Origin of the sequence: Blautia sp. OF09-25XD (assembly GCF_003482095.1) — a bacterium.
In the GTDB taxonomy this organism is placed as follows: domain Bacteria; phylum Bacillota; class Clostridia; order Lachnospirales; family Lachnospiraceae; genus Fusicatenibacter; species Fusicatenibacter saccharivorans.
The window spans coordinates 1-57,671 of sequence record NZ_QUMG01000011.1 but is presented as its reverse complement, the minus strand read 5'-3'; the positions used below and the strand labels follow the sequence as shown (position 1 = coordinate 57,671).

The following is a 57,671-nucleotide window of genomic DNA, read 5'->3' as shown; positions in this document are numbered from 1 at the left end:
TTTTGTACGGCTCCTTCAGATCGTCTCCCTGGAATCCGCGCACCATTCCGGCACAGAACAGACCGTTCAGATACGGATCCTCACCGGTAGACTCCATGACACGGCCCCATCTTGCATCGCGGACCAGGTCAGTCATCGGTGCGAAGGTTACGTGAAGGCCGGAAACGGCTGCCTCTTTTGCAGCAACTGCCGCACACTTTTCGGACAGCTCCGGTTCAAACGTTGCGCCCTGTCCCAGCGGAATCGGGAAAATGGTCTTGAAGCCGTTGATGATATCCAGCATGAACAACATCGGGATGTGATGCGGGTGCTGCTCCACAAAATCCTTCTGGATTTTCTTTAACGTTTCTGCACCCATGCTGCCCAGGATGGAACCGGAAAGCGCTACATTTTCCGGCGTAAATCCTTTATCCGCCATCGGTCCCATGGCTGTGATGTCCATATCTTTATTGAAGAAGGCACCCACCACCTGGCTCATCTGGTTCACTTTTTCTTCCAGCGTCATGTCGGCCAGAAGCTCTTTTAATTTCTGCTCGGTCATTTTTTCTCCTCCATACCTCGTTTTTGCTGTATCTGCTTCTTCAGAAACCCCTAAAATGTCAGAAAAATATCATTTTTCCGTTTTTTCTGAATCTTATACTGAAATTTTACCACATCTGATCTGAAAAAAATATCCCCTGATCCGACCTTTTTCTTTCACTATTCCGACCTGTTTGCTGCTGTTCCGGTACGTAAGAAAGTGATAAAATCCTCTGTTATTTCCCGGACATGTGAAGGGTGGCTTTCCGCTATTTTTCACTAAAACTTCTTCGGTATTCCAGCGGTGCGTATCCCGTATTGTCCTTAAACATCTTCGTAAAGTACGAGAAATTGCTGTACCCCACATACAGCGACACCGTATTGATCGGCAGCGTGCTCTGTGTTAGAAGCTTTTTTGCCTCCTCCACCCGCTTTTGGATGATATAATTACTGATCGAAATACCCTTTTCTTTTTTAAAAATCCGGGACAGATAATCCGTATTCAAAAAGACAAGCTCCCCAAGCTCCTCCCGGTGAATCTCCTCCCGGTAATGTGCATCGATATAAGCGCATACCTGGCTCGTAACCGAATCTGATTTGTTGATGTACTGTCTGTACTGAACTGCTTTCCGAACCAGTACCCCGGCATATTCCATCATCTCTTCTCTGCCATAAAGGGAATTCCGATGCAGGTTTTCCATGTCCGCATCTGCAAACAGTGCATACGCCTTGATCTCCCGTTCCGAAAGCCATGCATACACCACCTGCGTCAGATCGGTACGGAGTGCTACCAGAAGCTCCCTAGTAATCATTCCTTCCCGCTCCGTCCGGTCAAGGTATTTCTGCAGCCGCTCCAGCAGCTCCTCCGGTTTTTCCTCCGAAAGCAGAGCTTTCCATACATCCAGCTCCCTATTTTCGTAGCTGGTCTGCGGAGCCTGAAATTCGTTCAGAAACAGCACCTCGTTTCGCACGGAAAGGCTTCCCTCCCGCATTTTCTGAAGATTCCGGCTCTGCTTTTGCATCCCCAGTACAGATTCCCACTGTCCGGCACCGCACCACAGCTCCGGGTAGATTTTTTCATTCATCCACGCAACAAATTGCTGCAGAATTTCACAGTCCCGCCCGCCGTCCTGCGGGAATGCTTTTTCCCTTGACTGTGTAACAATCCAGTAGATGCCCGGTTCCTGGTAAAAAACAGTATCTACCGCAATATCCGTTTCCTCATACAGTTCCGACAGCACATTTTCGATCACAAATTCCATGGTCGCCGTATCCCACATTTCCCGCTTATTGCTCTTTATTTCCGGCATCAGACAAATCAGCCGGAAATAGTGTCCCGGTCCGTATGGCAGCTGACGCTGTGCTGCCGTTTCGCAGAATTTTTTCTCAGAGAAGCCGTCTTTCAGCACATTTTTCCAGATATCCTGCTGCAGAATTTTTCTGTTCCGGTTCCACTTGATGCTTTCCTGCCTGAGATCCTGTATTTTCTTTTCTTTCGCAACGGATTCCGCCGCACGCTGTACGGCCTCCTTCAGCTTTTCAAAATCAATGGGCTTCAGCAGATAATCGACACTGTTCAGCTGTATCGCTCTTCTGGCATAGTCAAACTCCGCATAGCTTGTCAGGAAGATGACCTGGACCTTCAGCTCCTCTTTCCTGACCCACTCCACAAAGTCGAATCCCGTTCCGCCCGGCATCACGATATCGCTGATCACGATATCAATGTCCACCATTCCCATGATGTTCTTCGCCTGCTGTACGGAAAACGCGGTATACACCTCGTTCACCCCGGTCTCTGTAAGATCGAGGTTTCTTTTGATACTTTCAATCACGTACTCTTCATCATCCACGAGCAATAGTTTCATGTTCTTCTCCCCCTGTCCTGTATGGAATATGGATATCTACAATCGCTCCGCCGAGCGGACTGTTATCGAAATGAATCTCTCCGGAATCGCCATAATAATAGTGGAATCGTTTCAGGCAGTTTTCAATCCCGATATGCTTTCCATGCTCGGAAATATCTTCCCCTGCTTTCAGCCTTTGCAGTGTCTCCTCCGGAAAGCCGTTTCCGGTGTCCGAAATATAAATGTTGACATACTTTTCGTCTCCGCGGTCCTCCGGGTAAACCGTCACGGAAATCAGCGGAACCGTCTCCAGCGTCAGGGCATGTTTTGCCGCATTCTCTACAAACACCTGAATCAGGAACGGGAAGATTACTGCGTTTTCCACCTCTTCATGAACCTCAAAATAATAGGTGAATTTTTCCGGATAGCGCAGCAGCAGAATTTTGAGGTAATTTTCACAGTGGTTCGTCTCCGCCGTTACCGGCACCATCTCGCTTGTATTCCGGAAAATATACGCAAGATAATCGGACGTAATACGGCTCATCGACTTTGCATGGTCGTACTGACCGAAGTCGATCATGCTGTAGATAAAGTTCAGACAGTTCATATAAAAATGCGGGCGGATCTGGATTTTCAGGTAGTCCATCTCGATTTTCTGTTTTTCCAGCTCCTGCTCATACAGCGTGATTTTCAGCCGGCGGATCTGGTGAATCATGTTCCGGAATTTATCGTCAATCTGCTCCAGCTCTACCAGATTTCCTTCCGACATCTGATAGGTGAGATCCCCATTGTCATATTTTTGAAGATTTTCCGTAAACATAGCGACCGGCTTCAAGATTTTTGTTTTCAGATGGAACAGCAGCACGGAACCGGCAATCACCATCAGAAAAGCAACGCCAAGAAGGGCAAACACACTTCCCGTCATCAGATTTAAGACTCCCGTCCAGGAGATTTTAATCCGGATTTCAAACGGCGCCTGCGAAAGTTCCTGCCGGAAGGTGTAATTGTCGGTATTAATTTTCGAATTGTCCGTTACAATTCCTTTTTCCGTCAGTGTTCCGATGCTTTTCCCGTTCTGGTCAACGAGACTGACATAGCCGCTCTTTCCAAGAGACAGTTCAGAGAACGGTTCCAGAATTGTCTTCAGATTGACGTAGCAGCCGAGTCCAACGCCCTGACTCTGCGCTACCTTGAGCATATAAACATCGTCTCCCTGGCACATCACGGTCCATTTTTTCTTAACTGCATACGTCTGCTGCGACAGGCTTTTGATCCTGCGCTTCAGCGCTTCCTGCAAATAGGGATCAACGGCGTAAAGCCCGTCGGATGAAATGCTCAGCTGATATAAGCTGTCATCCTTCTGCGTATAGAGAAAAACATTGTAATCCGTTCCAAAATCCCACGCTGCAGATACATAATTCCTTCGCAGCTGCGTAATGACATATTCCTCATACTGATCCTTCTCCATCAGATCCATATATTTCCAGAACGCAGAATCCGGGTTGGAGCTGTCCATTACAGTCGAGAACAGGTTTCGGCTGATTCGAAAAAAACGGTTATCCAGCTCATCCGTATACAGCTTTGAAATCTCTTCCAGCTGCTCATATACCTGCCGCTGCGTCCGGTTCAGAATAAGCACGCTCCCAGCCAGAAAAAGCAGCAGCATACTCAGCAGGCAGATCAAAAGATAACGCCCCTGCTGCGCCAGTGTTGTTTTTTTCGTCTGTTTTGAAATATGCATGAAGTTTCCTCCTTTTTTCTGTTCCGGTACGCTCGAAATTTTTCCGTGTTTGATTTTACGAACTGATCTTTTTTTCTGAATATAATACAGCAGAAAAACAGTACACCTCATGTTTCCATGAGTCTGTACTGTTTTTCTGATTTATGTCGGAAACACCGAAATGTTTCTCTTTTTTATTCCTGCATGGAAAATCATCCCTTTACCGCACCAAGTGTGATACCTTCTGCGAAGTATTTCTGAAGGAACGGATAGATGATAAACAGCGGCAGCATGGCGATAAATGCGATTGCCATACGGATCGAGGTTGTCGGCAGCTTTGCCACCTCCGCGCCGATATTTCCGGTTACTTTTCCACTTGCCAGGTACTGAATATCGGTGATCATCTGATTCAGCAGGTTCTGGATGCTGTAAAGCTTCTGGCCTTCATTTCCTGATAAATAGTATAAACCATTTGTCCAGTCATTCCAATAGCCAAGTGCGGAAAACAGTCCCATTGTTACCAGAATCGGTTTTCCAAGCGGCAGTGTGATGCTGGTGAAAATCTTCATGTGTCCGGCGCCATCGATTTTGGCTGCCTCGAACAGCGCGTCCGGGATACTGGTGTTAAAGTAGCTTCGGATCATCAGCACGTTGTTTGCGCTTAACAGGAAGCCTGGAACAATCAATGCCCAGATCGTGTTTTTGATGTGAAAATACTTTACATACATCAAGTAGGTCGGCACCAGTCCGCCGTTGAACAGCATCGTGAAGAATACGAAAAAGGTAATTGCTCTGCGGTACGGCAGCTTTTTAATCGAAAGCGGATATGCCAACAGAGCGGACATCGCAAGGTTTGCAGCGGTACCGACGATGGTTACAAAAATGGTAATTCCGTATGCTCTCAGGATTTTCTCGCCCTGGCGGATGATATAGGAGTAAGCATAGAAGCTGAATTTCTCCGGGAAGAACGAATATCCGTTGCGGATCAGTGTGTTTTCATCGGTCAGTGAGGAAATAAATACGAGTACAAACGGCAGTATAATGGATAACGTAATCAGAATGAGTACTACATTAATCCAGAACTGGAAACGTTTTGCTTTTTTTGAATTTGTCATACTTCCATCCTCCTAGAATAATGCCTGGTCTTTGTCTACTTTGCGGACAATCCAGTTGCTCAACATTACGACACAGAAGCCTACCAGAGACTGGTATACACCGGCTGCAGATGACATACTGATATTTCCTTGTTCAATCAGGGCACGGTATACGTAGGTATCGATAACGTTTGTGGTCGGGAACAGAACACCGGAGTTCATCGGCACCTGATAGAACAGACCGAAATCGGAATAGAAAATTCTTCCGATGCTGAGGAGCAGCAGGGTGATGATGGTCGGAACGAGGCTCGGCAGTGTGATTTTCGTAATCTCCTGCCATTTGCTTGCACCGTCCAGTCTTGCAGCCTCATAGAAGGAAGGATCGATACCGATCAGGGATGCGATGTAAATCAGGCATCCGTATCCTACGCCCTTCCAGCAGTTCGCGATAATCAGGATCGCCGGCCAGTATTTCGGTTTCTGGTACCACTGAATCGGGTCAATGTGGAACAACGGAAGGATCGAGTTGTTGACAAGACCATTTTCTGCACTCAGAAGCGCATATACGATGTAGCTTAAGATAACCATGGACATCAAAAACGGAAGAAGAATCGCGCTCTGGTACACTTTTTTGAGTTTTGTGTTTCTTACCTCCGTAATCAGAATCGCAATGGCAATTCCGACTACCATGTTTACAAGAATAAATGCAACGTTATACAGCAACGTGTTTCTTGTAATGATCCATGCATCCTTGGAAGCAAACAGGAACTTGAAGTTTTTAAGTCCTGCCCACGGGCTTGCCCAGATACCTTTCGCAAAATTCAGTTTTTTAAACGCAATCACCATACCTGCCATCGGGATATAGTTGTTGATCAGCAGATACAGAAGTGCCGGAAGCATCATCAGATAAAGCGGCCAGTATTCCTTCAGCACGTTTTTCTTTTTTCCTTTTTTAACCTCTGCTTTTTTCATAAAGCGTGTCTCCTTTTATGAGGGCTGTTTTTTCAGGTTCTTTCACAGAGAAAGCTCCACATCTTTTCGAGTAAGAGTGGAGCCTTCGGTTACTGTATCACACCGGATTTTCTTCCGCCCCGGTCGTGTTCTTTTTACAAATTATGGTGCCTATTTCTCTGCAAGAAATGCATCCAGCTGCTCCTGCTTTGCAGCAATAACATCATCGATTCCCGCATCGTCCAGTGCCTCCAGGAACTGTGGAAGCAGTTCTTCCGGATCTCCGGAGCCGCTGCTAAGTGCGCCGTTGTACTGGCTGATTACGTTGTTCAGGCTGATACCTGATCCGCATATTCGCTGTTATCAAAGACAAATCCCAGTGCTTTCGACTCGATACCGGAAGCGTTGAACTCCTGCATTTTGTCCCAGAGCTGCGGGTCAGATCCATCCCATTTGTATGCGATGAACTGGTTCGGAAGCTCCCATCCACAGTTAAAGCTGTAGCCTGCATTGTCTGCTGTTACACCGTCCGGGTAGTTGATGATTCCGTTTTCTTCATCTTCTACTACGTAGTCGGTTCCCTCTTCGCCCCAGTTCAGAAGGTTCATGACCTCCGGGCTGCCATAGATATAATCGAGAACCTGCATTGCTTTTTCCGGATTTTCGGAGTTCTGTGCTACAGAGAAGATAATTCCGCCGTAAGAGGATGAGTTGATGATCGGCTGATCATAGAACGGTACGATTTCAAACTCATATCCTGTGGAGCTCTGGAACTCAACCGGGGTACCTGGATGATAAGCAAAGAACAAGGAGAAGAGATTTCCTGCTTTGCATACGGTTCTCCAGTTTTCTGTGTTTGTTCCGGCATCCTTGCTGATGTAGCCTTTCTGATACCAGTCATGCAGCATAGTTGCAGTCTCCTTGTACCAGTCGCTTGCAAAGTAGTTTTCTACGGTTGTGCTGTTGGTCTGATCCATCAGAGCGCCCGTGTTGGCATCGCCAAGTCCATCAGCGCGGGACAGACGGCTCAGAGGCGTATCACTGTTGTTGCTGGAGAACAGCATTGTCATATCAGGCTCGCCTGCCTGTACGGTCTCAAATACTTTCTCCATATCCTTCGGCTCTTTGATTTCATCGGTATTGATATTATACTTTTCTACCAGGTCTTTTCTCATGAAGATGGCTGGAATGCTGCCTCGTTCGATCTGGTTCGGAACGCCATAGACAAACCCATCAATCTGATTTGTTTTTGCAATATCCTCGCCATAGATATCTTTCAGGTTTGTGCCGTATTTGTCAATCAGTTCAGACATATCCATGATCTGGCCGGAATGCATATACTGTACAGCTGTTGTTGCATTTGTGTACAGAAGATCGATTTTCTCATCGCCGGAAAGCATCAGCTGTAACTGCTGAGATGCGCTTGCCCACGGAAGAACAACGATATCGAGCTTTGCATTCAGCTCCGGCTCCAGAATCTCGTTGATTTTTTCTTCGATTCTCTCTTCATCCTGCTGCTGGCTGCCCTGCAGTACCATAGTTACAGTGTACGGCTCGCCTTTTTCCTCTGTCTTTGCTGTGCTTCCGGAAGCTGCGGAGGAACCGGAATCAGAACTGGATCCTGTGCTTCCGCATGCTGCCATGGAAAATACCATAGTTGCTGCAAGAATGCCTGCTAACACTTTTTTCTTCATACTTTTTCTCCTTTTCACGTAGCGTGTTGTGTGACCTTTGATGGTTGTATTATAGCAGGATTTTGACTTACAACTCTATAACTGATTTGACTTTGAAGTATCACTCTTCCGACCTTTGTGTCTTTTTTGTGTCTTTTTTCTGTCAAAAATCTTCCACCATCTTTGCCCCTTCTGCCCCATCGAGTTCGGCCACGGTTCCATTCATGACACGGTAGACTCTCTGGCAGAGGCCGAGGACACTCGGACGGTGCGTCGTAACGATACAGGTTTTGTTGGGACGCTGACGGATGATGTTTCGGAGGACGTTTCGTTCCGTCGTAACGTCCAGTGCCGAGGTGGCTTCATCCAGAAGCAGCACCGGGGCATCGCGGAGGACGGCACGGGCGATGGCAAGCCGCTGGGACTGGCCTTCGGAGAAACCGCGGCCACGTTCCCCGACGCGGCTGTTGATGGTATCCGGCAGATGCTGAACAAAATCCCAGGCGCAGGAGATTTTGAGCGCTTCGATGATCTCCTCGTCGGTCGCATCCTCTTTTACCATGCGCATATTTTCGGCGATTGTGCCGGAAAGGATCGTATTTCCCTGCGGCACATAAGCGAAGAGATGACGCGTTTCGGCGTTCATGGGAACCGTTTTTCCGTTTGAGGCAATGATCACGGTTTCCCCCTCCTGCGGGCGGATAAGGCCGAGAATCAGGCGGATCATCGTTGTTTTTCCCTCGCCGGACGGGCCAACCAACGCTACAATCTCGCCGGGGGCGGCCTGAAACTCCGATCTGGTGATTACTTTGTTTCCTTCTATATAAGAAAATTCTACCCCATGCATCTGTACCCGGAAGCCATCCTTTGCCAGTGGATCGAGCTTGGCGCTCTCCGGGATATGAACTTCTTTTGGCAGCTCTACGAGCTCACGGATCCGGTGCGCCGAGACGGAGCTGTTGAGGAAGGACGGAATAATCGAAATCACGTTTCCAAATGCGCCGGAAAGGTTACTCCGCTGCTGCAGGAACAGTGTCATGGTTCCATAGGTAATGTCGTGCGTCCACAGACGGAACAGGCAGTATCCGAACGCCGTAAACTCCACCGCACTCCCGAGAATAGACATTACGATATTGGTTTTAATCGTAAACAGATTATATTTCAGGCTGATATCCTTGAAAAGTCCCTGCCACCAGCGCATCTTTTTACTGTAATACGGTGCGATGCCAAACGACTTGATCGTATCAAAATTGTAGAACGCTTCTACCTCAAAACTCATCAGATTACTGCTCATCTCGCGTACTTCTTTGCTGTATTCCCGCTGACGGCGGATCATAAACCGGGACATCAGAAGCAGGAACGGTGCGCTTAAAAAAGCAATCAGTGCCATGACCCAGTCATAATGCAGGATTACGAAAAAGGTGGCAATAAACCGATACACGGCAATGATAATCGTCGGGAGCCAGCTGATTGCGTTGCCGCTGACCGTTCCAATGTCGCCGTTGAAACGGTTGAGTACGTCACCGTTTGCGTATTTGCTGATTTCCAGCCAGTCCGCATCAACGATTTTGTCAAAAATATCCGCCTGGATGTCGTTGTTGATGGCGATACCAAGCTTCGTTGAAATGCGGTTGATGACACTCTCAAACCCAAGGCTGAACACGGTACTTCCGATCATGATGCAAAGCAGCAGCGGGAGCTTCTGTATCTGGTATCCGGTGATGATATCGATCAGGTATTTTCCTGCCACGCTGCCGACAAGCCCAAGCGAAGTGCTTAAGATACCGAGAATCGTATAAAAAACAATCGCACCCTTATAGCGCGCGCTGTAGCCAAAAATCCATTTCCAGTCATCGATGATTTCCGAGAACGTTCCGTTTTTCCATCGCTCCGACAGAATGCGGAGAGACTCGAAGGGAGCGTCTTTACTTTTCTCTTTGGATTCTTCCTGCATGCGCGTCTCCTCTCTTTTTCCCGTCTGCGGTACGGATCATATCGTATTTCCTCAGCAGCTCGACACGTCCCGCACCCACTTCAATGCTCGATTTCTGTTCTTTTTCTCCCTGCCCCAGCCATTTCAGGATTCGCTGCACGTATGCAGCCGGGAGCAAAAACGGATACCTCGCCGCATAGAGATACTTGTTTTTCATATAGGAAGCTTCCGGAACCAGCGATTTCCAGATTCCCCCGGCTGTGTGCTTTTCCGCCCCGGTCTCTGCCGCATACAGGGTAATGTTTGCACTGTGGATCCGTCCCGCACTCGATTTTCCAAACGAACCGGCATCGAGAATATCGATCAGAAGCGCTTCGGAATCCGGGTGAAGCTTCTTTGCGGCACGGACTGCCCCACTTGCTTCATAGGAAAAGCCCAGATAGCGCTCGCCGATATCCAGCAGATTGATACAGAAACACGTCATGTGATACTCTTCGCACAGCTGCCAGAACATTTCCCAGTCTATTTTTCTTCCATATACACGAATCATCTGTACCATGTCACAGATCTGACGGATCCCGACACCGCCGTGAAGAAAGTGCTTGAAGCTGTGACAGAGAAGATAGAAAAGATGATGCGTTTCTTCTAAGGTAAAGATGCTCTGCCCCTGCACTTCCACTTTGGATGGATGCGCAAAAACATCGGAAAATGCACGATTCAGATAACCATAGGCAGAGGATTCTGTGCTGAACAGCCTGGTATGTATTTCATAGAAGACCCCTGTTTTCGGATGAATGTAGCCCATCTCTTCCGGGGTATCACCATCTTTGGCACCATTTGGCATTGCGGTTTCTTTGTCCCGCACAAAGCCCTTCCTCATAAAACAGGCATCTACTGTTGCAAAATCCTTTGCCGAAATCAGAAGATCCTCATCCCCGGACGGGCGCAGATCCGGCTTCGGATAGAGACTTCTGCACACAATTCCTTTCATCACCAGCGGCTGCACGCCCAGATGCTCCAGCTCCTTTTCATCGGAAAGAAACAGCGCTGTACGCGAAACCTGCTGCAAAACACTCTGCATTGCCTGCGTTTTTACCTGTCTGCGAAGCTCGTCCGGAAGTTCTGCAAATTCCGGTGTTTTGCCCACAACATCGTAGACCGCTGACAGCAGCGAATGCTGTGCCGCGAGGACAAACAGATGATTCCATTGTTTTTCTGTCAGCGCCTGAATTTCCGCCGGCGATGCTTTTTCTTCTGTCAAAAACGCACAAATCACCGCAAGGAATGCGGTTTCTGTTTCTGTAATCATCTTCTTTTCCTTTCATTTTCTCTGCACGCATCATTTTTCTTTTTATCCACACCGAATAACCGGGCATATCCATGCATCAGAATCGGGCGAAGCGGGATGATGCGAATCCAGACCCGTGCAAAAAACTCCCACCAGAACGTTCCCGGTACAAGTATTTTTCCTTTTCGCTCCACTTTTGTCACCCGTGCAAAGATCTGCTTCCGTTGCACATGATGCTCGATTTCCGTCTGTGCATCCCCGATTATGTCATAACCGTCTGCATGAACGCGGCAGATCCGATGCACGACAAACTGTCCGCCCGGCCGCTCGTAAAATACGATATCACCTTTCCGAAGTTCCCGCGCCGGCGCTCGGAAGAAAATACTGTCGCGTCCATGAATCAGAAACGGCGCCATGCTGCTCCCGGAAATCACCATACGCACTTCTCTGCCCTGCTCTACAAGTTCTTTCAGCATTCCGACATAGGCACGTGTATCCATCATTTTCATGCATGTTTCTCCCTTTTCTGAATCATGTTTTTGTGCAGTGCAGCTGCATATGTTTCACTTTCGAACGAACCGGTCCCGATCTCCTGCTCCAGCGTTTTCACCGCATCTTCTGAAATGTCGCACGCCAGATGATACACCGGAACTTTTCCAGCAAGCTGTTCGAGAAGGTCGAGACTGTGCACCAGTCCCTCCCTGTCCCAGCGGTTCATGGTGATCTGTCCGTACAGACTCGTAAATGCCTCTGCCGGACGCAGCCGCCACGCCTGATTCGTCTTTGCCTGGCTCAGCATTACAATGCATCCGACCGGGAGCTTTTTGTTTTCGCAGACTCCTGATGTTCCGCAGACCGGCCAGCCGTTTGCTGTCCACGCTGTGCCGTCATATTCCAGCAATGCCTTATCCCCATTTACGGTACGGCTTTCCCGGTACTGTTCCCAGAGTCCCGCCTGCGTGGTTTTGCCCGTTCCCGATGGTGCAGAAAAGAGCATTGCTTTCCCCTGATACTCCGTGTATGCACAGTGCAGAATCAGGCACGGCTGCTCTGCCAGACGGCGCTCCAGGGCAAGGAGGGAAAGAAAAACAACTTCATACTTTTCAACTTCTGCCAGATACCACCTGCCGACGAAAACCTCCGCACGATTTTGCGCAGTCTCACGGTAGAATGCATAAGGACGCGCTTCTCCTTTCACACCGATCCGGCGGCTCTCCAATCCTTCTTTTGTATGAAACACCTGCAGATCGACCCGATCCACAATCAGCTCTCCCTCCGCTTCCGGCAATATGTCGACAGCCGTAATGATATATGTATAATCCGCAGAATCCGTTTTCACCAAAAATTTTTCCATATCCACCGGAAGTACCAGCTCTTCCGGAAACTTCAGCCGGAAGGAAAAACTCCCTGTCTGAAATGTTTTTTCCATCAAAAACTCCTCTTTCTCCCCATGATCTTCCCTTCTCTCCGCAACGTATCACGATCCCTTTTTCCGCATTTATGATAACAAAAAAAAGAGACTCCGTCAATCTTCGGAGCCTTTTTGTAATTAAATACGTAATTTATTTTGACTGGTCTGCAGCGTTTTATAGCCATGCCGGAAATACAGGATCTCCGCCGCACCGGTAATTGTCCACGAAAAGATATACAGCAGATACAGTGACGTAATGGTATGGAAATACGCGAAAATCGTGTACACCCAGATCACACGGAACACACAGGAACCGAGAATAATGATAAAAATATTCTTCCGCAGCGAGTCTTCATCGTTGTATTGCAGAATGGAAATCTGCTGATTGCGTTGATATACTCCTGGGAGACTTCGCGGTTTGGAATGGATACGTTTTCTTTTTCGTTATCGTATGTCAGATCTTTCTCCAAATCGTCTCGGACGGCTCACGCACAGATACCGCTGGAGTGTCCGCACACAGCGATTTGTTTTTCGTTTTTGAGCAGATTACATTCCCATCTTTTTCCAGTTTTTACTTGACTTTTCCTAGTTCTTCTTTTATAATCTTTTTGTAATGATAAATGTAATTTATTTCTGCAAACATTCTACATATTTTTCTTGCTGACTGCAGAAATACTTTCTGCCTGAAAAGGCACAGCATTTTGCAAGAGGGGAGTTTGTGATGGAACCGATTGCTTCTCCGACCCGGTCAGATTTGTTACAAAAGATAAATGAAAAAAAATATCGTGTCAATTCCGATTATCTACTGCGTGAAATTGCAGGGGAATATGCGATTATTCCCGTTGGGACTGCCTGTCAGATTTCGAATGCAGTGATGGTTCCAAACGATACCGCCGCATTTCTCTGGAATGCTTTTCAGCAGCCACGTACCATTTCGGAAGTCGTTGCACAGGCGTTAGAGGAATATGCGGCTGCGGAAGATACGATTCAAAATTCTGCTTTAAATTTTGTGCATGATACTTTAAGGTATGCATTATTAGAGGAGGTTATATCGTTATGAAGAAAGAGTGGATGGAACCTGTTGTTGAGGTTCAGGAATTTGCTGCAAATGAATATGTGGCGGCCTGCGGGGATAGCGGGAAAGTTTATAAATTTGTCTGCGATGCTGGACAATACGGTCATAATTATAATGTTTATTATTATGATGGATCTGGGCAAAAAAAATATATCGCAAAAGAAGGCTCATGGGGAGGCTGGGGCTCTCAAGCTCAATTTTCTGGATATCATCCTTGTAACAAGACTCATGAAGCGGAATCTGATAGTGGATTTATCAGTGGTTTTATAGATGACCAGTCTACCCGCGATGATGAAGCAACCCCCGTTGTCATCTGGACCGAAAATGGTACAAACGTTCATTGTACTACCAGATTAGACATCAATACTTGGGAAACCGCCAAATCCTGATTTTTCCACTAAATAATAATTTTTCAAACCACAGCAAAAGGATCGAACCCACTCGTTTCGATCCTTTACTATACCTATTAATAATTGGTTCATCAAACCACTTTTTTCGGAGGAACCTTTATGAACTACATGAACGACGCTTCCACCTTCGAGCGTTCTTTTCTCCAGAAAGCGCGCCAGCAGCACATTCCTATTACCGGCGCGCTTGAACTTCTGCCACTCTGCAATATGAACTGCGACATGTGTTATGTCCGTCTGTCCCGTTCAGAAATGGAATGTCAGGGACAACTCCGCACAGTTGATGAATGGATTCTGCTTGCACAGCAGATGCAAAAAGCCGGTACACTTTTTCTTCTTCTGACCGGCGGTGAACCACTTCTCTTTCCTGATTTCAAAACACTATATCTTGAGCTTCGAAACATGGGCATGATTCTTACCATCAACACCAATGGAACCCTGCTGGGCGAATCCTGGGCTGATTTTTTTGCTGAGTACAGGCCGCGCCGCATTAACATCACGCTCTACGGTGCCGATGCCGCTTCCTATAACCGTCTCTGCCATTACCCCCAGGGCTTTGATCAGACCGTCCGCGCCATCCGTCTGCTCCGCGAACGAAACGTTGATGTCAAAATCAGCTGTAGCGTCACTAAAAAGAACGCGCATGATTTTCCAAAAATCTTTGTTCTCGGAGAAAAGCTTGGAGTCCCCGTTCATGCCGATCACTATATGATGCCCGCCGTCCGGGAACGCTCCCTTCCTTTTGATGCTCAGGTCCGCCTGAACCCGGAAGACGCCGCTGCGCTTGCCCTGCAGACACTGAAACTGCAGCTGACCAGCGATATTTTCCGGCAGTACGTTCATGAATCCATCCACCGCGTCAACAATCCGTCTTTTCCACGGGGCAATGGTCATATCTCCTGTCTTGCCGGAAACTGCTCCTTCTTCATCAACTGGCAGGGCTTTCTTTTCCCCTGTGTGATGTTATCCGAAATCTCCGCCCCTGTTTTTGATCTTGGATTTATTTCCGCCTGGGAAAAAGTTTCCGCCGCTGCACAGAAGATTTCCCTAAGTTCCCAATGCTGTCAATGCCGTTTGCAACCGATATGCCGCACCTGCGTCGCAGCCGCGTTTTTAGAAACCAGTTCTTATCGGGGAATGCCTGGTTATCTCTGCCGCTATTCCGAGCATTACTATCACCTGCTGCTGGCAGAAGAAGCTTCTTTTTCCTCCATCGCCTTATAGTCTTTACATATGCTGAAAACGCCGGACAGATTTTTCTCTGCCAGCACATCCTGCACACGCGGCTCCCATGCGGCAACCTCTTCCTTCGCAGAACGGAACGTACTGTCCGCGCCGAAGTACAACACGGCCTCATCTGCCTCTTCGATCACCAGAGTATGACCCATGGTATACACACGGCCGCCCATTGCTTTTGCCGACAGGCACATGGCAAATTCCAGGGCATTTTTTCCGAGGTTTCCGCTCAGATAAATCGTGTGATCGTTGACCTTTCCTGTACGGTCAAAATATTTTGCACGGTTCAGCATCACCTCAACCGACACTTTTCCCTTCGGTGCACGAAGATGCAGCACCATACAGTCCGCCGGTCTGGAAATGAAGCAGGTTCGGCAGATTTCCAGCGATCATCGCACCAAGCCGTCCATTCTGTCACCAAAAGAGGGAGGCAGACGATTCCACCTCCCTCTTCGTTTTTCAATTTCTATCTAATACTTAATACTCGACGTTCTCTTCATTTCCTTCTTTTCTGACCGTCAGAATCTCTGTCTCACGTCCTGTCAGCGCGCGGCTTCTTTCGCCCGGCTGCTGTCCGCCGATGGAGATTTCATACTCGCCCGGCCGTACGACACATCCGCCGTCCTCTGTGATAACAGCAAAATCTCTTGCATGCAGTGTCACGGAAACCTCTTTTTCTTCTCCTGCCTGCAGTTCCACGCACGCGATGCCTTTTAACTGGAAGCCTGGCTCACCCGGCTGTGCGTTTTTGTATTTCACATAAACCTCTACGCTCTCATGCAGCGGATATGCACTCTCATTCTTCACCTTCGTGCACACGGTCACATCGTCGAGCACCGCGCTCGTCTCCTGCTCCGTTTTTGCGCCGCTGTAGGAAATTGTTCCATACGTCAGTCCATATCCAAATGGATACAGAATATTTTTATCAGTATAGCGGTAGGTTCGTCCTGCCATGCTGTAATCGGTGAACTCCGGCAGATTTTCTGTTCCCTGATAGAAAGTCACCGGCAGTTTTCCGTTCGGTGCATAATCGCCGAACAGCGCCTCTGCCACGGCTTTTCCGCCGCGCGCACCCGGATACCAGCTGTCAAGAATAGCCGGTACATGCTCCTCGGCCCAGGACAGGTCGATGGCACTTCCTGCCGAGAGAACGAGGACTACCGGTTTTCCAACCGCTGTGATTGTCTCAAGCAGTTCCTCCTGTAAGCCCGGCAGATTGAGGCCCAGCTTATCGCCGCTCGCGTATTCGTTTCCGGCATCGCCTTCCTCGCCCTCAACAGTTGCATCAAGTCCAAGGCACAGAACGACAACGTCTGCGTGCTCAGCGGCAATGACAGCCTCTTTGAAACGGTCTTTGTCCTCGCCGAGTCCTTCGACTTTATTTTTATACAGATGACAGCCCTCTGCGTATGTCACTCTCACATCATCACCGACATACTGCTGAATTCCTTCCAGCGGTGTGATGTATCTGGACGATGTTCCCTGATAGTTTCCAACCAGCGCTGCTCTCGAGTTCGCGTTCGGTCCGATCACGGCGATACTGCGGATCTTCTTCACATCGAGCGGCAGCATATTGTTTTCATTTTTCAGCAGAACCATACTTCTTCTCGCTGCCTCGACGGACAGATCAACATGCTCCTTGCACTCGACTAGATCGTAGGACAGATCTTCGTACGGTGACGGATAGTCTTTCATCATACCGAGGCGGATGCGGATTTCCATCAGGCGCTCAACTGCCGCGGTGATTGCCTCTTCGGATACCAGGCCATCCTCGTATGCTTTCGGCAGATGCAGGAAAGCAACGCCGCAGTTCAGGTCACAGCCGTTGTTGACAGCACGCGCTGCGGACTCCTCTACATTTTTGGTCACTCTGTGGTGCTCATGGAAATCTATGATTGCCCAGCAGTCGGAGACAACATGGCCTTCAAAGCCGAACTCATCGCGCAGGATGTCCTTTAACAATGTCTTGCTTCCGCATGCCGGTTCACCGTTGACACGGTTATACGCACCCATGACTGCCTCGACTTTTGCATCCTTGACACAGCGTTTGAAGGCATACAGATAGGTGTCATACAGATCATGTTTGCTGACTCTTGCGTCAAACTCATGGCGGATCGCCTCTGGGCCGCTGTGGACGGCGAAATGTTTGGCACACGCCGCTGCCTTCGGGTGATCCGGGTCAGGTCCCTGTAATCCGCGGATGTAGGCGCATCCGAGCTCACCGGTCAGATACGGGTCCTCACCATATGTCTCATGGCCGCGGCCCCATCTCGGATCACGGAAAATGTTGACGTTCGGTGCCCAGAAGGTCAGGCCTTTGTAGATGCCGCGGTCGCCTTTTCTCGAAAACTCGTTGAATTTTGCACGTCCCTCGGTAGAAACAACATCACCGATCTCCTGCAGCAGCTCTTTATCAAACGTTGCTGCAAGGCCAATAGCCTGCGGAAATACCGTTGCCACACCAGCTCTTGCCACGCCGTGCAGCGCTTCATTCCACCAGTTGTATGCCGGAATGCCAAGACGCTCGATCGCCGGTGACTGATAGACCATCTGGCTCATTTTTTCTTCCAGCGTCATCTGGGAAACCAGCTGTTTTGCATACTCTCTCGTCTCTTTACTCATAGGTAAAATCCTCCCGAAATTTGTTGCCTCTATTGTATCGCCACGTTTCCCGTTCGGCTAGTCAAGTATTGCTCTTTGCTTCTCATTTTATGCGATTTTTGCGAATGACACAGGGGAACATACGAGGAAATCGTGTATGCGTAACCATCCGATATACACGCAGAAACTCCCGGCAGAATTTCTCGTATAAGATCTTCCGTCGGGAGTTTCCCTTATCTATTCCTGTGAAATTTTATTTCTGATACTCTTCCTCGATATTTTTTACCGCACGGAGCTTGTTCGCGTATTCCAGAATCTCTTCTTTGGAATATTTCTGTTTCCGGCACCAGGTGAGGATTTCTTCTTTTACTTCCTCCGGCATCTTATTGTTCATGCGCAGACAGTCACAGAAGGTTCTCTTCGGAGAATAATATTTGTAGGAACCAAACTCTGTCTTTTTCTCACAGATTTCGCCCGGGACATCGGCATTCTGGAAATAAAAACGTCTGATTTCAAAATTTTCCAGATCCATTTTTTTTCGGTCTGTCCGTGCTGTTGCAACTGCAATCGTAGCCGGCTCTTCTTTCAGCATTCCGGCAAGCCATGCAGCACTGTCCATGCAGATGACTGCGCGTGGGTTTACTTTCGCAATTTCAATATATTGATAGTCTTCCGGTTTTTCATAACCACAGTCCTTGCACCAGTACCAGCCGCGTGCAAATCGTTCCAGACTTCCTTCCTCTTCCATTTCTGCCAGCTGCAGTACGGTCACCTGATGATCTCTGAGGTCTGCGAAGCTCATATATCCATGATGTTCTTTAAATAACGTCGTGATCTTCTGGTATGTTTTAAAAAGCATATTTTCTTTCCCCTTTCAGGATGTGATACATCTTTTTTCATCTATAGGCGTTTGCACATATAATATTCCAATTTTCATGGAATGGCAAGCACTAATTTGCAAAAACCATGTTTTTTCTCTGTTTTTTTCTTATTAGCTGCTGCTAACATATTTCTCTTTTCATCACTTATAAGTATACCTTTTTTACCTGAAATATGCAACCTGCTGATCCGCTTTTTCTGTTCTCATACCAGCAGAAAAAGACCGGATTTTTTACTTCTCATCCGGTCTTTTTCTCTTTCATTCTATCTTTTAACGTTTACCGTAAAACCTTTTTCACTCTGCCGCTTTCTGTGCACAGACATTCAGGTTCCAGGAAGCGGAACATTTCCGCATGATTCCAATCAGCTCTTCGGAGCCCAGCGCATAGCCGACACGAAGGCCTGCCATCGCATAATATTTGGAAAAGGTGCGGAGAACCAGAATCGGTTTTTCCGGATGCGCTTTCATATAATCGACCATACTACAGCAGTCCGGCTCGGTGGCAAATTCCATGTATGCCTCATCCATCACCAACAGAACGTCCTCCGGAAGGGTATCTGCGAATGCTTCCAGCTCCCCGATCGGCACATACGTTCCGGTCGGGTTATTCGGATTGCAGATCACCACGATTTTTGTTTTTTCACCGATTTTTTCTTTCATGGCAGGGAGATTAAATTTCTGCTCCTCGGTTACCGGTACGGAGACCGGCACACCGCCATTTAAATACGCCATGTCGGCAAATGCCCCGTAGGTCGGCGCGGAAAACAGCACCTCATCTCCATCGTCCAGAAAGGTCAGTCCGATCATATCGATCATCGCACTCGATCCGGCTCCTGTCAGTACATTTTCTGCTTTTAATCCGTACTGCTCCGCTACCTTCTGTTTCAGCAGTACTGCTGCAAAATCAGGATAAAAATGGCTACCTGCCATAGAGTCCTCCAGCGCCGCCTCCTCCCCGGAAACTGTGATTTTTGTTTCATCCATACATTCCAGCCAGCATCTGCAGCAGTGCGTCTCGCTGTAGGTTGTCACCGGAGAGGCCTGTACCTCACAGATCTTCATAGTGTAAGGACAGCGGCTCATAAATGCGCAGCCCTTCGGAAGCTTTAAGAGGTCCGGCGGTGTTCCCGGAATCGGAACGAGCGGTTCGTCGTTATCCTTTGCCGAATTGTTGATACTGTTCAGAAGACCTTTCGTGTACGGATGATGCGGTTCGTAGAAAATCTCATCGACGGTTCCCTCTTCTACGATCTGTCCTGCGTACATAATGGCAATCCGGTCACACATAGAAGCGACAACGCCGAGGTCGTGGGTAATCATAATAACGGAGGTTCCTTTTTCCTTCGTCAGCTTTTTCAAAAGCTCCAGAATCTGTGCCTGTACGGTCACATCCAGTGCGGTTGTCGGCTCATCTGCGATAATCAGCTTCGGATCACACGCCAGAGCCGTCGCAATGATGATTCTCTGCCTCATACCGCCGGAAAATTCGAACGGATACTGATCGAGCCGCTTTTCCGGACTTGGAATTCCGACCTGCCGCATCAGCTCAATGGCTTTCGCTTCCGCCTCTTTTTTGGAGCAATTCTGATGCTTTCGAATTCCCTCTGTCATCTGAATTCCGATTTTCAGGATCGGATTCAGAAATGTCATCGGATCCTGGAAAATCATGCCGATGCAGTTTCCGCGGATCTGCTGCATTTTCTTTTCATAAGCCCGTTTTTCTTTCCGGTCCTTCGTGTGCGGCGGAGAAATGTTTTCTCCGTCGAAAAAGATCTCTCCTTCTTCCACTCTGCCGTTCGATGCCAGAAGCCCCATCAGGGTCAGCATGCCGACACTTTTTCCGGAACCGGACTCGCCGACAATACCAAGTACCTCGCCCTCTTCCAGATGGTAGGAAACATCGCGGACTGCGCTGACGGTTCCCTGCTGCGTTTCAAATTTTGTTGTGAGATGGCTGATTTCGAGTAAACTCATACGCTTCACCCCCTGGTTTTCTTTGGATTAAAGGCATCGCCGATTCCCTCGCCGAGGAAGTTCAGGGAGAAAATGGTGATACAAATGCAGATGGTCGGCAAAAGCAGCTGTCCCGGGTGCATGGTAAGCACCTGACGGGCATCCTGTGCCATGGAACCCCAGCTTGCCATCGGAGCAGAAATGCCGATTCCGATGAAGCTTAAGAAGGCTTCCGTAAAAATGGCATTCGGAACAAGGAAGGTAATCTGTACAATGATCGGTCCGATGGCATTGATCAAAAGGTGACGGAAGAGAATTCTCGCATCACTTGCTCCGATGACGAGTGCTGCCATGGAAAACTCCTGCTCCTTTAAGGCAATCAGCTGGCCTCTTACCTGACGAGCCATGCCGATCCAGCCCGGAATGCAGATACCGCAATAGAGAGAAGTCCGATGCTTAGCGTGTACGGAAATCCTCTTGCGATCAGTGTATTAACAGAAACGTTCTTTTTATAGGAAATGCCGAGATCTCCGTGCATCAGATTTTCCATGTAAAGAATATACTGTTTCCACATGGGTTCATCCAGTCCGTAGGTCGATTCGAGCTGTGCAATCGCGCTCTGGGAAAGATTATCCGCCTCGAACGGGCTGCCCGGCATAATCCGAATCAGGAAAAAGGTAATGGTGATCAGTGCCCAGATCGTCACCACTCCGATGAATAAACGTTTTATGATGTATCTTACCATGCAGCATTCCTCCCGTTCCGGCTTTTTTAGCTCAGAAGAGGCAGCCGAACGATCTGTTCTGGCTGCCTCTTTGCACCTTTTTACTGTCTTTTGTTTTTATAATGCTTCCTCGCCGCGCTGGCCGGTACGAACCCGGATGACATCTGCCACTTTCTCGACAAAAATCTTTCCGTCTCCGATATTTCCGGTACACAGCTTCTTTTCCAGGAAGCCTTTTAATACTTCAATTGTCTTATCGTCACCGACGGTCTCGAATTTGCATTTCATCAGTACATTCGGCCCGCTCATGGTTCCACGGTACATCACCCGGTAACCCTTCTGGTTTCCATATCCGGTGATATCCGTTTCCATCACGCCGTACACGGCACACGATTCCATGATGTCGATGACATCCTCCCGGTTCGCGGGTTTGACAATAACTGTCAGCTTTTTCATATCCGCACCACCTTTTTATTGATCCTTTTTCATCGATTCTTTTTATTTGTCATTGTGGAAGTGGAAGTTTGCATAAGCGCTGCATCCGTGCTCGTGCATATCCAGTCCGTCGATCTCTTCTTTCTCGGTTACGCGAAGTCCGATGGTCTTTTTCAGGACGAAGAACAGGATGAACGCCAGGATCAGGTATATGCCGCAACTGCTACAAAACCGATCAGCTGGGTGATAAAGCTGCATCCCTCGCCGAAAATACCGGTAAATAGGGTTCCGAGTGCTCCACAGACACCGTGTACACTGATTGCACCAACCGGGTCATCGATTTTTACGACTTTATCAAAGAATTCAACTGCAAATACAACGACAACACCTGCAACTGCTCCAATGAACAGTGCCTCGTAATCATTGACTACATCACAGCTTGCTGTGATAGCTACCAGTCCGGCCAGTGCGCCGTTCATTGTCATACTGATATCCGGTTTTCCATAACGTACCCAGGTAACAATCAGGGTAACAAGTGTTGCTGCTGCTGCTGCGAGGTTTGTGATCATGGCAATGTCGCCAAGGTTATAGGTTGCTGCTGTGGTCGATCCACAGTTAAATCCGAACCAGCAGAACCAGAGGATAAAGACACCAAGTGCTCCAAGCGGAAGGTTATGACCAGGAATAGCAACCGGTTTTCCCTCTTTTGTGTATTTTCCGATACGAGGTCCGACCATTTTTGCACCGGCAAGGGCACACAGACCGCCGACCATATGAACTGCCGTAGATCCTGCAAAATCATGGAACCCGATCTGGCTTAACCAGCCGCCGCCCCAGATCCAGTGTCCGGTGATCGGATAAATGAAAACGCTGATGGCTGCGGAGTAAATCAAATAAGAGATGAATTTGGTTCTCTCTGCCATAGCACCTGATACAATCGTGGCCGATGTTGCACAGAACACAGTCTGGAAAATCATAAATACGCCGATCGGCAGTCCGTTGAACATGCCATCTGCATCTGCCAGCGATTTCGGATGAAAGAAACCTGCTGTTCCGATAAAGGCATTGCTTCCTCCGAACATCAGCGCAAATCCGATGATAAAGAAGAAAATAGAGCCGAGCACGAAATCCATCATGTTCTTCATCAGAATGTTTCCGGAGTTTTTCGCTCTTGTAAATCCTGTCTCCACCATGGCAAATCCGGCCTGCATAAAATACACCAGAAAGGCTCCGACCATGGTCCATACGATATTGAGTAATACCTGTGTGTTTTCCATAATAAGTTCCTCCTCATTCTCATCTCTTACCTGTTCCCGTCTGCAGATCTTCTGAAACGGTAACTTTAAGATTTTTTAAAGTGCCTGTTCGCCGTGCTCACCCGTTCGGATCCGCACTGCATCTTCGACATCGTAAACGAAAATTTTTCCATCGCCGTAGTTTCCGGTTGACAGGTTTTTTACAACAAAATCAACGATTTTCGGAACCTTGTCATCCTCCACAACGGTTTCCACTTTAACCTTCGGAAGCATTTTGGCCACGATTTCCGCTCCGCGGTACATCTGACGATATCCCTTCTGGTTTCCATATCCAAGGATATTCGTGATCATCATACCGTTTGCCTTCTGTTCCTCGAGGAGTAGCTCCAGATTTTCGAGACTCTCCGGACGAATTACAATTTCCAGCTTTTTCATGATTTTCCCTCCCTTTCCGAACCGGCTCCTGTACAGCTTCTGATTTTTCCGGCTGCGGATTTCTTTTTTATCCGCTTTCCCGGTTTTCTCTTCCATTCATTTACCGGCTCTGCTGCTTCTATATAGAAATCTGTTTTCTGACAGATTTTCTAACCTCTTCTTTCATGCCTGGACTGTTCCGCAGCTCTGCTGTTTTTACAGTTGTTTTTACAGTCGTTTTTTTGCAGCTGTTTTCACAATCCACTGTTTTTAATTAATCACACTCGTCGGCATTCCCTCCAGGTAAGACCGGAAGTTTTTCACCGCCAGATCGACTGCGCGGAGTCTTGCTGCCTTCGGCTGCCAGGCGATATGGGAAGTAATAAAGGTGTACGGCGACTGCATCAGCGGAATCTGATACTGCGGCGGCTCATTTGCGACAACATCGAGTCCTGCCATATAAACCTTTCTCGATTCCAGCGCCTCAAGAAGCGCCTCCTCATCGATGATGATTCCCCGCGCGGTGTTGATAATGATGACACCATCCTTCATTTTGGCAAATGCTTCACGGTTCAGCAGGTTTTCTGTTTCCTTCGTATGCGGACAGTGAATGGAGATCACATCCGACCGTTCGAAAATTTCTTCCATGCTGACCTGCTCGATGCCGTCATACTGCGGTCCCGTCTTTTTGTGACGGCTGTTTGCGATGACCTTCATGCCAAAGCCCTTTGCCATTCTTGCCGTCCAAAGACCGATTGCGCCAAGTCCGATGATTCCCATCGTTTTCTGGTAGAGCTCAATCTGCGGCACGAACAGTTGATTGTAGCTTGCCTGCGGATTCGTTTCTTTTTCTTTCCAGTACCCTGTTTTGGTGTAATCGCTCTGTACCGTCACGTTATGACAGATGTTCATGAGCAGTGCCATCGCATACTGGGCAATGGTGACATCACCGTAAATCGTATTCGTTATGGTCACGCCCCGGCGTCTTGTCATTTCCACATCGAAGTCTTCAAATCCATGTCCCAGCGTTGCGATATATTTCAGATTCGGATGCGCTTCAAAGAGCTTTTCGTTGATCACTCCTTTGTGGACCCAGATACCAAGTGCTGCGTCGGCGTTCCCGATCTGACTGCTGTAATCTTCGAAGGTGTACCTCTTTTTCTCCTGATGGATGATACGGAACTTTCCGATCTGTGGTACACTCTGCAGCATTTTGTTCCACTCTGCTTCTATTTCTTCGTACGTCAGATCGATGGTTCCCGGGTCTCCCTGAAAAACGACTACCTCATAGTTTTCTTCTTTCATACGCCTCGCCTCCTGTTGTACTTCTGTCTTTTTATGTTCCGATTTCAAGATGGATTTCCAGTATGCCGACAAGTTGATTCTTCTGTTTTTATTCTGTAAGAATTTCCTTTTCCTGTTGCCTTACAACGGATTTATTTTCCCATTTATGACCGAGATACCGGACAATGTAAAATCCTGCACGGACTACCCAGTCGAGGGTCTGTGCAATCCAGACACCAAGGAGTCCCACATGGAGGGAAACACCGATCAGATACGCCAGTGCAATTCGAACGAACCACATGGACAGGATGCTGACCGTCATCGTAAACTTGGCATCGCCGGCAGAACGCATCGTGTTCGGAAGGGTAAAGGCCAGCGGCCAGATCATCATACAGCAGATGCTGTGGTATCGGATCACGATCACTGCCATCCGGTAAGCGCCATCGGAAAGGTTATATGCTCCAGCGAACAGTGGTGCTGCTGCCAGAAGCAGGATATTCAGAATCCAAAGGAATGCGTAGGCTCCTGTGATCAGCTTCTTTGTATAGCTTCTCGCCTGCTTATAATCTCCCGCTCCGACACACTGGCCAACCACGGTTGTCATGGCAAGTCCCATCGCCGATCCCGGCATAAAAGCAAGCTGTTCCACGGTCATTGCACAGGCATTTGCTGCAATCGATGCGGTTCCGAATCCGGCAATCATGCTCTGGGTCAACAGCTTTCCGATCTGGAACATACTGTTTTCCAACGCCTGCGGAACACCGATGGAAAAGATCTTTTTCATCATCTCCTTATCCCATCCGACCAGGAACCATTTCGTACAGTGGATCTCGTATTTTTCCTGATGCAGCAGTACAAGAATCACAACACTGGCAAATGCTCTGGAAATCAGAGTGGAAAGTGCCACGCCTGCAACTCCCATGCCAAAGCCGAAAACAAAAATAGCATTTCCGATGATGTTCAGCGCATTCATCACGATGGAAGTAACCATTGAAATGTTTGAGTTTCCCATAACCCGGAAAAGCGCTGCCCCGGCATTGTAGATGCCAAGGAACGGGAACGAAAGCGATGTAATGAAGAAGTATTCCACCGCATAGGCCATAACCTGCTCTTCCACCGATCCGTAGACCACACGGAGAATCCAGCGGTTTCCGAAAAAGGAAATGCCGCAGATGACAAGTGCAATCAGTCCGCAGATCATCACGAGCTGTTCGGCTGCGTGGCACGCTGTTTTCTTATCCCCACTTCCGAGGAACTGGGCTCCGACAACGGAACCGCCGCTTGCCATCGATGTGAAAATCACGATCAGCAGTACACAGATCGTATTGACAAGTGAGATTCCGGAAACAGCCGTTTCACCGGCTCCGGATACCATCACCATGTCTGCCATACCGACGGTAACGGCCAGCACCTGTTCCACAATCAAGGGAACGATCAGCCGGACCAGACGCTTTCTGTCAAATAAAACGTTTGTGTTTTCCATCGGACTTTCTCCTTTCCGGTTTCTCATTTTCTCTGTCCTGTTTCTGACAAAATCAAATCTGGTTTTCAGAAGCAGTCCCTGATATCTTTGATAACAAAAAACGACCTGGAAGTCTTCCTTCCAGATCGCCCCGTTGCGAACTCTTTACTGACGTTTCTCCTTTGGATTGAAAAACGCGGCACGAAGCTTTCCCTTCGTACCGCGCCTTCGCGAATCCATTACTTATATGGAGTTTATCTTGAAAAACAGACAGATCATTTTCTGGTTTCCTGAGAGTGTTTTCCGGGAGAAATTTAAACCTGGGAGAAAGGGAAGAAATAAAAAAACGGAGAGATTCTTTTTTCAGAACCGCTCCGTTGCGTTGTCTTTATTTTGTTCCATTGCTCTGCTGTTTTTCAACATAGGCACATTCTAACGGAATTCCCGCTTTTTGTCAATCCTTAAATTTTTCGATGATTTCCGGTCTTTTGCGTCAGTTCTGTCAATTTTATACAATTTTGCCGATATTTTTTCAGTCATTTCTGAACATTTTTCTCATGAACCTTTGAAATTTCTTTGTTTTCTTTTAAAATCGCGGAAAAACTCCGGCAAAATTCTGTGAAAATTCAGAGCGAACACCAGACTTTGCTTTCATCAAATATCCGCCACCTGTCCGGCGCCTGTTTGAAAAAGACTCCGGTATGTCAGATCCAGTCAAAATCTCCGCCGGTAATCGCAAGACTTAAGAGTGCATCCATCTTTTCCACTTCCTCTTCGCCCTCAATTCTTTGCAGCAGCACTGCGGTATCCAGCACATCCTCCAAAGATTCGCCAGGTCCGATCTCATAATCCACCTCTGCCTCGCAGTCCGGGCATGGGATTTTTTCCATCGTCTGAAGGGATAAAAAGCGGTTGCCGCATTTCTTGCATTCATAATAACCACATGTTTTGGTTCCGTCTGGTACGTAATACATAGATTCTTATCCTCCTATCCATTTTCCGTTTCTTATTCTACCATACTTACCTTGCCAAAACCAGACATCTGAAAAAGAATCGTTTTTGCAAAAAACAACTCGTAAACACATGCGTACAAGTATTACACTGATTCTTGAAAGAAAAAGGACGCTGTATGCTCTCGTTTCTTTCGGGGCTGTAGCGTCTTTTCTGCTTTCACGGCTCGCGCAGACCGCAGGGCAGTCAAACAGATTTTTCAGCAGACATAGTTTAAGCCCGATCGATTCTTTTTTCTCTCGACCGGGCTTTTAATGAATTTCCAGTAATTTCATTTTATACACCTGCTGCTTTCATTGATTTCGGGGTATTTCGTTATGTTCCTTTTGGACCGTACCTCCTGGATTTTTATTTTTTATTTTTTCCCTATGGGCCTCTGCCTTTCATTGGAATCATCTCCTTTAGGTTCTATATGTAAACTCTTCAGAGATTTTTTTGATGTTCAGATTAACTATGCCATTGGACTGTACCTCTTACTTTCTTAGATTTCGTTTTGATGTTTCTTTTTCGTCTTGATGTTTCTTTCTTGTTTTTATTTTTGTTCTCTTTTCTTTTGTTGATCTTATATTAACTCATCTTCTCTATTTTGTCAATACTTTCTTTTAATTTATTTTGTATTTTATTATTTTCAGAATATTATGACATCAAAATTGAAAGATCAGAAACCTGATGCAGTCTCACTTACAAAGAGGCGGCCGCAGGCTTTCGCAAAATTCAACCCCCGGCTTTTTTTGACCCACCGCAGGGCGATCCTGCTCCCTCCGGAACTCCACAGAATCTTCTTTCCAAAAGAGGAGAACGAAAGACTCCGCTGTCTTTGCCTTTCGCAAAGTCCAGCGGAGCATTTTTCCCATATTCTTTCTTCTCTTCTTAATTTCTTATTTGCAGAGTTCTTCGGCCAGTGCCTCGATCTCTTTTACGTTCTCTTCCTTCACAGCGGACATTACTTTTACATTATTCTCTGTCCAGGTGATATTTTTGCTCTTCTCAAACATACCTTTCATCACTTTCGCTGCGGTCGGTGCCCAGCTTCCGTTTTCGATCAGACCGATGGTGCGGTTCTGGAAGCTGCGCTCTGTCAGACGGTTGATGAAATCCTGCATGAACGGGTAAATGCCTGCATTGTAGGTCAGGGTTGCGAGAACCAGCTTACTGTAACGGAAAGCATCCGCTACGGCAGCAGACATATCGTCTCTTGCCAGATCGTAAACAACGACCTTCGGGCATCCTTTTTCTTTCAGCTTATCTGCAAGCAATTCGGCAGCTTTTTTTGTATTGCCGTAAACAGAAGTATAGGCAACCACAACACCTTCTTCTTCCGGGCGGTAGGAAGACCAGATATCGTATTTTTCAATGTAGTGGCCAAGATTTTCCGTCAGAACCGGACCGTGCAGGGAACAGATTTTCCGGATGTCCAGCGTACCTGCTACTTTCAGGAGCTTCTGTACCTGCAAACCGTATTTTCCGACAATACCGATAAAATAACGGCGTGCTTCGTCATCCCATGGTTCCTCGCGGTCGAGTGCACCGAATTTTCCAAAACCGTCTGCTGCGAACAGAACCTTGTCCGTGCTGTCGTATGTAACCATAACCTCCGGCCAGTGTACCATCGGAGCGAACACGAAGGTCAGAACGTGTTTTCCGAGCGTAAGGGACTCACCGTCCTTTACTTCCAGTTTCCTTCCGGCGAGATCCATCTTTGGGAAAAAGTTTTTCATCATGGCAAAGGTTTTTGTGTTTGCAACAACGGTTGCTTCCGGATATGCTTTTACGAAGTTTTCAATATTCGCAGAGTGATCCGGCTCCATATGCTGTACGATCAGGTAATCCGGTTTTCTGCCATCCAGTGCTTTCGCAACATTTGCCAGCCATTCATCCGCAAAGTTTGCATCTACGGTATCCATAACTGCCGTTTTTTCATCGAGAATTACGTAAGAATTATATGCCATGCCGTTCGGCACTTTGTACTGACCTTCAAACAGGTCTACCTGATGATCGTTGACTCCCGCGTAGATAATATCCTCTGTAATTTTCATAAAAATCCATATCCTTTCCATCTTGTTTTTTCCTGCCCGGAACCTGCTCCGAACCGTATATTTTTATATTATCCTATGATGGAGGAAAAAGCAAGGAAAAAGCAAGGAAAAATAGTAAAGATTACTATTTTTACTTGCTTTTCTCCGTTCACACACACGATATCCCTTTTCCACAGCTTGCAAATCATCACAATACTTCTATTTTACAGGCATGTTCTTTTGTTTCTTTATCATAACTGATTCCAACCGCCAGTCGCAAAAGCAAGTGCAGAAAGATTCCGAGCGTACATGCTGATACTATGAGTATAGTCTTTTTCTGTGGGAGGCGCAAGAATGGAATCCCGTTTCTCACTTCTTATTTATTTTCCGGGAAAACAATCTCTTTCTCTGGTACGCCTTCTGATTTGATGACGTAGCCGTCAACATCATCAAAATGAATCTTGTACTGATATTCGCTTTCACGTCCCTCTTTTGCGTCATCGGCATCAGCGTAATAGGTAAGGCGAATTTCGAAAGTATTTTTGTTTCCTTCGCGCCAGGACTCATCGCCGATCAGCCAGTCGTTTTCGAGGTTTTTGTTTCTTTTCAGCAGCACCTCGGCGTACTGCTGTGCGCCCCTCCAGATTCCTGTGTTTTTGTACCGGTTCTGCATGGTGTTCTGATACTGCCACAGTGTTACAAACATGATCGTCGCCATAATTGCCGTGAAAAGAACGGTTTTGTATTTCTTTTCTTTTTTCTGTCTCTGCCGGCGGATACATCGAATGGTTCCGATCATCATCATTACCAGAACAAACAGATACCACAGGGTCCAGAAGATCTGCTCTTTTCGTTCCAGACCGCCGGGAATGAATTCTGCCAGCTGATCGCCCCAGACGAAATTTACCAGGGATGCCAGAATGCCGATAGACAGAATGGATGCTGCCCCATAGACTTTCCGGCTTTCTTCATCATCGAGGTTCTGGAAAAAATACCACAGCGATACAAACGCTGCTGCCACCAGACCGCCTAGAATCAGGCCGCCGCCCACGTTTACGATCTTTGCCGCCCACGCTGCCGCTGCCACACCGATCACCAGAAATCCCGCGATCACGTTTGCGTTCCGGTCCTGTTTTTTCTGCTGCCTTGAAATGTCACCTGCGTTCTGCAGCATTTCGGCCACCTCCTTCTGAGTATACTGAATTTCCGGCGCCGCCTCTTCCTTCGCCTTCTCCTGCCGTTCGGAGCGCATCAGTTCCAGCACAGAAATCCCAAGTGCCTGAGCCAGCGGCTCAATCGTCTGGATATCGGGAAAGCCAAGTCCCCGCTCCCACCGGCTGACGGCTTTATCCGTCACATGAATCTTTTCCGCAAGCTCTGCCTGCGTCATCTTTTTCTCTTTTCGCATTCCGGCAATAAACCGCCCGAACTCTTTCGCTTCCACGTCGTGTCCCTTCCTCCTGCTGTTCCCGCACCGTCTCATGTTGCCCAGCGGAGCGTTTTTACAGTCTCAGAATAGGCGAAAATAGGCTGTTTTGTCAATCTACGAATCCTTTACCTGCGTTTTTATGCCAAAAAATCCCCGATTCAGCACAAAAGTGCCAAATCGGAGATCTTGTATTTTCCTGTATTTACAGCCCGATCATATTTGCAAACAATACGATCAGCGGAATGGCAATGATGGTTCTCTCCAGAAAGATCACCAGCAGTTTCCAGAAATTCAACGGAATTTCACTTATAAATGCCGGGGCGGGAACTTTTTGTTAAAAATATCGGAATCTGCCGAATTCTGCGATTCCCCCTGTTTCTTTCGTTGCATAGGCAAACAGTCCCACTCTGCATCCTGTGAAATGATCCATTTTGAAATAGAGCTGATGCCATGGTCCGATCTGTTTCCATTTTTCATCGCTCCAGTATAAAAACCGGACTTTATCGTGCTGGTTCTGGAAATCCGCTTCCATCCGGATTCTTATTTTCGATGATTCAACCGCCACTGCTTCCCATTCGATTTCTTCACTGTTGCCCTGATTTCCTTCCGGGCCGTCATTTTCCGCTTCGAGAGATCTCATAACCAGAAGCATCTGTCCATCACGCTTTGTAACGGCCGCCATGCCGTAACATCCCTGTAATGCACACATTCCTGCATAATCTCCGTCCTTTATTCCTTCCGCGTCAACGGTTACTTCTGTTATGCACACCGGAAACTTCATTCTCTGGGTGATCGTATTGACTGCCTGCGTGACATTTTTGCACTGCTTTCTGCAGACCATTCTAAGGCATCCTTTTTCTGCATCATTCTCAATCCAGGAAAGTTCCGGTTCGTGGTTGAACTGCCAGCAGCTCTTCCATCCAAACGTTCCAAACAGCCGTTTCTGTTCCGGATTCCATTCCGAAAAATCATCACTCTCCACAAGCGGATGATATTGTGCATCCGGTCTTGTACTTTGTGTTTCCACCTCACAGAGTGCCCTTCCCGAATCACCCAATACCGGATAATTTTCTTTTATGATCTGCTCTTTTTGTTCGCCCGGCGCCGGCATACAGGTAACTCTGACATTTTTCTCCCATTTTACTGGCACAAGAACCGGGATTCTGCCGACGGCACCTCTGTCCTGAAAAAGCACGGCATACCATTTATGATCCGGCGTATCCACAATTCCTCCCTGTGCAACGCCCTGCCCACAATATCCCATGGTGTCACACAATACATCTCCGCCTTTAAATTCTCCCGTGAGGCTGTCTGATACATAGCACGCCTGCGTCCGCATCCACCTGTCCGGAAGGGAATGAATCAGGAATAAATAATAAATTCCATCGATTTTATAAAAATGACTTCCTTCAAAACCAAGCCCCGGATTCCGACTGTCACTGACCAGAATCCGATCCAGTCCGCCTTCCTTTGGACCGCTCAGATCTTTTTTCAATTCCTGCAGACGAATATTTCTATTGCCGGAAACAATATAAACATGATCATCCTCAAACAAAAGTGAGCAGTCATGATAAAAGCCTTCTATGATGCGTTTTTCCCATGGTCCTTCGATATCATCAGCAGTATAAAGGTATGTTTTTCCGGTATCATTCGCCACAAAGCAAATATAATACATCCCTTTATGGTATCGGAGCGATGCGGCCCACATGCCTTTTCCATAGCAGTTTTTCTCACCAACAAGCCTCTGTTCCTCTGTGCTGTCCAGTCTTTCATACACATAGCTCAGATGTTCCCAGTGAATGAGTCATACGACCGCAGAATCTCACACCCCGGCATAAAGTGCATTGTAGTGCTTACCATGTAATACGTATCATCTACCCGGATGACATCTGGATCCGGATAATCCAGTTCTGTAATTGGATTTTTTCCTGCTATCTTCATATGCTCTCTCCTCATATAATATTTCAGGGTCATGCCAAAACAGCATGACCCTGGATAAAATGCAGTATCTTTATTCTTTTACTCCGCCAAGAGTAAGCCCGGCAACAAAGTATTTCTGTAAAAATGGATAAATACAAATAATTGGAAGCATGGTAATAATGGTTGCTGCTGCACGGACCGACGTCGGTGTGACCGAACCGGCTGCATTTTTCATTGCTTCCACAGAGGTTCCCTGATTCGTAACCGATGATAAGAGTTTCATAAGCTCATACTGAAGGGTCGTCAGATTGCTGTTCATTCTGTTGTACAGCATCGCATCAAACCAGGAGTTCCACTGTCCTACCGCCACAAATAATGCTACGGTTGCATATACCGGCTTACAGAGCGGTGAATAAATCTTCAGAAAAATCGTGGTATATCCTGCACCGTCAAGCTGCGCGGACTCTTCCAGACTGTCGGAAATTCCGTTCATATAGGTACGGATTACCAGCATATTGAACGCACTGACCATTCCAGGAATTACATATACCCCGAAACTGTTTGTCAGGCCAAGTTGTTTGTACAGCAGGAATGTAGGAATCATTCCACCGTTGACATACATGGTGATAACCCAGAATAAGGATAATTCTTTTTTAAACAGAAAGCGTTTTCTGCTTACAATAAACGCCAGGATTGCATTTGCTACCAGTGCCAGCAGCGTTCCGATGATGGTTCGCGCCACTGTGATATATGCGCCCGTGATCAGGTTATCCTTCTGAAGAACGGTGATATAGTTTTTCCATGTGAATTTTCTTGGCAGCAGATAAATTCCTCCGCGAAGGGCATCTGTACCATCGTTTAATGATATTGCCAGTGTATTTAATACCGGATACAGTGTAATGACTATAAACAGTACCATGATAATACCATTTATTATCGGAAACAGATCCAATTTTCCGGTCTTTTTTCCAGTTTTTTTTGCCATGATGAACCTCCTTAGAACAATCGCTCTTCGCCATTGCGTTTTGCAATCTGGTTTGCGATCATAATCAGTATAATGCTGACTGCACTCTTGAAAATACCTGCTGCCGTACCGATTGCATAATCGCCCTGGCTGATACCCCATTTCAATACGTAGATATCAATGGTCTGTGATACTCTCTGTACCAGGCCGTTTCCTAAAAGATACTGAATTTCAAATCCGGCATTCAAAACGTTGCCTACGTTCATCAGGAGAAGAATCATAATGGTCGGTTTGATTCCAGGAAGTGTCACGTACTTAATTTTATTCCACCTTCCGGCGCCGTCTATGGATGCCGCCTCATATAAAGATGGATCAATTGCTGTGATTGCTGCCAGATAAATAATGGCATTCCAGCCGGTTTCCTTCCACACATTTGCAAAAGCAACAATAGGCCAGAAGTAGCTCGTATGTGCAAAAAAGTTAATTGGCTGTTTGATGATATGCAGATTCACCAGAACTTCATTTACAATACCAGTTCCGGAAAGCATATCATGCAGAATACCGGTTACAATAATCCACGAAAGGAAATGCGGCAGATAGGAAATGGTCTGAACCACTTTTTTTCCTATATGGCTTCTGATTTCATTTAATAAAATTGCAAACGCAATTGCCGTTACGAAAGTTACAACAAGATTGATAACTCCCATTGCCAGAGTATTCCGGATAACACGGATAAACGTCATATCTGAGAACAGTGTCCGGAATTTTTCTAATCCTACAAACTCTGAATGCAGGATTCCTAGTTTCGGTTTGTAGTTCTGAAATGCCATTGCCCAGCCAGCAAGCGGAAGGTAATAGAAAATCACACCATATGCTACGATAATTGCTGCCCAGAAAAGCAGGACTTTCTGTCTTTTGATTTCTTTCCATGTGATTTTTGTTCTGGGCTCTTTTGTTTTTGATTTTGTTCTCGCTAAAGACATGACCTCACTCCTTAAAAAAACGGGCAGATGAAATTTTTCACATCTGCCCGCTTCAAAATTTCATTTTTTATTTGAACTTCGCTGCCTGCTCCATTCTTGTGTCTAATTCAGTCTGCAGTTCACTGATAAAGTCTTCCGGGTGGCATGCATTGTAAGCATCCATGTAGGTATCCCATGCCGCGTCAAAATCTTTTGCCATAACAACCTGCGGAAGCTGCTCATGTTTTACATCTGCAATTTTGTTCCATGCAACTCCGCCAGGTGTATCTGTTGTGAAATTGTTAGAGAAGGACCACATCGGATACCAGTCTCCAGGTGCCTCATTTGTTCCAAGCATCTCAACATAAGTCTCAACACCATAAGCCTCAAAGGTTTCTTTTACATCCTGATTTAATCCATCAAAGAACTCACTTGCCTGTCCATCCGGTTTATTGGCGTTAATTCCATCATCACTGGTTCCAGTGTACTGTGGGAAGTAGGAATATGGGCAGGTATGAGATGCTTTGTACGCGGTATCAGACTGTTTCGTCCGCTCTTCCTCTGTTCGGTAGAATTCTCCGTTTTCATCCACCTCATAATCGGTACCCTCTACACCCCAAAATCTGAGATTGTGAATATCCTGATCCAGAAGATCATTTACAAACTGTAATGCTCCTTCCACATCTTCACAGCTTGTTGTAATTGCAAGACCGCTCGACTCATTAAATGCCCCGCCTGAATTGTGCCACTGATTGTCACGGCCATCAATCGTAACCGGAACAGGAATATAATCGCAGCCCTGCTCATCCAGTCCAGCCTGTTTGATTGCATCATTTGCATTCGAGAAATCCCACCACTGATCAATCATTCCAAGTACACGTCCGGTAGAAAGTTTGGAAATATATTCATCGTAACTCTGTGTAAAGGATTCCGGATCTACAATTCCCTTCTGATACTCTTCATTCAGTTTTCGGAAGTAGGCAACCGCTGTATCCGAAGTGTTATAATCTAAAACGGTCAGTGTATCCGGATCTACCATACAGGATCCATCATTTGGATATCCGTCGAGGAACTGCGGGGCATTCTCCAGACAGAAATATCTCCAGTCGTCACAGAGGATGGTGTATGGAATATTTTCCGTTCCGTCTTCCATAGTCGGATTCGCTTCGTTGTAGGATTCAATCAGATTAAAGTAATCATCCATTGTTTTAATTTCCGGATAACCCGCCCATTTTAAGACTCTGGCCTGAATCCAGAATGCTTCATCATTATGTGTACATACTTTTTCTTCATTTTTAATGCAGCTAAACTGTGGAATCCAGTAAATATGGCCATCATCCTGTCTTAATTTTTCCCACTCAAGATCAGAGAACAGATTTTTAATATTAGGATAATCATCCAGATAGTCATCCAGTGCAACCAGTGCATCGGCATCATATAACTGCATCTGTCCGTTTCCGCCCTCAATAAAGTCCGGATACTCTCCTCCTGCGATCATGGTGCCAATAGCCTCAACATCCGTCTGACCCGTCAGCCAGGTTTCTTTTACCTTTGCGCCTGTTTTTTCTGCAATGATCTGCTGAACCTCATTATCATCATTGATTTCGGATCCCGGGACTGCAAAAAATGCGGTAAATTCTTTTATCTCTCCGTCAGAATCTCCCTTAGAGGAACTCTTTCCTCCTGCTCCACATCCTGCGAGCAGGGTTGCTGCCATTGCCGAGGCAAGCAGCATGCTTACAATTTTTTTTCTCTTCATCTTGTAATACCTCCCTTTGATAGTATTTATTTTATCAGTTTGCAGGTTTGAAACAATCGGATGAACTATAGTAAGAAACAGGGTAAATTATAGATCGTAGATACGCACTATAATTTACCCTGTTTCTTACTTCCTGTTTTCTTTAACTTCCCTGCTGCATCTGTTTTCGGAATCTGGCCGGTGTGCACCCTTTCACCTGAATAAAACGGTTTACAAAATAATCCAGATCATGATATCCTACTTCTTCTGCAATCTGCACAATTTTTTTATCCGTGCGGATCAGAAGGCCTGCGGCCTGCTCCATCCGGAAATTGTTCAGATAGTCCTTGAAGGAAAGACCATATTTTTTCCGAAACAGCTGCCCGAGATAGGCACTGTTGACATAGTATTTTTCACTGAGACCCTTCAGCGTGAGGTTGGCGGCATAATTCTCTTTGATTTCTTTTTCTACCATGCCGAGAACGCCCCTGGAAACGTTTTTTTCGAAGCTGAGAAAGATAATCGCCGTATTCACATGCAAAGCGCGCCATATGCGCCTTACTGCCACGCAGGATACCATTCTCAAAGCTGCTTTCACTGATCAGCCGCAGGATTTCTTCCTGGTTTACGTCATTATCCTGCTCACTCGCCAGATGGATCAGTTGGAAAAGCAGATAATTGATATTCAGATTCATGCTCTCAGCATTCATTCCCATCTGACTCATTTCTTCATAAAACTGTTCTACTGCTTTCCGGATCTCCATGTGGTTATTCTGTTCAATGGTGGTAAGAAGCTGATCCAGCCCCTGTTTGCATAAGACCATTCCAGCCGCTGTAACCTGCACTTCATCCTCATAATAATAGATTTCTTTTCGTGCCCGGAACCCCTGAAAAGAGCGGAGCATACAGGCATTACCATACGATCTTGCCACATTGCTGATATCTGGTACTTTTTTCCCAACCAGCATAATAACCGGCTGTTTCGTATTATTGACAAGATATTGCCGGAATGCAGAAAGGTATGTTTTATCATCCATTCCCAGACGCTCCGCAAGGTTTTCAGAATATACAAAACCAATATCATATATTTTTTCATCCGCAGAAACATCAAATACACAGTGCTTGGCATCTTCTTTCAAAAATTCTCTGCAGCAGTCATACAGCTCTCTTTGAAAATTCCGCAGGTCTTTATCGCTCTGTTCTTCCAGATTGTTCGGCTGTTCTTTCTGAATCTCCACATAACGGATTCCCTGCGTATCTTTCATGTGTTTTTTTACGTAATTAAGATTGACATCATCGTATTTTCCATGGATTAAAGAGATCAGATGTCTCGAAAAATAGGCATGTTCCATTTCCTCATGTGCCTTTGATTCCTGTCTCTCCCGGTCTGATAATGCACGAACCTTATGCAACAGTTTTAACAGGGTTTCCCGGTCAACAGGTTTTAACAGATATTCCGTACATTTATTCTGCATGGCACGCCTTGCGTAATCAAACTCCGCATAACCGCTCAGAATAACAAAATACGCATCCGATATTTCTTCCCTTCGTATCTGCTCCAGTAATTCCAGACCTGTCATACCAGGCATCCGGATATCTGCTATGATAAGATCCACTTTTTCTTTTTTCAAATATTCCAGTGCTTCCAGACCGTTTTCTGCCGTCGCAGCAATTTCAAATCCTTCTTTTTCCCAGTCTATGATGACCTTAATTCCCTGCAGGATAAAGGGTTCATCATCAACCAACAGTACTTTTAACATTTTTCTCCTCCCTGCTCTACACTACATATACTCCAGGGGCATCCAGATTGTTATCAGTGTACCCACCCCTTCTTCTCCATCCAGATCGATCTTCACTTTATTTTCCGATACCATTTTCAATCTTAAACATGCATTGACAATTCCTACCCTTCCTTTCTTTTTCAGCATCTCAATGTCTGCGTTTCTCATGTTTTCCAGAAGTTCCTGCCTTTTGCCTTCTTCCATTCCGTTCCCAGTATCTTCTATTTCCATGCAGATCAGCTCGTTTTGTTCATATACTCTTACAAAAATCCAGCCTGGAGACGCTTTACTTTCAATTCCATGCACACATGCATTTTCTACGAATGTTACCAGCGTAAGTTTTGGAACCTTTCTTTTTCTGCATTCTTCATCAATCTCAATCTGATAACTCAGTCTTTCTCCGAAACGATATTTCTGGAGTGCCAGATACGCCTTTACAAATTCCACTTCCTGTTCAATCGTCACAGAGTCCTCGCCCCATTCGACATACTGTCTTTGCATGACAGCCAGTTTTTCAACCATATCCGCTGTTTCATTCTCATTTTTCAAAATGCTGTGCATGCGGATGCTCTCAAGTGCATTAAACAGAAAATGAGGATTAATCTGGCTGTGAAGGGCAAGAAGTTCTGCATTTTTGCGGCTGACAAGCATCTCCTGCTCTACGAGTTTGTTTTTATAAACTGTCTGAATCAGCTCATTTGTCCTGGCCGCCATTCGATTGTAGCTTCGAATCATACTTCCGATTTCATCTTTTCCGCCTTCATGACGCATCGGTACAAGCTGTTCGGAATCCACGCTTTTAAACACTTCATTCAGCTCCGTAATACGTTTTGTGAACGAATGATTCAGGATATGTACAAAAAAGAATGGCAGAATCGCATTAATCAGGATCAGAAGCAGAATACTCGGTAAATCATGAGCAATATTCGCAATCGCGTTCTCCCCCGTACGTCTGACATACACCTCAAGTTCCGTACCATACAGATTGACCGTCTGATGATATCCCTTCTTTATTTTATCATCCAGTTCTTCAAAGTCTGAACCTGTGCTTCCATGTTTCGTATTGGAAAGTACAATCTGATTCTCCTCACAGATCAAAACTTCGTTGTCAAAATTCATTTTCTGAAGCGTACGCATCATGTTCCCATAGTCAAATTCCAACTGCAGCATTTTTTCCTGATCTCCTGAAAAAAAATCGAGTTTTTGAAGAAATACCACCTTGCGTTCCTCTGCCGTTCCGGATCTGTTTTTGTCATAGACAAAGAAAAAACCTTTTGTTTCCCCACTCTGGTTCAGTTTCTGATACGCCTGCGTTTCTTTCAGATCCTCTATATTACCTACTTTTCCTCCCTTCACAATGGTGTCATTGTTCGTATACATCGTAAATACAATCTGATTCATTCCCAGCAGATTTTCTAACAAAGTATCCTTGAAAAACTCCTGGTATTCCATGATATACTGAGCAGAGGTATCATATTTTCTGGATAGAAAATCATCAATATATCTGCTGGTATAGATCGTTTTTGCCATTTCTCCTGCATTATTTACCACGCTGCTGATGTTGTAGCTTACCGCATTTGCAATGTTGGTCATATCATGTTTCTGCTTTTCCATCTCGGAATTTCTTATGATTAAAAAAACCACGCTGTCCGTAATGATCAGCGGAAGCAGTACGCAAAAAATATATAAAATGTATAATTTCTTTTTGACCGTAAAGTCATCCATCCGTTTTTCAATTTTTTGAAGCAACTCTTTCATTCTCAGAACCTCTCACGTGAATCAGGGAGCAGACACTGCCTGCTCCCTTCTGGATTTTCCAATGTCATCTTTCACACAGTTATCTTATCATATCCAGATTTAGATTGGAATTCTGTTTTCAGTTCTCTTCTTTCAATTTTTTCTCTTGTGATCTCTGTTTTACTGTATTATGATAATATCAAATTTACAGCAGTCCTCCGGAGGCAATATTATGATTGAACATTTAGACGGGATTCACGAAACCGTAACGTATAAAGAGAACAGCAGTCTGCGGCTTTTTGTAAACACAGACTGCGAGGACTATCCCATTCACTGGCATACTCCCATGGAAATCATTATGCCTCTGGAAGGGACTTATACGGTTTTCCTCGGGGATAAACCTGTTCTTCTTCAGGAGGGCGACATTATTTTCATCTGCCCTGGGATCCTTCACTCTCTTGTGGCACCGGAAAACGGAAAACGAATTATTCTGCAGATTGAATGGTCGGTTGTGTCAAAAATCCGCGATCTCAATTCCATCCTCGCGCTGATTTCCCCGGTTCTCACTCTTACTCCTCAGACCGCTCCTGACATCTATTCCGATATTTATCATCTTATCTGCCAGATTCTTTCGGAATATGAAGAGGATTCCTTTCTTTCGGAAGCTGTTATCTATGCGCGCATGCTTGATATTCTTTCTCTGATCGGCAGATACCAGGCCTTTGCATCCTGCCGTTTTGATGCCGGACCGCAAAAGCAGAAAGAATATCTGGATCGTTTTCTTTCCATCTGCAATTATATTGATGAACACTGCACGGAAGATCTTTCCCTTGACCAGGTTGCAAAAACAGCAGGCTTCAGCAAATACCACTTTACCAGACTGTTTAAGCAGTTTACAAATACCACCTATTACAAATACCTTAATCGCAAAAGAATTGATCATGCCATGCTGCTCTTATCCGATCCCGATATTCCTGTCACGGAAGCAGCACTTCAGTCTGGTTTCTCCAGTCTTTCCACCTTTCTTCGCGTCTTCCGTTCTGTCAAACAATGTACGCCTACGGAATTCCGCGATATGTATATTTATCCGGAAAAATTGCAGAAAAATCCCTAATTCCTGCTGCTACAGGTAAACCATGCAAAGTCTGCATGGTTTTTGCTTTCCATTCCATTAGAAGAAGCATACATGCCGATGGTACATCCGACAAAACCACCTGCCTCTTCTGTTGTGTACGGAAGAAGACTGATTTCCTCTGCCGCACATTCCCAGCCATTTTCTGACGCAATCCATACTTTTGCCGTCTGATCATGGCATTGCAGGCGTATTTTCAGCAGTTGTTCCGTCTCTCCTGGCAGTAAAACTTCTGCTGCTTTCGTTTCTGTTCCTTTGATACACGTTACAACACGAAAAACTTTCTGTTCCTGCTTTTTTGCGATTTCCATCCTCAGATGATTCTCATGATTCTGGTAAAGAACCAGACCTGCCGTTTCCTTCTCGTTTTCCGGCACAAAGAAAACTCCTGTTTCCGCTTCAAAGCGATAGCTTTTCTGCCGTAATCCAAGATAGGAGCAATAGGCTGCTTCTGCAATACTTTCTTTTCGGGGATACAACCGCAGCATTCCCTCTTTTTCTTTCAGCGAATAAATGGTTTCATCACACCCGCCAATTCCAATCAGTCTCTGATCCAACTCTTTATCCCAGAAATGAATCTGATCACATTTTGTAACTTCCTGTGCAAAGCGATATTCTTCCATTGGGATTTCCACCTGTTCTTCCAGATGTCCCACTCCAGGCGCAATGACCGGCCATCCATTTTCCCATATCACTTTAGCAAGAAATGTCTCTCTGCCCATACTGCTGTGTTTTCTGCACGGCCGTGAAGCAAGCATTACTACATACCAGTTTCCATGTCCATCATCTACAAGATCTCCATGGCCTGCATAAATCACCGGATAATCCATTCCCAGATTGCGATGTGTAAAAATGGGGTTCCTCGGGCATCCTTCAAACCACTGAAACAGTTTTCTGCTTCTGGCAACTGAGATACTGTGTTCCGGACCTGTACCGCCCTCTGCATGCATCAGGTAATAATATTCTCCGATTTTGTAAATATGCGGCCCTTCCGGCCAGATGCAGTCTTTTACCGCACCTTTCCAGATTGCCATGCTTTCTCCTGTCAGTTTCATGGTGTTCAGATCAAGTTCCTGTACCCAGATTTCCCAGTCCCCATTATATCGCACACCTTCCGGGTTTGGTCTTGTTCCGCAGTAATAGCACTTTCCATCTTCATCAAAAAACAGGCTTGGATCAATTCCTGCTGCTTCTTCACCAAGGTAATATGGATCTGACCACGGGCCTTCCGGATTTTTCGCTGTAACGATAAAATTTCCACCGTAGCTTACATTTGTTGTTATCATATAAAATAATCCTTCATGATAACGAATCGTCGGTGCAAAAATACCTCTTGAGATTTCACTTCCCTCTACTGGAAGCTGCTCCTTCCGGTTCAGAATATTTCCGATCTGTTCCCAGTGTGCCAGATCTCTGCTGTGAAAAATCGGAACTCCCGGGGCATAAACAAAACTTGAATTTACAATATAGTAATCATCCCCCGCCCTGCAAATCGACGGATCCGGATAAAAACCGGATAAAATTGGATTATTTGCCGTTACCATAACTTTCTCCTTTACTGTACATACCCGAATCCAAGAATCGTAAACTGTTTATTCCTGTCTTCTTCTGGTATTGTAATTCTCACGATATGTTTCTTACTCTCTTCCTCCTGGAAAAGAATGACCGCATTGCAATGCAGCCAGTTATTGATATGCGGATCCGCTGTCATACAGTATCCTCCATCTACGGAAATCTCTGCTTTTCCCGTATAAATTTCACCGGAATCTTTAAAAACAAGAAGCAGACTTCTGCAGGTTATCGTCATTTCGAAATAGTTTTTATCGGAATTGGTGCCATCATACATCCAGTTATACGGGAACTGCGGCACAGGTGTAAGTTCTGCATCCATTTCGACACTCTGCAGTTCCCTGTCCACGGCTGTAAATCCACCTTCATCAATTTCGGCTCCTCTGTATCCATCTTTTCGATCCAGCAGACGAACTGTTTCAAAACTCTTTCCGATTGCGGGTGGCTCGCTCATGCATTCTTTCAGTCGTTCTTCCGCCTTCATCTGTCTTTCCAGTGTTTCAACCCCACATTGATTCCTGAGATCGCATTGTTCAAACAAATACTGCAGACAGTCCGCCATAATCGTGTGCCCCATATTGTTTGGATGAAACATATCATAAAAAAACTGATTTTTTGTCAGAACCCGTCCCCGTCCTTTTGGCATCTGAAACTGCGGGCTTACGGCATCCCGTATACTGACCATCGGAAGATCATAGCGGTATCCCACCGGTTTCAGGCGTTCCTGAAGATTCCAGTCATTTGCAAAAACAGAAAACAGAAGCACTACAGCAGGCTTCCAGGGAAGATTCAGCACTTTACGTACAAGGCTTTCATAGCAGTCCCCCTTTGTTTCATCCCCTTCATCATTAACAGCAAATTCGATCACTACAAGATCCGGCTGTTCCTCTCTGCGCAGAACATCTCTGTCAAAACGGATCATTCCCAGTTCCGAAGGGGTGCCTCCCACTCCTGCTTTTATCAATCTGACATTATCCTGTGCTGCAAAGCGCTTCTGAAATAATTTGCAGGACTGATAGGCGTAACATTTTGTATGGATCGGAATTGCTCCCGCCCCCTGCGTGATAGATCCGCCGATATATGCAAGCGTAACTTCTTTTCCGTCTCTGGCTTTTTCAATTACTCTCTGTATCCGGCAGGTATTTCCGAAATTCATCAGAGATCTTTGTATCATTTCCCTGTATTCTTCCGAACGGACATCTATTTTTTCTTCTGCGGTTTCTTTCGGTGCATCATATCCATCATTTAAATAAAGTCTTACACTTGCTTTTCCCAGCAATTCCGGTATCTGAAAGATAAATTTTATCTGCCCCGGAATATCATCATCTTCTGTCCATGTATAATCGGACAGATCTATTTTTCTCTCCATTCCATCTCCGGGCAGTTTGGTTTTCAGATTCGTTCCCCCTCCATAGAGATCCTTTTTTCCATACATCTGAAACACAAATTCAACAGACTCTCTGGGATCATCCAGTTCCACAGAGATTCCGATGCTGTGTACCAGTTTTCGAAATCCTTCTACGTTCTCCAGTAAGGCCAGTTCCTCCTGATCTGTGATATTTCCGGCAATCTGTGCACTGTTGATCAGTCTTCCGTCACTCTCATACACGAACTGGATTCCGGTTCCATCTTCCTGTTTTGATCCAAAAATTTCTTTGTCCTTTAAAATATAAAAATAGGGTCTCATTTTTTCCGGATCTCTTGGCGCCTTCGGTCCTTCCATCCTTATTATTCCTCCTGCTTTTCCTATGTTAACTCAAGATAACTCCATTGTAACAGAACTCCAGGTGCTGTACACCGGGAGAAACTATAGGAAACCTTCCTGCAAAATATATGATTTTATTACCGATAGATCCGGTAATTTCCTGACAAAGCAAGCATTGCAAAAAGATACAGAAAATTATCATAATACCGTCTCTCGCCTGTCCGAAGCGGTGTATTCCAGAAACGTCTTACACATTTCTCTGCATACGGTCCGTCTGCGGCAAGTGAGGCCTGTGCATTTACCGCAATAATTGCCGTCGGATGAAGTGCTTTTTCTTCCAGCCTGGTGCCGTCAGTCAGAAATACCCCATCCCAGTGTTCCGCCTGTTCTTCACAGTAAAATTGCTGCAGCTTATTGGCATTTTCCGTCTGCCAGGGATCCGCGTCAAACCAGAGATGATCCATTCCGATATTGGCAATCGTACGATACGCATCGCTGTAGTACCAGTCATGACGGCCGAAAATCTCCTGATGCTGTGCATGCGGTGTTCCGTCATAATCTGCATATTCCGCAGATAATCCGGTTCGGAAGTGACATGCCGTGTGAAGATATTTTCGGCTTGCGTCCGCTGCCTTTTTCCAGAATTCATGATCGCAGGGATCTGCCCACAACGCAAACAGCTCATAAAAGTGCGGCAGATGATAGGATGGATCACTGAACTCAAAAGAGGTAACAAATTTGATCAGATGATTTTCCGGATTCCACATCGGCTCTCCTGGATGCCCTGGCTCTCCCTTATGGACACATTCCCGTAAAATTGCTCTTGCCTCGCTGCTGTAATCGAAAATGCCTTCTCCATCTCCCCATCTCTTTGAAGCAAAAAAGAGCGCCATTGCAAAATATTCTTCTCCATCCGGTGCCGGTCCGTCCGCGTTTCTTGTACCATCGACAGCACACGACCAGGCAAAATAATTTTTTCCCGGACCATCCTCGATATACATATACGTCCGTACCCATTTCCATAAACGGTCAAATTCTTTTTTCCGGTTCATCTGGACGCACACCATCATTCCATATGACATGCCCTCCGTTCTGACATCATGATTTCCGGTGTCCTCCATGTATCCCATGTCCGCACCTGCTTCATGATAGAAACGCTCTTCTTCACTCCCATAAAAGATTGTTTCAAATGTTTCTTTCACTCTTTTTTCAATTTCCTCTTCGGAATATCCACACTCTTTAAAAATATTGCGGTATACTCCTGTTTCATATGCTCCTGCCATATTTTATTTTTCCTCCTGTCTGCCGTGATACGTTTCTGCCGGTCCAAGATAACTTTCTTCCGGCTTTTCCCCCATCGGATAAATCACGATTTTTTCGAGAACGAAGCCGGGTGTCACATGATAGACCCGAAGTGTATTGAACCCTGCTCTGCATTTTATCGAAACTGTTTGTCTTCGAATCTGACTCAGAACACCTTCTGCCCATTTCTCTGCCTGATCACCGACCTGATAATCTTTCTCCACTGCGTTTACGGTTTCTGTCATCTCTTCATTTATCCTGACCGCATAAAGAAGTTGATTCTCTCTGGTAACCGGATTGGATGGCTGCATATAGAATTCTGCTTCATATGTTCCGCTTTCTTCCAAAACAAATTGATACTCCAGATACGGCGCATCCTGTCCCGGAACTGTGCAGGCATCGGATGGAAATGCCTTCATCGCTGAATTCGTCTTTCCATATCCCTGCAGATTTTCAAATTTTACCTGTCTGTCTTTGTAATTTCCAGGAACAGAATTTACATAATGTGCCGCTTCGATGCTGAGATACCCCATTGTATCCACAAATACATTTTTCTTATCCTGTAGATTTCCTGTATAAACCGGCACTGTAATCTCACATTTTCCTTCCGGTGTTGCAATCTCGAGCGAATCCTGAATAGTATCCTGGTTCGTTTCCGGTAATCTCTGTTTTATCAAGGTAAGATTCAGCCGCACTTTCTTCTGGCTCACGCCATCCAGCCATCCTTCCATCGGCTCCACAGACAGCCAGCCCGGTTTTTTCAGAACTTTGTACTCTGCCTTTAAATCACTCCGGCTATATAGGGTGACGGATGCTCTGGTACAGTCCGGATTTAAGAAATCCTTTAATTTCATCGTGTTATCCAGCCACGGGCTTCCTTCCGCATGCTGCGCCGTGCCGTCTGCTGCCACAAGGATGGATCTTTTCTTTAATGGTATGACCCGCATAACGACTGGATTCCTGCATTCATCTTCATTCCAGTGTGTAAATCCAATATGCTGTGACATTCCCATTCCATACCATCTTCCCTGATCCATCTGATGATACATTTCCACAGCTTTTCGATCCTGTTCCATGCATCTTTCCACTTCATCCACATAATCATTGGCACAGACCGCACCAAGATTAGCATAATAATGATTCCAGCCTGCAAGAATCTGCATCTTCACAAGATTCATTGTCCCAAATGCCGGATAATATACAAGCGCGATAAATGCGGACAGATTCTGCGGATTCGTTTTTTCAATTGTTTCATATACGTCCTGCAGTTTTTTCAAAAGCTGCTCTGCTTCTTCGAAGATCCTGCTGCTTTCCTTTTCCTGCACCGGATGATACGTCTCCGGGTTCAGTGCTTCCGGCCTTCTTCTGTGGATGATTTTTGTGTACTGCTCTAAAATGTCTGCAATAGTGTCCTGTGTCTCTTCTTCCACAGAACCGAATTGCTGTCTCACCCACTTTCTGGTGTACTCCTGCGTGCAGTTAAGCGCCCTGCTTCCCCAGCGATCAAAGTCATACGCCATGTCCAGAAAAAAGCTCAGTGGAAATTCCTGTGTGGCGATGTCTCCGACATTTACCATCCAGAGTTCCCGCACACCAAAATCGTATGCCATACTCATCTGCTCCCAGATTTTCGGCAGATAAGAACTGTTGATCCACTCATAGGAAACCGGCCATCCGTGGTAGTCCAGATGATAATACATACCATAGCCGCCTGCGTGTTTTCGCATCTCTTCTGTTGGAAGTGTCCGGAGATTTCCATAGTTATCATCACAGAGCATCAGAATCACATCCTCTAACTCCTCTGCTCCCATCAGTCCCTTTGTTTTTTCATCTCCATAGAAAAATTCTTCTACTTCTTTGTATAAGGCTATCATACGCGGAACCTTGGTCAGATCAGGATTGACATGTTCCTGAATCAGTTTTTTCTGCGTTTTCAGTACATCCCGCAGCAATTGAATATTATCTTCCAGTGTTGCATTCTTTCCCATGATCGCAGTATCCGCTTCTCCACGCATGCCGACGGTGATCACATTTTCAAACTTTCCGCTTCTTTTCAGTCCATCTTCCCAGAATTTTGTAATTCCCTCTCTGTTTGTTCTGAAATTCCAGGCATCTCCGTAAACAGAATTCTTACCTCTGAGATATTTGTATTCTTCCCCCTGCCTTAAGCACGGCTCATGATGTGACATTCCCATAATAATTCCGTATTCATCTGCAAGCTCCGCATTTAAGAGGTCCGGTCCATCATCTGCAAATCTTGCGCTCCACATAGCCGGCCAGAGATAATTTCCTTTTAATCTGAGTAAAAGTTCAAATACATGATCATAAGCTTTTGCATTAAAGCCGCCAAAATTATGATTGCACCAGTTTCCAAATGCCGGCCATTCATCATTAATAAAAAATCCCCGGTATCTGACGGATGGCTCTTTGCTGATACAGGCCATGTCTTCCCTCAGTTCTATCTTTTCCTGCTTTGGCGGCATCAGTCCGCACCAGTCGACAAACGGTGAGACTCCCAGCATTTCCGATAAATGAAAAAGGCCATAAATCGTTCCTCTTTTGTCGCTCCCGGCAATTACAAGAAGGTTCGATTTTGTCCTGTTTTTTATTTCAGGAAAAATCCATGCATAGCATTCTCTCTTTTGTTCCAGCTCTTTTAATTCCGCACTCCCGGCTTCTTCCAGCTTTTTCAGGAAGCTGCTTTTTCCTTTCGTCGCGGCAATGATCGTCCAGTCCTCCCCGCTGCTTTCCAGTGTTTCCGGTATCTCTTTTTCTACCAGAATCTGCGGTTTCTTTCCCGATACAAGTTCCACATCGTGTGCTACCTTTTCCGTAACTCTGATTACGCCCGGAAAGGCACTTTGCTCCAGACAAATTCTCATAGGATTCCCTCCCGTATTTTATAAAAAGCCCCCATCTGTTTACTGGTTATCACCATTGTAAACAAATAGGGGCCTCGGACTATTTAGTTCTTGTCATTCAATATGCAAAAATTGCTATTCTTTTTGTTCATTCGTTGATCGAGCTCTTTCTGTAAATCCTCAAAATAGCTCTGTGGATCGCATGCGTTGTATGCTTCCATATAGGAATTCCATGTTTCTTCAAAATTCTGTGCCAGAATCACCTGCGGAAGCCACCGGTGTTTTACTTCATCCATCCGTTCCAGTGTCTGTCCTGCCTGTGTATTTGATGTCAGTGAATTGGTATACGAATACATGGGATACCACACTCCCGGCGCATCATTTCTCCCAAGCATATCTACATAGTTTGTTACTCCATACGCCTCAAAACATTCCTGTATATCCCAGGGCTGGCTTTTCCAGAATTCTGCCGGTTGATTTTCCGGCGAAAATGCATTGATTCCATCTGACAGCATTCCTTCACTCCTTGGAAAATAGGAATATGTACAAAAATGCGTCTTTTTCAGTTTCTGATCATTTACCCTTACGCCCTGCTCCTCATTCAGATAAAATATTCCGTTTTCGTCTATCGAATAATCCAGATTTTCTTCTCCCCAGAAACGTAATTTCGTAATCTCCGGATCAAGGAGGTTATTTACAAACTGCATTGCCCCTTCCGGGTCTTCACAGGAAATGGTAATAGAAAGTCCTGACGCGGTATCCAGCTCTGCTGATCTTGCCGTATGCCACTGATTCTTTACTTTTTTGTCTATTGTTATCGGAAGTGGCACATAATCACATCCATAACTGCGCAGATTTCCGGAATCATACGCTGTCTGTATGGCATAATAAAACTGCCATCTTTGATCTACCATGCCAAGAACAGCACCTGTGGATAGTTTGTCCAGATATTCTTCATAAGTATCCAGAAATGTTTCCGGGCTGATCATTCCTTTTTTGTATTCTTCATTTAATTTCTGATAGTATCTTTTGGCTGTCGGTGTTGTATTATAGTCAATGACCTGCAGTGTATCTGGATCTACGATGCAGCTCCCATCATTCGGATATCCATCCAGAAATTGAGGAACATTCTCCAGACAAAAGTATCTCCAGTCATCGCATAAAATAGCAAACGGAATATTCGGTGTTCCATTTTCCAGGCAGGGATTTGCTTCCTGATACCGTTCCAGAAGATCAAAATATTCATCCACCGTCGTGATTTCCGGATAGTCTGCCCATTTCAAAACTCTTGTCTGAATCCAGAAAGCTTCTCCGCTGTGGATTACTTCCGTGTCCTGTCCCTGTGAAACTCCGAATTGTGGAATCCAGTAGATATGTCCGTCTGCCTGCCGAAACAGGTCCCACTGTTCCTCTGTCAGATAATTTTTTATATTGGGATAATTGTCCCAGTATTCGTCAATGGGAATCAGTGCTCCTGCATCATATAATTTACTTTCGCCGGAAATAAAATCCGGATACTCGCCGGCTGCAATATAAGCATTCAGTGCATTATCCTTTGTCTGTCCTTTCAGCCATGTTTCTTCACAATCGGCTCCGATCTGTTCAGCGATCTTCTTTTTCATATCATTATCCGAAGTGATCTCTTCCCCTGTTGTTGAAAAAAAGGCCGTATAATGACGGATCTGATTTCTGCTGTTCTGGCTCTGGTACAGGAGAGCAGCTATTCCAGCTATCATCAGACTCCCTGCCAGTAATAATATTGTTGTTTTTTTCTTCATTCTTTTCCCCTGTCTCATTTCCTCTTTCTATTTGTTATAATAAGCACCTGATATTCTGCAATAATACTTGCTAAAAATAACACCTAGGCCTCTGGCTTAGATATTGTCATTATTGTTTTTATTTTATTGCTTTCTACTTCTTGCACACCAAGGGCAGCCCCATGTTAGCCACTTCAATTAAATAAGCAAGCTAAAACCTGTAATAAAAAGAGCCTGACGCATCAGGCTCTTTCAAGGTGTTGTCCGAAGACGGCCACCGCAATTCATAACTATAATGTACCACACAGGGTGAAATCCTGCAAGAAATTTTAAGAGTTATATGTTTTTCCTTTCAGCAGTTCTGCGCAAGTGCCTCATTGATATCATCGGACAGATTGTTTTCCTCCGGTTTGCCGAAATATGTTTCCATTGCACGGCTTAAGGTATCAAACGCACCGGAAATGACCTACTGGAATGGTACAGACATCGAATATTCTGGATCCAGGAACGCAACGTCTGCCTGTGCAAAAATGATCTTACAGCAGTTGGAAACCAAACCGCCCTGTTTTATTCGTGGATCTTTCTGATATTGCACATTTTAACAAATTCCGGATCAAAATGCTTGACCGCAGTTCCCTGATAGCCAAGATCCAGTGAACTGATTTTCTGCATCTCCTCTTCAGTCAGTGTAAAATCCCATATCTGGAAATTCTCTTCGATTCTCGCTTTGTGAACCGATTTCGGAATGACCACAACGCCGCGCTGCACATTCCAGCGCAGAACAACCTGTCCTACGGTCTTTCCGTGTGCGGCAGCGATTTCTTTTACCATCTCGTTGTCAAACGGATTGTGGCGTCCTCCGCCGAGCGGTGCCCATGCCTCCGGCACGATCTGGTACTCTTCCATGACTTTTAATGCAGACTCCTGTGCGAAGTACGGATGCATTTCAATCTGGTTTACCATCGGACGGATCGCTACCGTTTCCAGTTTACGGTATCCTGCCATGAAATCACCTGCAGGCTGATGGATAAACATCAGATCGATGTAGTCGGTTCCAAGCAGTTCCAGACTCTTTTCTACGGTTCCTTCTGTCAGATACTGGCTTGCCCAGATTTTGGTGGAGATGAAAATGTCCTCTCTTGCCACACCGGATCTTTTGATTCCGCGTCCGACCGCGCGCTCATTCATGTAAGCCTGTGCAGTGTCGATCATGCGGTATCCGCAGGCTAATGCGTCCACAACCGCCTGCTCTGCCTGATCTGGTGTCATCATAAAGGTTCCGATTCCCACTGCCGGAATCTGCACCTGATTGCTTAATGTAAAGTTCATCATCATAACCTCCCTGTTTTATTTTGATGTGTGATATTTTGTTATTTCCCTGTCTTTGTAGCTTTAGCTTATCACCCGGGAGTTGCTACCGGTCAAGGACTTTTTTAAAAAAATTTCTAAAATCTAATCGTTCATTCCTATTTCGTATCGACTGAAATATTTACAAAAACGTCATATCATGAATTCCGTTGTCCATGATATGACGTTTTTCCTCTCAGCATTCGGTTTTCTATCTTTTTATCTTTTCAATCCTGCACTCATGTTCTTTCGTCTTTTTATTGTAGTTAATTCCCACCAGAAGAATATTTCCTGTATATTCCAGAATAGAATCCGGATATTTTTTATCCCAGATCTGCTCTATGGCAGTATCTGTGCTTTTGTTCCACTTAAGTTCTACCAGCAGCGCCGGATAACTTGTTCTGTATTCCGGTTTCGGAAGATAAACAAAATCTGCAAAACCGCGTCCGGTCGGTAGCTCTCTTACGGGTTGGAAATAATACTGCATAGAGCTTAAATATGCTATCGTAAGCACGCTGCTCAGGGAATTTTCATCATTATATTGGATCACCGAACTGTACTCCTGATGAATTCGCTCTATCCCATCTGCTACCGCTTTTTCATCCATATCCAGGGTTGCATCCAGCAAATCTGCGGATTCCTTCTGAAAAGTAATCATTTCATTCCATTTATTGCGTTTCACCGCATTGTTTAATTCATGTCTGATTTCCTCATTTGGAATAAAAACCTGCTCCCTGTCCTGATCGTAAGCCAGATATCCCAAGTGGATCAGATACGTCAGTACATCATCCCGGTTGGCGAAGCTTACGGTATCATTCTGGAAAGATGTCACATCCACATCCACGGCGGCCCCCGACATCATTTCTATAATTGCCGCCCGCAGTCCGTCGAAATTCATGTTAATCAGTGGCACGATTGCTTCATAGCTGCCGGTATTGGACCAGTAGCTTTTATATTTTCCATTCAGCATCAGGCTGACAACGGCTTTTGGATTATATACCTGATACCCTTCCAGAGAATATCCATCATACCATAATTTCACCTGCTCATAGATCTGTCCGTACCTGTCGCATAAATCATGCACTTCCTCTTCTGTAAAGCCAACATACGGTGCCATTCTTCCTGCATCCAGCATGGTAAATTCTTCAAAATTGTTGAGAGCGGACTGTGTCTTTAATTTCTTGATCGGCAGAATTCCTGTCAGATACGCCAATGCAATATATTTTGACGGTTCTGACCCTTTAAACATGCCACGCAGAAAATCAATATACTTTTCCTGTACTTTATGATTCTGTGCCTCATCACGGATCAGTACATCCCATTCATCGATGATGACAACAAATTTGTTTCCGCTGGCAGCCTTGATATAAGACATCGCACCATAAGCAGTTTTTACCGTATCCGGAATCAACTCTCCGTATTTTTCCTTCAGTTCCTGCAGTATTCCATGATTGATATATTCCACAACCTGATCCGCATTCCCGGCGTCCATCATGCACCATTGTACATCAAAATGAATGACATCGTACTGATTCAGATGTTTTTCAAAAGACGAAGCCTTGCAAATCGCATAATCTGCAAACAGTGCTCTGGAATCACAGCCCTTGCTGTAGTATGCTGACAGCATCTCCGCTGTAATCGACTTTCCAAAACGTCTGGGACGGCTGCTGCAGATAAATTTTGATGTCGTACTGATTACTTTATTGGTGTATTCCAGAAGCGGTGTTTTATCTACATAAATTTCCGAATGAATGACTTCCGAAAATGCTTCATTTCCCGGATTTAAAAATCTTCCCATGGCGTCCTCCTGTTCACATTTTTTCTGACTGATACATTCATTATACACGGAAAAAACGCGGATTGGTAGACTTTATCTTTTAAAAAATGCTGCACCACGGATTCTTTTTCCATGGTACAGCATTTCCAAAATTTCTATTCTTGATTAAATATCCAGCGCCGCATGATACCCCTGATATACGGCATTGGTGATGGTAGATACACGTCTTGCGTCTCCGATCACGCGTACAAACGGCGCGGTATTACGGAGCTGCTCTACAACGTCGGTTCTTGCTCTCTGGCCGAGGGCGCAGATGACGGTGGTTCCTTCTACGAGGTGGCGCTCCCCATTCGCATCGGTGCACCATACGCCTTCCGGGGTGATCTCCTCGGCGCGGTAACCGGTGTGGACGGCTTTGACCTGTTTTTCGATTTCTTTTAAGAGCAGCGGGCGGTGGCGGACGTTTGCATCCGGGGCGAGGGCGTCGCGCATTTCGACGAGCTGAACTTCTTTTCCTTCCATGCCAAGAGAGATCGCACACTCGCATCCGGCGAGGCCGCCGCCCATGACAACGACTTTGTCGGAAATCTTGTCGAGATTGCGGTACAGCTCATTGACAACGACAACCTGCTCTCCATCCATGCCTTTGATCGGCGGAACAAGCGGACGGGAGCCTGCGGCGATGATGAGGGCATCCGGTGCTTCTTTCTCGACGTACTCCGGTGTTACCTCGGTGTTGAAGCGGATTTCCACACCTGCATTTCTTGCGAAACGCTCGTAGGTCTCGGTCAGCGCGAACATTTCCCGTTTAAACGGCAGGGCAATTTCGCTCTTTAAGATACCGCCGAGCGCTACTTCTTTCTCGCAGAGCACCACGCTGTGGCCTCTTCTTGCTGCAGTCCATGCCGCATACAGTCCTCCAGGGCCTCCTCCTGCGATGAGGACTTTTTTCTTCACCAGAGCCGGCTGTACTTCATCGCCCTCCATCTCTCTTCCGATCAGCGGATTGACGGTGCATCGTCTCGTGCCGGTTGCCGCACGCTCTGCCATACAGGTGAAGCACCGCAGGCAGTGCACGATATCTTCGGAACGGTTTTCCATGACTTTGCGCGGCAGGAATGGATCTGCGAGAAGGGCTCTTGCCATGTAAACAACATCGGCTTTTCCGGATGCGATGATCTCTTCCATCTGCGCCGGATCATTCAGACCGCCGATCGTTGCGACCGGAATGGAAACGTGTTTTTTGATCTCGGCTGCGAGGTAAACGTTGCATCCGTGGTCTTTGAACATCGACGGATGCGTATCGCCGAAGCCTCTCTGATACGTTCCGGCGGAAACGTGAAGCAGATCGATGCGGGACTCCAATGTCTGTGCGATGCGGACACCTTCTTCCAGATCATAGCCGCCCTCGAACAGCTCGGAACCGCTGAAACGGAACTCGATCGGGAACATCGGGCCGACAGCGGCGCGGACGGCATCGAGTACCTGACAGGCAAAGCGGCAGCGGTTTTCCAGGCTTCCGCCGTACTCATCGGTTCTGTGGTTGAAATACGGGGAGAGGAACTGGTTGATCAGCCAGCCGTGGCCGCCGTGGATCATGATCATCTCGAAACCGGCGCGTTTGGCAAGGCCTGCTACCGTTCCGTATGCCTGTACGATCTCATCAATCTGCTCTTTCGACAGTGCGCGGACCGGTACGCCGTCCGGGCGTGTCGTGTCGGACGGGCCCCACTGGCACATTTCGTGCTGTCTCGTTTTATCGGTCATGTAAGTTCCGGCATACATACCGGAATGGGACAGCTCCAGGCTCGGCACAGCGCCGTGGCGGGAAATTGCATCGGCAGCGTACGTTGCAGATGCCAGGGAATTTAAGACTGCGGTATCCAGATGATACGCATGGGAACCATCGGTTACCGGGTGTACCATGCACTCGCTGACGGTGACAGCTGCTGCTCCGCCCTTTGCGCGAAGCTCATAGAATGCTGCGGACTTCGGTCCGATACATCCGTCGTTCGTGATATCAGTTCCGCCCATCGGTGCGGAAAACATGCGGTTCGGGAAGGTCTTTCCTGCAATGGTAATCGGGCTGCAAAGGTGTGGGTAATCGTATTTCATTTTTGCTTCCTCCTCTTTTTTAAATCTGTAAAATACCCCATTTTTTTTTATTCAAACAGCATCCCCGGAAGGAAATGCAGTTTTTTGCCAATCGTTCTGGCAATGAATCCGACCAGAAGGCTGCTACGATGGTTCCCTCGCGGACACCGTTCAGCTCACGCGCCAGGAAGAACGAAGCGGCAGCGGCAATGACGGCCATCGAAACATCGAATGCGATTTTCGTCACACCGAACTCCGTTTCCCATCTGGCAACAACCGCGCGGACAAAGGATTCGCCCGGCAGCATGACAACATCAGCGAGCACTTCCATGTAAACACCGACGCCGAGGATCAGACATCCGATCAGAAGATAAGCAACTTTTGCCGCATACATCTGCGGATTCAGTGCGTTTAACAGAATCATACTGAAATCAATGAAAAATCCAAAGGCAATGGATACCGGGATCTGAAGAAGGGATTCCGGTTTGAAATTCTTTCCGAGAATCACAATCTGGAGAACGATCAGCAGGATGCTGAAGATGATCGTAAAGTTTCCGAGAGATAATGCAAAGTTAAGACTTAATACGTAAGGGATCGAAGAGATCGGAGACGTTCCGAGATTTGCTTTGGTGATGAGTGCAACCCCGAGGGAGTTTACAAACAGTCCCGCAAGAAAAATCAGGTAACGTTTCAGAAGGTCTTTTTTGTTGTTTGTCATAGGTGCAGTTCAAATCCTTTCCTCATAATTGTAATTCTTTGTTATCTTATCACCAACCGCAAAACATGTCAACTTTTACATGTTTTATTTTACTTATTTTTTCTGTGGATTTTCCGGTGAAGCTGTGCTATACTCAAAAACACAAAAGCAAAACGGTTTTGAAAAATTATTTGGATAAAGGAGTTTCATGCGAATGGGAACTTTGAAATATGCGATTCTCGGACTTTTGAACCGAAATGAAATGACAGGCTATGAACTGTCGAAAGAATTTGAGACAACCTTATTTGAATTCTGGAATGCAAAGCACAGCCAGATTTATCCGGAACTGAAATCACTGAACGCCGAGGGGCTGATCCAGTATCGGGTGGAAATCACGGGAAATGTGCTGGAGAAGAAGGTCTATACGATCACCGATGAAGGACGGCGCGATTTTTCGGAATGGGAAGAAACGCTCTGCCCGATCCAGACGGCATCCAAGGATGAATCCCGCCTGCGGCTCTTCTTCCTCGACGGCGCTTCGCCGGATTTTCAGCAGCGTTTTCTTGCCGACCAGCTTTCCCAGCATCAGAAGCATCTGGAACATCTGCTGGAAAACCAGAAAAAGTTTGATGAAATCCCTCCCACAGATGACCGCGCGTTTTCGGATTATCTCGTCCTGCGCGGCGCGGTGTACCGGGAAGAAGCTGCACTGCAGTGGATTCAGGAATGCATCAAACTTGGTGAGCAGCGGTCTGCGGAATTAAAAAAATAATTAAAAAATGCAGAGAACCTGTTTTTTCGGTTCTCTGCATTTTTTATAAACGTATTTATACTTATTTCTCCATTGCCTTTTTGATCGCTCCAAGCAGCTCCTCATACGTCTCATACGCCGGGATCTGCGGATAGTCGGCTTTGATCTTATCGGTCGAGCGGAACAGGAATCCTGCCTTGCTTGCCTGAATCATGCCGAGGTCATTATAGGAATCGCCGCTTGCGATCGTTTCGAATCCGATAGACTGCAGTGCTTTGACCGTGGTGAGCTTCGACTGCTCGACTCTCATCTTAAAGCCGGTGATCTCTCCGTCGTCTGCGACTTCCAGGGAGTTGCAGAACAGGGTCGGATAGCCGAGTTTTTTCATCAGCGGTGCGGCAAACTCCGTGAAGGTGTCGCTGATCAGGATCACCTGGGAGAAGGTGCGCAGCTCGTCGAGGAACTCTCTTGCGCCCGGCAGTGGATCAATCTTCTCAATCGTAGCCTGAATCTCTTTCAGTCCCAGGCCGTGCTCTTTTAAGATTCCAAGTCTCCATCTCATCAGTTTATCGTAATCCGGTTCGTCGCGTGTCGTTTTTTTGAGTTCCGGGATTCCGCTTGCCTCTGCAAACGCGATCCAGATCTCCGGTACCAGTACTCCTTCTACGTCCAGGCATGTAATATACATTGTTATAATCCCCTTTCCTGCGCTGCCCGCCTTGTTTGCCGACGGGGTTTTGTTTTTTTTCACAGCATCACTTTACCACACTATATCATAGAATCCATATCACTGCAAATTAAAATCACGTTTTATTTTTTTATACGTATATATCTCTCTAAAATTACATTCTTTTTACAAAATCGTTGTTTTTTACAAATTCATATATTTATTTATATGTTTTTTGACTATTGATTTATTTTTCATATATTTATATAATAATTACAATCATTTTTATTAATTT

The 57,671-nt window shown here is 46.1% G+C and carries 47 protein-coding genes and 1 pseudogene (1 of these 48 running past the window's edge); 5 read left to right on the top strand and 43 right to left on the bottom strand.

All coding sequences use genetic code 11. The annotated features are described in order from the left end of the window. From DXA93_RS10395 to DXA93_RS10350, 11 genes are all read right to left on the bottom strand, one after another. A protein-coding gene (locus DXA93_RS10395) for a glycoside hydrolase family 3 N-terminal domain-containing protein (protein ID WP_243109205.1) crosses the window boundary here: on the bottom strand, positions 1–541 show its 5' portion. The gene continues 1,397 nt to the left of window position 1, outside the view; the window shows 541 of its 1,938 coding nt (coding positions 1–541); it begins with the start codon at positions 539–541; its stop codon lies off the left edge, out of view. A gap of 247 nt (positions 542–788) precedes the next feature. Further along, positions 789–2,384 carry a response regulator transcription factor gene (locus DXA93_RS10390; RefSeq protein ID WP_119208249.1) on the bottom strand — a complete coding sequence of 532 codons (1,596 nt, stop codon included), beginning with the start codon at positions 2,382–2,384 and terminating at the stop codon, positions 789–791. After that, the gene (locus DXA93_RS10385) at positions 2,362–4,104 is read right to left on the bottom strand and encodes a cache domain-containing sensor histidine kinase (RefSeq protein ID WP_119208282.1); all 1,743 of its coding nucleotides are present in this window, start codon (positions 4,102–4,104) and stop codon (positions 2,362–2,364) included. Before DXA93_RS10385 ends, DXA93_RS10390 begins: the two co-directional genes overlap by 23 nt. A gap of 191 nt (positions 4,105–4,295) precedes the next feature. Continuing rightward, on the bottom strand, positions 4,296–5,198 hold the full coding sequence (locus DXA93_RS10380) for a carbohydrate ABC transporter permease (protein ID WP_117804654.1): 903 nt from the start codon (positions 5,196–5,198) through the stop codon (positions 4,296–4,298). A 12-nt stretch (positions 5,199–5,210) separates the two neighbouring features. Beyond that, positions 5,211–6,149, bottom strand: a complete 939-nt coding sequence (locus tag DXA93_RS10375) for an ABC transporter permease (protein ID WP_119208247.1) — start codon at positions 6,147–6,149, stop codon at positions 5,211–5,213. 150 nt (positions 6,150–6,299) lie between these two features. Further along, entirely contained in the window at positions 6,300–6,449 is a 150-nt protein-coding gene (locus tag DXA93_RS20605) for a DUF3502 domain-containing protein (RefSeq protein ID WP_334295365.1), read from the bottom strand. An 8-nt stretch (positions 6,450–6,457) separates the two neighbouring features. After that, on the bottom strand, positions 6,458–7,822 hold the full coding sequence (locus DXA93_RS10370) for an extracellular solute-binding protein (protein ID WP_330427324.1): 1,365 nt from the start codon (positions 7,820–7,822) through the stop codon (positions 6,458–6,460). Positions 7,823–7,964: 142 nt separating this feature from the next. Next, positions 7,965–9,755, bottom strand: coding sequence for an ABC transporter ATP-binding protein (locus DXA93_RS10365; protein WP_119208245.1), 1,791 nt, complete (start codon positions 9,753–9,755; stop codon positions 7,965–7,967). Next, positions 9,727–11,043: a nucleotidyltransferase domain-containing protein gene (locus tag DXA93_RS10360; RefSeq protein ID WP_119208242.1), complete on the bottom strand. Its 1,317-nt coding sequence runs from the start codon at positions 11,041–11,043 to the stop codon at positions 9,727–9,729. Before DXA93_RS10360 ends, DXA93_RS10365 begins: the two co-directional genes overlap by 29 nt. Next, entirely contained in the window at positions 11,040–11,531 is a 492-nt protein-coding gene (locus DXA93_RS10355; protein WP_119208241.1) for a S24/S26 family peptidase, read from the bottom strand. Before DXA93_RS10355 ends, DXA93_RS10360 begins: the two co-directional genes overlap by 4 nt. Then, positions 11,528–12,451 carry a hypothetical protein gene (locus DXA93_RS10350; protein WP_119208239.1) on the bottom strand — a complete coding sequence of 308 codons (924 nt, stop codon included), beginning with the start codon at positions 12,449–12,451 and terminating at the stop codon, positions 11,528–11,530. Before DXA93_RS10350 ends, DXA93_RS10355 begins: the two co-directional genes overlap by 4 nt. A gap of 703 nt (positions 12,452–13,154) precedes the next feature. Here DXA93_RS10350 and DXA93_RS10340 point away from each other — a divergent pair. The 3 genes from DXA93_RS10340 to DXA93_RS10330 all read left to right on the top strand — a co-directional run bounded on the left by DXA93_RS10340 (position 13,155) and on the right by DXA93_RS10330 (position 15,139). Beyond that, complete coding sequence (locus DXA93_RS10340) at positions 13,155–13,493, top strand: PqqD family protein (RefSeq protein ID WP_118720625.1); 339 nt, start codon at positions 13,155–13,157, stop codon at positions 13,491–13,493. After that, entirely contained in the window at positions 13,490–13,897 is a 408-nt protein-coding gene (locus tag DXA93_RS10335; protein ID WP_055221839.1) for a hypothetical protein, read from the top strand. The genes DXA93_RS10340 and DXA93_RS10335 overlap by 4 nt, the downstream gene beginning before the upstream one ends. A gap of 120 nt (positions 13,898–14,017) precedes the next feature. After that, positions 14,018–15,139: a radical SAM protein gene (locus tag DXA93_RS10330; protein ID WP_119208237.1), complete on the top strand. Its 1,122-nt coding sequence runs from the start codon at positions 14,018–14,020 to the stop codon at positions 15,137–15,139. On the opposite strand, the gene DXA93_RS10325 is transcribed toward DXA93_RS10330, so the two are convergent. From DXA93_RS10325 to DXA93_RS10230, 22 genes and pseudogenes are all read right to left on the bottom strand, one after another. Further along, positions 15,091–15,531, bottom strand: coding sequence for a glycoside hydrolase N-terminal domain-containing protein (locus tag DXA93_RS10325; RefSeq protein ID WP_256372646.1), 441 nt, complete (start codon positions 15,529–15,531; stop codon positions 15,091–15,093). The two genes, DXA93_RS10330 and DXA93_RS10325, sit on opposite strands and share 49 nt — an antisense overlap. Positions 15,532–15,628: 97 nt before the next feature. Then, the gene (locus tag DXA93_RS10320) at positions 15,629–17,773 is read right to left on the bottom strand and encodes a glycoside hydrolase family 3 C-terminal domain-containing protein (RefSeq protein WP_055268352.1); all 2,145 of its coding nucleotides are present in this window, start codon (positions 17,771–17,773) and stop codon (positions 15,629–15,631) included. Positions 17,774–18,005: 232 nt separating this feature from the next. Further along, on the bottom strand, positions 18,006–18,611 hold the full coding sequence (locus tag DXA93_RS10315) for a type IV toxin-antitoxin system AbiEi family antitoxin domain-containing protein (protein WP_022462444.1): 606 nt from the start codon (positions 18,609–18,611) through the stop codon (positions 18,006–18,008). 315 nt (positions 18,612–18,926) lie between these two features. Beyond that, positions 18,927–20,606, bottom strand: coding sequence for an aminotransferase class I/II-fold pyridoxal phosphate-dependent enzyme (locus tag DXA93_RS19850; protein ID WP_158583292.1), 1,680 nt, complete (start codon positions 20,604–20,606; stop codon positions 18,927–18,929). A gap of 5 nt (positions 20,607–20,611) precedes the next feature. Then, positions 20,612–20,992: an ABC transporter permease gene (locus DXA93_RS10305; protein WP_082424743.1), complete on the bottom strand. Its 381-nt coding sequence runs from the start codon at positions 20,990–20,992 to the stop codon at positions 20,612–20,614. After that, the gene (locus DXA93_RS10300) at positions 20,977–21,330 is read right to left on the bottom strand and encodes an ABC transporter permease (RefSeq protein WP_119208232.1); all 354 of its coding nucleotides are present in this window, start codon (positions 21,328–21,330) and stop codon (positions 20,977–20,979) included. The genes DXA93_RS10305 and DXA93_RS10300 overlap by 16 nt, the downstream gene beginning before the upstream one ends. Positions 21,331–21,426: 96 nt before the next feature. Continuing rightward, positions 21,427–21,765 (bottom strand): P-II family nitrogen regulator, encoded by a 339-nt coding sequence (locus DXA93_RS10295; protein WP_022462439.1) that lies wholly within the window; start codon positions 21,763–21,765, stop codon positions 21,427–21,429. A gap of 42 nt (positions 21,766–21,807) precedes the next feature. Further along, positions 21,808–23,021 (bottom strand): annotated as a pseudogene (locus DXA93_RS10290) (ammonium transporter). Positions 23,022–23,096: 75 nt separating this feature from the next. Then, positions 23,097–23,435, bottom strand: coding sequence for a P-II family nitrogen regulator (locus DXA93_RS10285; RefSeq protein WP_055221847.1), 339 nt, complete (start codon positions 23,433–23,435; stop codon positions 23,097–23,099). Positions 23,436–23,684: 249 nt separating this feature from the next. Beyond that, positions 23,685–24,719 carry a 2-hydroxyacid dehydrogenase gene (locus tag DXA93_RS10280; RefSeq protein ID WP_119208230.1) on the bottom strand — a complete coding sequence of 345 codons (1,035 nt, stop codon included), beginning with the start codon at positions 24,717–24,719 and terminating at the stop codon, positions 23,685–23,687. Between the two features lie 88 nt (positions 24,720–24,807). After that, on the bottom strand, positions 24,808–26,181 hold the full coding sequence (locus tag DXA93_RS10275; protein WP_119208280.1) for an MATE family efflux transporter: 1,374 nt from the start codon (positions 26,179–26,181) through the stop codon (positions 24,808–24,810). Between the two features lie 683 nt (positions 26,182–26,864). Then, positions 26,865–27,134: a hypothetical protein gene (locus DXA93_RS10270; RefSeq protein ID WP_022462435.1), complete on the bottom strand. Its 270-nt coding sequence runs from the start codon at positions 27,132–27,134 to the stop codon at positions 26,865–26,867. Positions 27,135–28,049: 915 nt separating this feature from the next. Beyond that, positions 28,050–29,207: an FprA family A-type flavoprotein gene (locus DXA93_RS10265; RefSeq protein WP_118640593.1), complete on the bottom strand. Its 1,158-nt coding sequence runs from the start codon at positions 29,205–29,207 to the stop codon at positions 28,050–28,052. 355 nt (positions 29,208–29,562) lie between these two features. Continuing rightward, complete coding sequence (locus tag DXA93_RS10260; protein WP_117801243.1) at positions 29,563–30,630, bottom strand: helix-turn-helix domain-containing protein; 1,068 nt, start codon at positions 30,628–30,630, stop codon at positions 29,563–29,565. Between the two features lie 319 nt (positions 30,631–30,949). After that, positions 30,950–32,392, bottom strand: coding sequence for a glycoside hydrolase family 43 protein (locus tag DXA93_RS10255; protein ID WP_330427322.1), 1,443 nt, complete (start codon positions 32,390–32,392; stop codon positions 30,950–30,952). Between the two features lie 5 nt (positions 32,393–32,397). Further along, complete coding sequence (locus DXA93_RS19845) at positions 32,398–32,556, bottom strand: family 43 glycosylhydrolase (RefSeq protein WP_330427321.1); 159 nt, start codon at positions 32,554–32,556, stop codon at positions 32,398–32,400. 70 nt (positions 32,557–32,626) lie between these two features. Then, complete coding sequence (locus DXA93_RS10250) at positions 32,627–33,520, bottom strand: carbohydrate ABC transporter permease (protein ID WP_118595818.1); 894 nt, start codon at positions 33,518–33,520, stop codon at positions 32,627–32,629. A gap of 11 nt (positions 33,521–33,531) precedes the next feature. Continuing rightward, positions 33,532–34,482 (bottom strand): ABC transporter permease, encoded by a 951-nt coding sequence (locus DXA93_RS10245; protein WP_118595817.1) that lies wholly within the window; start codon positions 34,480–34,482, stop codon positions 33,532–33,534. 67 nt (positions 34,483–34,549) lie between these two features. Then, a complete protein-coding gene (locus DXA93_RS10240) occupies positions 34,550–36,220 on the bottom strand; it encodes an extracellular solute-binding protein (RefSeq protein ID WP_118595816.1) in 1,671 nt (556 codons plus the stop codon). A 142-nt stretch (positions 36,221–36,362) separates the two neighbouring features. Next, positions 36,363–36,674 carry a helix-turn-helix domain-containing protein gene (locus tag DXA93_RS18510; protein WP_243109204.1) on the bottom strand — a complete coding sequence of 104 codons (312 nt, stop codon included), beginning with the start codon at positions 36,672–36,674 and terminating at the stop codon, positions 36,363–36,365. After that, positions 36,613–37,959 (bottom strand): response regulator, encoded by a 1,347-nt coding sequence (locus DXA93_RS10235; RefSeq protein WP_243109203.1) that lies wholly within the window; start codon positions 37,957–37,959, stop codon positions 36,613–36,615. The genes DXA93_RS18510 and DXA93_RS10235 overlap by 62 nt, the downstream gene beginning before the upstream one ends. A 21-nt stretch (positions 37,960–37,980) precedes the next feature. Then, a complete protein-coding gene (locus DXA93_RS10230) occupies positions 37,981–39,738 on the bottom strand; it encodes a sensor histidine kinase (RefSeq protein WP_118595814.1) in 1,758 nt (585 codons plus the stop codon). 211 nt (positions 39,739–39,949) lie between these two features. On the opposite strand from DXA93_RS10230, the gene DXA93_RS10225 reads away from it, so the two are divergent. Continuing rightward, complete coding sequence (locus DXA93_RS10225; RefSeq protein ID WP_118601257.1) at positions 39,950–40,831, top strand: helix-turn-helix transcriptional regulator; 882 nt, start codon at positions 39,950–39,952, stop codon at positions 40,829–40,831. On the opposite strand, the gene DXA93_RS10220 is transcribed toward DXA93_RS10225, so the two are convergent. The 9 genes from DXA93_RS10220 to DXA93_RS10175 form a co-directional block, all read right to left on the bottom strand. Then, a complete protein-coding gene (locus tag DXA93_RS10220; protein WP_118697311.1) occupies positions 40,828–42,393 on the bottom strand; it encodes a glycoside hydrolase family 43 protein in 1,566 nt (521 codons plus the stop codon). The two genes, DXA93_RS10225 and DXA93_RS10220, sit on opposite strands and share 4 nt — an antisense overlap. Before the next feature lie 11 nt (positions 42,394–42,404). After that, positions 42,405–44,141 (bottom strand): SGNH/GDSL hydrolase family protein, encoded by a 1,737-nt coding sequence (locus DXA93_RS10215; protein WP_118601259.1) that lies wholly within the window; start codon positions 44,139–44,141, stop codon positions 42,405–42,407. A gap of 119 nt (positions 44,142–44,260) precedes the next feature. Beyond that, positions 44,261–45,406 (bottom strand): glycosyl hydrolase family 8, encoded by a 1,146-nt coding sequence (locus tag DXA93_RS10210; protein ID WP_118601260.1) that lies wholly within the window; start codon positions 45,404–45,406, stop codon positions 44,261–44,263. Between the two features lie 3 nt (positions 45,407–45,409). Then, positions 45,410–48,307 carry a glycosyl hydrolase 115 family protein gene (locus DXA93_RS10205; RefSeq protein ID WP_119208228.1) on the bottom strand — a complete coding sequence of 966 codons (2,898 nt, stop codon included), beginning with the start codon at positions 48,305–48,307 and terminating at the stop codon, positions 45,410–45,412. An 83-nt stretch (positions 48,308–48,390) separates the two neighbouring features. After that, positions 48,391–50,064 carry an extracellular solute-binding protein gene (locus tag DXA93_RS10200; RefSeq protein ID WP_119208226.1) on the bottom strand — a complete coding sequence of 558 codons (1,674 nt, stop codon included), beginning with the start codon at positions 50,062–50,064 and terminating at the stop codon, positions 48,391–48,393. Between the two features lie 546 nt (positions 50,065–50,610). Further along, the gene (locus DXA93_RS10190) at positions 50,611–51,372 is read right to left on the bottom strand and encodes an aldo/keto reductase (RefSeq protein ID WP_226906347.1); all 762 of its coding nucleotides are present in this window, start codon (positions 51,370–51,372) and stop codon (positions 50,611–50,613) included. Positions 51,373–51,601: 229 nt separating this feature from the next. Further along, positions 51,602–53,188 carry an AAA family ATPase gene (locus tag DXA93_RS10185; RefSeq protein WP_118601263.1) on the bottom strand — a complete coding sequence of 529 codons (1,587 nt, stop codon included), beginning with the start codon at positions 53,186–53,188 and terminating at the stop codon, positions 51,602–51,604. 144 nt (positions 53,189–53,332) lie between these two features. Beyond that, positions 53,333–55,282, bottom strand: coding sequence for an oxidoreductase (locus DXA93_RS10180; protein ID WP_118601264.1), 1,950 nt, complete (start codon positions 55,280–55,282; stop codon positions 53,333–53,335). 19 nt (positions 55,283–55,301) lie between these two features. Continuing rightward, on the bottom strand, positions 55,302–55,979 hold the full coding sequence (locus DXA93_RS10175) for a YczE/YyaS/YitT family protein (protein ID WP_330427320.1): 678 nt from the start codon (positions 55,977–55,979) through the stop codon (positions 55,302–55,304). Positions 55,980–56,172: 193 nt separating this feature from the next. Between DXA93_RS10175 and DXA93_RS10170 the strand changes: the two genes are divergently transcribed. Continuing rightward, positions 56,173–56,730, top strand: coding sequence for a PadR family transcriptional regulator (locus tag DXA93_RS10170; protein WP_118601266.1), 558 nt, complete (start codon positions 56,173–56,175; stop codon positions 56,728–56,730). A gap of 61 nt (positions 56,731–56,791) precedes the next feature. On the opposite strand, the gene thrH is transcribed toward DXA93_RS10170, so the two are convergent. After that, positions 56,792–57,397, bottom strand: a complete 606-nt coding sequence (gene thrH, locus DXA93_RS10165) for a bifunctional phosphoserine phosphatase/homoserine phosphotransferase ThrH (RefSeq protein WP_118601267.1) — start codon at positions 57,395–57,397, stop codon at positions 56,792–56,794. Between the last annotated feature and the right edge of the window lie 274 nt (positions 57,398–57,671).

Bases quoted from the DNA above. Each gene is read 5' to 3' on its own strand.
- DXA93_RS10390 (WP_119208249.1), bottom strand. From the start codon at position 2,384: ATGAAACTATTGCTCGTGGATGATGAAGAGTACGTGATTGAAAGTATC.
- DXA93_RS10385 (WP_119208282.1), bottom strand. From the start codon at position 4,104: ATGCATATTTCAAAACAGACGAAAAAAACAACACTGGCGCAGCAGGGG.
- DXA93_RS10380 (WP_117804654.1), bottom strand. From the start codon at position 5,198: ATGACAAATTCAAAAAAAGCAAAACGTTTCCAGTTCTGGATTAATGTA.
- DXA93_RS10375 (WP_119208247.1), bottom strand. From the start codon at position 6,149: ATGAAAAAAGCAGAGGTTAAAAAAGGAAAAAAGAAAAACGTGCTGAAG.
- DXA93_RS10370 (WP_330427324.1), bottom strand. From the start codon at position 7,822: ATGAAGAAAAAAGTGTTAGCAGGCATTCTTGCAGCAACTATGGTATTT.
- DXA93_RS10365 (WP_119208245.1), bottom strand. From the start codon at position 9,755: ATGCAGGAAGAATCCAAAGAGAAAAGTAAAGACGCTCCCTTCGAGTCT.
- DXA93_RS10360 (WP_119208242.1), bottom strand. From the start codon at position 11,043: ATGATTACAGAAACAGAAACCGCATTCCTTGCGGTGATTTGTGCGTTT.
- DXA93_RS10355 (WP_119208241.1), bottom strand. From the start codon at position 11,531: ATGAAAATGATGGATACACGTGCCTATGTCGGAATGCTGAAAGAACTT.
- DXA93_RS10350 (WP_119208239.1), bottom strand. From the start codon at position 12,451: ATGGAAAAAACATTTCAGACAGGGAGTTTTTCCTTCCGGCTGAAGTTT.
- DXA93_RS10340 (WP_118720625.1), top strand. From the start codon at position 13,155: ATGGAACCGATTGCTTCTCCGACCCGGTCAGATTTGTTACAAAAGATA.
- DXA93_RS10335 (WP_055221839.1), top strand. From the start codon at position 13,490: ATGAAGAAAGAGTGGATGGAACCTGTTGTTGAGGTTCAGGAATTTGCT.
- DXA93_RS10330 (WP_119208237.1), top strand. From the start codon at position 14,018: ATGAACTACATGAACGACGCTTCCACCTTCGAGCGTTCTTTTCTCCAG.
- DXA93_RS10320 (WP_055268352.1), bottom strand. From the start codon at position 17,773: ATGAGTAAAGAGACGAGAGAGTATGCAAAACAGCTGGTTTCCCAGATG.
- DXA93_RS10315 (WP_022462444.1), bottom strand. From the start codon at position 18,611: ATGCTTTTTAAAACATACCAGAAGATCACGACGTTATTTAAAGAACAT.
- DXA93_RS19850 (WP_158583292.1), bottom strand. From the start codon at position 20,606: ATGAGTTTACTCGAAATCAGCCATCTCACAACAAAATTTGAAACGCAG.
- DXA93_RS10305 (WP_082424743.1), bottom strand. From the start codon at position 20,992: ATGGCTCGTCAGGTAAGAGGCCAGCTGATTGCCTTAAAGGAGCAGGAG.
- DXA93_RS10300 (WP_119208232.1), bottom strand. From the start codon at position 21,330: ATGGTAAGATACATCATAAAACGTTTATTCATCGGAGTGGTGACGATC.
- DXA93_RS10295 (WP_022462439.1), bottom strand. From the start codon at position 21,765: ATGAAAAAGCTGACAGTTATTGTCAAACCCGCGAACCGGGAGGATGTC.
- DXA93_RS10285 (WP_055221847.1), bottom strand. From the start codon at position 23,435: ATGAAAAAGCTGGAAATTGTAATTCGTCCGGAGAGTCTCGAAAATCTG.
- DXA93_RS10280 (WP_119208230.1), bottom strand. From the start codon at position 24,719: ATGAAAGAAGAAAACTATGAGGTAGTCGTTTTTCAGGGAGACCCGGGA.
- DXA93_RS10275 (WP_119208280.1), bottom strand. From the start codon at position 26,181: ATGGAAAACACAAACGTTTTATTTGACAGAAAGCGTCTGGTCCGGCTG.
- DXA93_RS10270 (WP_022462435.1), bottom strand. From the start codon at position 27,134: ATGTATTACGTACCAGACGGAACCAAAACATGTGGTTATTATGAATGC.
- DXA93_RS10265 (WP_118640593.1), bottom strand. From the start codon at position 29,207: ATGAAAATTACAGAGGATATTATCTACGCGGGAGTCAACGATCATCAG.
- DXA93_RS19845 (WP_330427321.1), bottom strand. From the start codon at position 32,556: ATGAAGATAGCAGGAAAAAATCCAATTACAGAACTGGATTATCCGGAT.
- DXA93_RS10250 (WP_118595818.1), bottom strand. From the start codon at position 33,520: ATGGCAAAAAAAACTGGAAAAAAGACCGGAAAATTGGATCTGTTTCCG.
- DXA93_RS10245 (WP_118595817.1), bottom strand. From the start codon at position 34,482: ATGTCTTTAGCGAGAACAAAATCAAAAACAAAAGAGCCCAGAACAAAA.
- DXA93_RS10240 (WP_118595816.1), bottom strand. From the start codon at position 36,220: ATGAAGAGAAAAAAAATTGTAAGCATGCTGCTTGCCTCGGCAATGGCA.
- DXA93_RS18510 (WP_243109204.1), bottom strand. From the start codon at position 36,674: ATGGTAGAAAAAGAAATCAAAGAGAATTATGCCGCCAACCTCACGCTG.
- DXA93_RS10235 (WP_243109203.1), bottom strand. From the start codon at position 37,959: ATGTTAAAAGTACTGTTGGTTGATGATGAACCCTTTATCCTGCAGGGA.
- DXA93_RS10230 (WP_118595814.1), bottom strand. From the start codon at position 39,738: ATGAAAGAGTTGCTTCAAAAAATTGAAAAACGGATGGATGACTTTACG.
- DXA93_RS10225 (WP_118601257.1), top strand. From the start codon at position 39,950: ATGATTGAACATTTAGACGGGATTCACGAAACCGTAACGTATAAAGAG.
- DXA93_RS10220 (WP_118697311.1), bottom strand. From the start codon at position 42,393: ATGGTAACGGCAAATAATCCAATTTTATCCGGTTTTTATCCGGATCCG.
- DXA93_RS10215 (WP_118601259.1), bottom strand. From the start codon at position 44,141: ATGGAAGGACCGAAGGCGCCAAGAGATCCGGAAAAAATGAGACCCTAT.
- DXA93_RS10210 (WP_118601260.1), bottom strand. From the start codon at position 45,406: ATGGCAGGAGCATATGAAACAGGAGTATACCGCAATATTTTTAAAGAG.
- DXA93_RS10205 (WP_119208228.1), bottom strand. From the start codon at position 48,307: ATGAGAATTTGTCTGGAGCAAAGTGCCTTTCCGGGCGTAATCAGAGTT.
- DXA93_RS10200 (WP_119208226.1), bottom strand. From the start codon at position 50,064: ATGAAGAAAAAAACAACAATATTATTACTGGCAGGGAGTCTGATGATA.
- DXA93_RS10190 (WP_226906347.1), bottom strand. From the start codon at position 51,372: ATGAACTTTACATTAAGCAATCAGGTGCAGATTCCGGCAGTGGGAATC.
- DXA93_RS10185 (WP_118601263.1), bottom strand. From the start codon at position 53,188: ATGGGAAGATTTTTAAATCCGGGAAATGAAGCATTTTCGGAAGTCATT.
- DXA93_RS10180 (WP_118601264.1), bottom strand. From the start codon at position 55,282: ATGAAATACGATTACCCACACCTTTGCAGCCCGATTACCATTGCAGGA.
- DXA93_RS10175 (WP_330427320.1), bottom strand. From the start codon at position 55,979: ATGACAAACAACAAAAAAGACCTTCTGAAACGTTACCTGATTTTTCTT.
- DXA93_RS10170 (WP_118601266.1), top strand. From the start codon at position 56,173: ATGGGAACTTTGAAATATGCGATTCTCGGACTTTTGAACCGAAATGAA.
- thrH (WP_118601267.1), bottom strand. From the start codon at position 57,397: ATGTATATTACATGCCTGGACGTAGAAGGAGTACTGGTACCGGAGATC.